The organism is Herpetosiphon llansteffanensis, from assembly GCF_003205875.1.
GTDB lineage: Bacteria > Chloroflexota > Chloroflexia > Chloroflexales > Herpetosiphonaceae > Herpetosiphon > Herpetosiphon llansteffanensis.
The window spans coordinates 57,672-107,039 of record NZ_PUBZ01000082.1; the positions used below are offsets into that span (position 1 = coordinate 57,672).

Sequence of the window (49,368 nt, forward strand, 5' to 3'; positions counted from 1 at the left end):
ATCCTTTTAAAAACTGTGGTATAGTAATAACGCAGTGCGTCATCCTCGATCCGACGCAAAATCATAGAAGGAGATCCATCAATGACGATGCAAGAGCATACCAACGATCCCGCCTTGGACTTCTACCAATTTGATTTGCTGTTAACGCCTGAAGAGCGCGAAGTCCGTGATCGGGTGCGCAGCTTTATGCAGCGTGAAGTTAAGCCAATCATCAACGAATATTGGGAGAAGGGCGAATTTCCGTTCGAATTGATTCCCAAGTTGGCTGAACTCAAGGTGTGTGGCGGCACGATTCAGGGCTATGGCTGCCCCGGTTTATCGAGCGTGGCAACCGGCTTGGTTGCTGCCGAAATGGCTAAGGTCGATGGCTCAGTCTGTACCTTTTTTGGCGTAACCAGTGGCTTGGCAATGTCGAGCATCTACTATTGTGGCTCGGAAGCCCAAAAAGAATATTGGTTGCCCAAATTGGCCTCAATGGAGAAAATTGGCGCATTCGCCCTCACCGAGCCAGATAACGGCTCAGATGCTTCGCATATCCAAACCACGGCGCGGCTTGAAGGCGACCACTATGTGCTCAACGGCCAAAAACGCTGGATTGGCAATGCCTCGTTTGCAGATGTGATTATTGTTTGGGCCCGCGATGAAGCAACCAACCAAGTCAGCGGCTTCTTGGTCGAAAAAGATACACCTGGCTTTGAAGCAACCGTGATGCACGGCAAAATTGCCAAGCGCGCGCTGTGGAATGCAGAAATCAAACTCGACAATTGCCGAATTCCTGCTAGCAATCGGCTTGAAAAAGCTCGCTCCTTCAAAGATACCGCCGTTGTGCTGGCCAACACCCGCTTTGGTGTTGCATGGGAAGGCGTTGGCCATGCCCAAGCTGCCTACGAAATGGCCTTGCGCTATAGCCAAGAACGCAAACAATTTGGTAAGCCAATCGCTGGCTATCAATTAATCCAAGAAAAATTGGTCAAGATGTTGGCTGAAGTCGTGGCCATGGAATTAACCACTTGGCGCTTGAGCGTGCTGCGCGACCAAGGCTTGATGACCGATGGTCAATCGTCGCTGGCCAAGATGAATAATTCGGCCAAAGCCCGCCAAATTGTGGCGCTGGGCCGCGAAATCTTTGGCGGCAACGGCCTGCTGCTCGAAAACCATATTGCGCGCCATTTTGCCGATATGGAAGCGGTGTACACCTACGAGGGCAGCAACGAAATCAATACGCTCGTCGTTGGCCGCGAAATTACTGGTGTGGCCGCCTTCGTCTAAATCGTAATCAATTCGGGTTTTCAATCGCAGGCCGCTTTGGTCTGCGATTGGGCGTTAAATTGCATCAAATGGCCGATGTTGAATTGGCGACTGTTGGCTATGCTCAAGGCTTGATAGTGTATAGGAGTAAGCCAATGTCAATTCAACATGCCTACAATCAATGGGCCACAAGCTATGATACTGACCATAATCGTACCCGCGACCTTGATCAACAATTGATGCGCGAGCTGTTGCAGGGCCAAAACTATCGAGCAATTCTGGAGTTGGGCTGTGGCACGGGCAAAAATACGCAGTTTTTTAGCACACTTGGCGCTGAAGTGGTGGCGCTCGATTTCTCAGCAGGCATGCTTGAGCAAGCACGCAGCAAAATCAATGCAAGCCATGTGCAATTTCAGCAGGCCGATTTAACCCAAGCATGGCCAGTTGCCAGCGGTCATTTCGATTTGGTGGTGACGAACCTGGTGCTTGAGCATCTGGCTGATCTCGATCATTTTTTTGCCCAAGCCAGCCAAGCTATGGCCGCTCATGGGCAATTATTGGTTTCTGAATTACACCCATTTCGCCAGTATCAAGGCTCGCAGGCTCGTTTCCAAGGCCAAACAGGCGTGATTCAAGTTCCTGCTTTTACCCATCATATCAGCGATTTTTTGCTGGCGGCGGCCAAGGCTGGCTTGCAGCTGAGCCAATTGCACGAACATTGGCATAACGATGATCTTAATCTTCCTCCACGCTTGCTCACGCTGCGTTGGCACAAATAAGCGAACGCTGGCAGAGATTGTGCTAGCAATCACCCTTTAATTGCAGCGCTTGTAACACCACTACGGCCAAGTACGTAGAAGCGCCAACATACTCTCAGCAGAATCTCAGCTTGCGCAGCCCTGCAACTATTCACAAAAGCCCTGAGATCGTCTAGACTGAGCCGACACAATGAATTATTGTGAGGTCTTTTTATATGCAAGATCCCCAGTTGATTGGGCGCATGCTCAATCATTTCAAAATTGTTGATAAACTTGGTCAGGGTGGGATGGCGATGGTCTATCGTGCCTACCAAGAAAACCTCAATCGTACGGTGGCGCTCAAATTGTTGCCCCCAGAGATGACGTTTGACCAAAGTTATATTGCACGCTTTCAGCAAGAAGCTCGGGCAGCTGCTGGGCTTGAACATACCCATATTGTGCCAATCTACGAAATTGGCCAAGCTGAAGGCTTTTACTATATCGTGATGAAATACATTGAGGGCAATACGCTCAAGGAAAATATTGAGCAAGAAGCCCCAATGTCGGTCAATCGCGTGTTGGAGTTGCTTGAGCCAATTGGCAAGGCACTCGATTATGCTCATAAGAAGGGTGTCATTCACCGTGACATCAAGCCCTCGAATGTGATGCTCACGCCAGAAGGTTGGGTTTATTTGACCGACTTTGGCTTGGCGCGTGGCGGTAGCAGCGACTCAGGGCTAACCCAAATTGGTACGGTAATGGGCACGCCTGAATATATGTCGCCGGAGCAGGCCCAAGGCTTGGCGGTGGGCGCGGCGAGCGATTTGTATTCGTTGGCAATTATGGCCTACGAAATGCTGACCAAGCAAATGCCATTTGTGGCCAATAATCCCCAAGCAGTGCTGTTGGCGCGGGTCATTCGTGCGCCGCGAGCACCAAGCGATTTGCTGCCAACGATGCGTTCGGCGGTTGAAGATGTGTTGATGAAAGCCTTGGCGCGCACGCCCGAGGCGCGTTATGCAACCGCTGCTGATTTCTTTGAAGCCTTGCGTCAAGCCAATAATGGGGCGCAGCCAAACATTCCTGCAACGCCAGCCTTTGTGCCAAACCAACAACCAAATTATGCGCCAACGCCAAGTTACCCAGCAACTCCGATGAGTAATCAACAGGCGGCTGTGCCACCGTATCAGCCAACGCCATTGAGTAATCAGCAGATTCGGCCTAGTTATCCAAGCAATCCAAGCAATCAACACGTGCCAATGCACAATCAATCGCCGTATGATGGCTATATTGCGGCCAATACCCAAGCGACGAAGCCAGCGATTATGCCGGTAACTGGCCAAACCGTGCACTATCATCAGCAGCCAATTAGCCAACCAAGTCCTGCCGCATACACGCCACCAGCAACCGCTTCGGCCCAGCGCAATAAACAAAAATTGACGATCTGGATTGGCGTAGGGGTTCTGCTGCTGATTGCGGCAGTCGTTGGGATTATTTTGGCCAATAGCAGCGATGCTGAAGATATTATTGCTCAAGGCGATGCAGCATTTGAACGGCGTGGCGGCTTGATCGAGGCGATTAATCTCTACAAAGAAGCAACTGCTGCCGATGATGAGAGTTTCGATGCCCACGAAAAACTGGCGATTGCCTACCTGATGCGTGGCCAAACGCCCGATGCCAACGAGGCAATTCGCAAAGCAATCGCGCTTGATGCCGATCAAGCCAGTGGCCATGCTTGGTTAAGCCAAGTACACTCAGATAATCGTCAACATAACGATGCCTTGGCCGAGGCCGAAGAAGCAGTACGTTTGGATGGCAATAATCCCTTGGCCTATATAGCGCGGGCTACTGCTCGCTCTGATGTTGGCAACGAGCTAGGCGATAGCGATTTGCTCAAGCAAGCGTTGGCCGATGCAGATAAGTCGATTGAGTTGGCGGCCAATCGTTCGCGCTTTGAACAAGCCATGGCCTATAGCGCCAAAGGCTATGTGCAATGGGTTCTCTATCAAGACGAAACCAGCCGCGACGCGGGAGCTGGCAAAGAATATGTCGTCGATGGCATTGATAATTTCAATCGGGCGATTGGTTTGCAAGAGCAATTGCCATTGCTGCGCAATAATATTGGCTATTTTTATGCTGAACAAGGGCGGGTTGCGCTCTACTTAGGTGAATCGGAAACCGCTGAGCAGCGTTTTGCTAAAGCCTATCAATCATTTGACGATGCCTTAGCGCTCGATCCCAATTATGGTTTGGCCTTTGCGGGCAAGGGCTGGACGCAAATTTACGAACGTAAATATGAAGAAGCCCAGCAATTTTTCGATCAGGCACTTGAACGCAACCCCAAAGATGCCAATGCCTTAAATGGCCGCGCGCTAACCAACTGGTGGCTTGGCCGCAACAATTCGAGCGATCCGCAGAGCGATTATGCAGCTGCGATTCGCGATTATGAGGCTGCTTTGGCAGGCGCGCCATCGTGGCTTTCGGTCTATGTCGATTTGGGCTATGTCTATCTCTACGACACCAAAGATACCGATAAAGCGATTGCAACCTTCAAAAAGGCCTTAGAGCGTGATCCCGATTACCCAAATGCGATTGCTGGCCTTGCTGATACCTACTATGAAACGCGCTATTACGATGAGGCGTTGAAGCTCTACGAGCAAACAATTGACCTCAAGCCCGATTTTGCGACCGCCTACCTCGGCAAAGCCAATGTCTTGTACTCTAGAAAAGAGTACGATGCGGCAATTGACCAATACAGTACGGCGCTTGAATATGATTCCTCGCTCAAAAACGCCTATATCGGCAAAGCCTATTGTTACCAAGGCAAAGGCAATATTGAAGAGGCGCGCAAAGTGCTTGAAGATGGAATCGATTCGGTATCGTATAATGATCAATCAGAATTGAAAGCTATATTGGATAAACTGAAATAATGCGACCACTGATTCTCTCACTTCCAGCAGTCATTATGTGCTGCGGCATCATTTGGATGGCCGCAGCAACCACGTTTTTCGCCAATCGTTCTGGTCGGGTAGCCGACCTGCGCAAATTATTTAGTCAGATGAGCCTTGGCATTGGGGCAGCGTTTTTAGTTTGGGCGGGCATTGTGATGCTGCTCGATATTGTTAAAATCGCGTATCCCACCATCTTTGCGATTGTTGGGGCCATCTTTCTGTTTCAAGGTTGGGCATTTAGCCGTTTCAAGCTATTCTAAACCAGCAAGGAGCCTGCTATGGGGGTTGTACCACTGATCGAGCTTGGAAACCCATTGTTACGCCAGCCAGCAACCCCATTTGCAGACCCAACCAGCCCTGAAGTGGCGCGGATTTTGAATGATATGCGCGATACGTTGGCCGATATGCGCCAACGCATTGGCTATGGCCGAGGCATTGCCGCCCCGCAAATTGGCGTGCTCAAACGCCTAATATTGATCGATACTCCCGAAGCGAATTTGGTCTTGGTTAACCCACGTTTCGAGCGCTGGAGCCGCGAGGAAGATGAGCGCTATGAATCGTGTTTTAGTTTTTCTGGCATTTGGGGGCTGGTGCAACGCCCGCTGGGCGTAACCGTTGTCGCTTATACCTTGGCTGGCGAGGAGCAACGCATCGAAGCAACTGGCAGTCTCTCGCGCATCATCCAGCACGAAATGGATCATCTTGATGGCTTTATATGGCTCGATCGTAACCCCGATTTGCATAGCCTCTGCACAACCCAAGAATATGAAAAACGCTACGTCAGCCGCGAATCACATTAATTGCTTGAGCATGGTTTGGGCTGCCTGAGCTGCAAGTTGCGCATGGCGATCATCAATTCCATAGACTGCAATGTAGATTGTAATTTCGGCCTTGGTTGCAGCAACCAATGGCTTCGGTGCATTGCGCCACGAATTATGGCCATTGGCCTCGGTGCGCGAAACATAACACACCTGATCGCCTGTATCCATCATTAATTTACAATGGCCAAGCCACTCTGGCGCGGCGGTGCAAATGCACTCGTCGGCTGCTTGCAAGGCTGCTTCAAAAAGCGCTTGCAGCTGGTTGGTTGCTGAAAGTTCGAGTTGTTCGACAAGCGTTGCTGCGCCAATTTCTAGCATGCAGTTGCTCCTTTAGCGCAATGGCTCACTAAATGCCCGTAGCATCAAGGTGGTAGCTGCTGGATCATCGGCAGTAAACGGAATCACTGGCACATCTGGGCGCAAACTACGAATCTCGGCGGCGACATGCTCCAGCACACTTGGCTCTACTAAATCGCTTTTGGGCAACACAATCACATCGGCGATATTAATTTGGCCGCGCAACAAATCGCCTAAGCCATAGCTATCGTGCCACATTTTGCCAAAGCGCACCGGATCGACCAAAGCAATAAAACGCCAATTGATCTGGCTGATCATTGGGTGTTGCAAGCTGGCTTTGAGCAATTCAGGCTTGGCAATACCGCTGGCTTCAAGCAGCAGCCAATCTGGCTCATAATGTTCGCTCAAACGCTGCACCGTAATTTGCAAGGGCAAGGCCAAATCGCAACAAACGCAGCCAGCCCGCAATTCGCGCACCGTCATGCCCTGCGATTGCAGATAGCGGCCATCGATGCCAACGCTACCACGCTCGTTTTCGATAATCGCCACATACTCGCCACGATCAGCCAAGGCATTGGCGACCGCTAATAGCAAGGTTGTTTTGCCTGTTCCCAAAAAGCCAGTTAATACCGCCGCGCGCATAGCCGTGCCCTCCGCTGAATCACCTTGGTATTATAGACCATGTGCTTGGCGAAACGTCGCCTCTGTCGCCGCCAATAATGCCTCGCGCTGCTCCAAGGGCAAATGATATTCGTGGTGTTTTAGTGTATCAGGGTAGATTTGAATTGATTGGGCTTCGCTTTGGGCAATAATTTCAGTGAAAAAATTAAATGCTTGATTTTGATGAGCATCGAGTAATTTAGTTTTAATTGTTTCCCATGCAGCTGCATAATCCACAATTGGTAAGGTTACGTGCTGACCGACGATTTGCTGATATTGGCTAAAATCATAGCCATAGTGATGCAAGCGCCAGCCAGTCCAAGGATGCGGCAACAATTGCATGTTTGCGTTAATCTCAGCACTCCAGACATAGACAACCTGCTGTTGCAGATCAAGATGCAAACAATCAACTAACTCTTTATGCATCAAACTTAAATCAAATGTTTGATAGATTAAATGCTGCTGTAAACCATCAAAAGCTTGCAGCGGTGCATAGAGCAAATTAAATATATCTTCTTGTAAAGGAAAGAAATACACTTGGTCATCATTAAACCGGATACTGAGCAAGGTCCACACCTTAGCATCAGCAGTAAGCACCTGAAATTGAGGTGTTTCTACTTGATACATACGCTCAGTTCGTTCATTCGTTAGCGGAAAGCTTTGGCAAAAATCATCGAATATGCCAAGATAGAGCGCAAAATCATACATTTTGCGATAGGCCCATTGAATTTTCCAGCTAGGCCAGCGGTAACCCATACACTCAACCAAAATAGCTTGCTTGCTAAGATCGAGTGGCTCATTCTCGCAACCAAAGAGCAGCACGATCTGTTTAAAGGGATCGATTAAGATTCCAGACTCAATGATATAGGGATCTGTCCATTGATCTGGCTGGCGTTGAGCTTGCATGCGAATGAGTTTGAGCGCATGCTCAGGCCCCCAAAAAACCTGAAACGGCAAAGTATTCGCAATCCAATGATCGTAGTAGAGTTCATAGCCGGTTTCGGTCACGATAATTAAATTGGTTCGATGCCCCATCGCTAGCTCCCTTCACTGATTATTTTGGTTGGTTAATGCAATAAGCCTTCGTCGCGGGCAATTGCCACTGCTTCGGTGCGGCTGCGGGCATTCAACTTGCCAAGCAAATTATTGACATGGCGTTTAACTGTACCAATCGCAATGATTAAACGTTCAGCAATTTCGGCGTTGCTATGGCCCAATGCCAATAATTTCAGCACTTCGATTTCGCGTTCGCTCAGCGGCTCGTTGAGGCTTTGGGCGGCGCTGGCAGTGCTGCTTTGTTGCAGCATTGCGGCTACAATCGCTGCTCGTTGGGCGGCATAGCTCGTGCCTTCGCGCAGCAATTGGGCCAGCACTGGGCCTGCATCAAGAAAGCCGCGCAACGCGCCTTCATGCTCGCTGATTGCCAACGCTTGTTCGAGTTGGGTTTGGGCTGGCTTGGGATTATTTTGGGCGGTATAAGCCAAGGCCAAGCTCAGCAGCCATTCCAACCGATTGCCGCCATATTTGATCGTTTGTTGCAGCAATGGTTGTACCAGTTGAATTGCTTGGGCTGGCTCGTTATTGGCAATCAGCCAGCGAGCATAGGTGTTGGCCGCGCCGACCTGCTGCCACTGCCAAACTGTTTGCTGCACACTTTGCGCCCAACGCCGCACCGTAGCAAGATCGCCGAGAATCAAGGCCATACGAGCTTGGGTGGCTTGCACTTCGTTGACAAAGCGCCCAACATTATTGCGTTGGGCAAAATGCAGTGCTTGCTCGATTGAGGCTTGGCTATTGCGCCGCTCGTTATTGGCATGCTCAACCCGCGCGCGCAAACGATAGCCATCGGTGGCAATATCCAAATAGCCATTAATTTGAGCGATTGCAATCGCCTGCTCGGCGTGGGTTTGGGCTTGCTCAAGCTGGTTCCATTCGTAACAAACTTCGCCCAAGCCAACGTGAATTAAGCCCAAGGCTGGCACTTGATGCCAACCACGCTCGCTGGCTAGCTCGATGCCACGGCGATAGGTTGCTGCTGCCTTGCGCAAATCGCCTTGTTGGGCTTGAATTTGGCCGAGATCGGCAATTGCCAAGAGCATGGCAAAGGTGTTGCCGCTGCGTTGATTGATCGTCACTGCATCGCTGGCCGCCGCCACAGCAATAGTTAAATTGCCAGTTAAGCGCGCCGAAACGGTTAAGTTGCCGAGCAAAATTCCGCGCAACACCAAATCGTCGTGTTCGACGAGTTCAAGCGCTGCCTGCGAATGGCGCATCGAATGCTCAATATTATCGCCAAAGCGCAACAAGACCGCCTCGATGGTGGCAATTTCGGCTTTGGCGCGGGCTTGTTCGGCTTCTGGTAAGGCGGTAAGTTGGGCACTGGCTTGGTTAAGATGTTCTTCGATGCCCAAAATATCGACGGTCAGCAATTGCGACCAAGCAGCAATTAAGGCCAAATGGCTTGATTGGCTGAGTTGGCTGGCTGGCAAACGCGCCAACCAATTGCGCACACTCAAGGCTTCGCCACGCATCAAGGCATCGCGGCCAAATTGGGCAATCAAATTGGTAGCTTGTTGATGATCGTTGGCTGCAAGACTGTAGTTAATTGCCGTGTTCAAATCGTTGTTGGCTGCATGCCAAGCACTGGCGCGTTGCAAATACTCGGTTGGGGCTTGCGGATCGAGCTGCTGGAGCCGAAAACGCAAAAATTCGGCAAATAAATGATGATAGCGATACCAGCGCCGTTCATCATCGAGCGCGACCAAAAAGAGTTGCGCCGCCTCCAATTGCACTAGCATTTGCGCGCCTGTGCCTGGCTGCCAATCCAAGAGATGGTCGCATAAGGCTCCGGTCAAGCGTTCAGCTACGCTGGTTGCAAGCAGAAATTCAACCGTGGCTGGGTCAAGCCGATCAAGCACTTCTTCGGCCAAGTAATCGAAAATATAGCGATGGCTGCCGCTAAACCCACTTAATAATTGTTGCACATTGGTGCGATCTTTGGCCGAAAGCGCTGCCAATTGTAGCCCAGCAACCCAGCCTTCGGTGCGCTCGGTCAGCCAATCGATCGTTGCTTGATCGGGTAAATCGCTGAGGGTTTGGCGCAACAATTGGCTTGTTTCAGCAGCATTAAATCGCAGCACGCTAGCATCGATTTCGCTGAGGTAACCGCGCCCACGCCAACGCCCCAAAGGCAAGGGCGGCACGCTGCGGCTGGCGATAATCAGGTGCAATTGGGCTGGGAGTTGATCGACGAACCAAGCCAGCGCAGTATGCACAACTGGCGTATCGATCCAATGATAATCATCGAGCACCAGCACGATTGGCGCGAGCTGAGCCACGCTAATTTCATTGATCAACAAGGTTAACACTGCTTCGATTGCTGGTTGCTGCAAGCCGTTCAACAACGCCAAGGCATTGCGGCCTAAGGCTGGTTCAAGCGTTTGCAGGGCGGCAATCAGATAGCGTGCAAAGCGAATTGCATCATTGTCGTTACTATCTAGGGTGAGCCATGCAACGCGCTGATGCTCAGCGGCCAGCGCACTCAGCAAGGTGGTTTTGCCGCTGCCAGCGCTCGCGGTAATTAGGGTTACTCGCCCGCGCACAGCTATGCGCTCAAGCACATGCTGGCGCTCAACCAGCGTACTTGGGGTGTGCGGAGCTGCCAATTTGGTCAACAAAACTAATTGATGCAAGTCGCTCATAGTGCTCATTTGGCAACATAGACCACCATGGTTTGGTGGTCTATGCTCCTGCTAGAATGGGTTTGATTCGGTCAGAAGGTTATTCCCATTCGATGGTGGCTGGTGGTTTTGAGGAAATATCATAGACCACCCGATTGACCCCATTGACTTCGTTAACGATCCTGCTGGAGACTTTTGCTAACAGTTCGTAGGGCAAGCGTGCCCAATCGGCGGTCATAAAGTCCTCGGTGCTGACCGCGCGAATCGCAATTGTATCTGCATAGGTGCGATAATCACCCATCACGCCAACGCTCTGGACTGGCAACAACACCGCAAAAGCTTGTTGGGTGGCGCGATACAAGCCAGCTGCTCGCAATTCTTCGAGGAAAATCGCATCTGCATGGCGCAAGGTTTCCAAGCGCTCGAAGCTAATTGCGCCCAGCAAACGCACGGCCAAACCAGGGCCAGGGAAGGGATGCCGCCAAACCCAATCTTCGGGCAAGCCCAACGCCAAGCCTGCTGCTCGCACTTCATCCTTGAACAACATGCGCAACGGCTCGATCACCTTCAATTTCATATCAGCGGGCAAGCCGCCAACATTATGATGGGTTTTGATTTTAACCGCCACGTTGCGATCTGGCGCTGTCGATTCGATCACGTCGGGATAGAGCGTGCCTTGTACCAAGTAGGCTGCATCGTCGAGGTTGCGGGCTTCGCGCTCGAAAATCCGAATAAACTTCTCGCCGATGATTTTGCGCTTTTGCTCTGGGTCGGTCACGCCAGCCAGCGCAGCCAAAAATTCGTCGGCAGCATCAACCGTGATCAACTCAATTTGGAAGTGATCGCGGAAGGTGCGCGAAACTTGTTCGGCCTCGCCACGGCGCAACAAGCCGTTATCAACAAAAATACAGGTCAAGCGTTCGCCGATGGCTTGATGCGCCAACAAGGCCGCAACTGCCGAATCAACTCCACCGCTGAGCGCACAAATCACTTGGCCACTTGGCGCTTGCTGCTGAATGCGCTCGACTGCTTCTTGGATAAATTGGCTTGGTTGCCAGCTACCAGCACATTCGCAAATGCGGTAGATAAAATTGTGCAGCACTTGCTTGCCATACGGCGAATGCACGACTTCGGGGTGAAATTGCAGCCCATACCAGCGCCGCGCTTCATCGGCAGCAGCTGCGTAGGGCGAATTGGGGCTAACCGCAATCGGATGCCAGCCAGCAGGCAGGGTTTCCAAGCGATCGCCGTGGCTCATCCAGACCGAATGTTCGCTGGGAATATCGGCCAAAAGCGGCGATTCAGCAGTAATCGTAATCACGGCATGGCCAAATTCGCGGTCGTTGGATGGCGCAACTTTGCCGCCCAAATGATGCGCTTGCAACTGCAACCCATAGCAAATGCCCAAAACTGGCAAATTGCTGGCCAAAACCCAATCTGGCAGTTGCGGCGCGCCTTCAGCATAAACGCTATTCGGCCCGCCCGAAAGAATCACGCCCTTGGGCTGGAGTGCGGCAATCGTCGCCTCATCTGCATCGAAGCGCACTAATTCGCTATAAACGCCCGCCTCACGAACCCGCCGCACAATCAACTGACTATATTGTGAGCCATAATCAAGCACCACAATTGCTTCATTCTGTGTCATTGTTTCCTCAGTTTGGCACAACAACGGCGTTGTTATTCTGGTTGAGCATACGATGCGGCTAGTTTAACATAGGAATGCAGAAGGTAGAACATAGAACAAAGAGCAAAGAACAGAGATGTAATGGTTCATAACATTAACAACCGGGCAGTGGTATGCCTGGCATACGCGAGACGAAACACCACATCGCTGGTTTGGGTCGGATGGATTGCGGAATAGCTGTATTGATTTTGTCTTCCCTGCTCCGTTGGCGCTGAATCGCGGGCCATTCCTGCACATTCCAATTGCCCGCGATAGCGACCAACCGGAATGTGCAACGCTAGCCATTTTTATGGGCGTGGTCTGATCTGGCCTGCGGCATGGAGAATCCGCCAGATAGAAGCTTTATTGGCGGTTGCTCTGCGCCGCTGCGTTAAAGATGAAACCGCGAAGGACACGAAGAGCATTTTAGCCACGAATTCCACGAATTGCACGAATTAGGGTTATTTTGGCCACAGATTGGCACAGATGCTTAGGATTATGCTCTATGCTCTTTGTTCTGATTTTTGCCTTCATCCCTCATCCTGCATCCTTTTCTATGTTCTATGCTCTTTGCTCTATGTTCTGACTTTTGCCTTCTGACTTCATCCCTCATCCTTCCTCTTTCATACTTTCGGTCAGCCGTTCGCCGAAGCGTGCACCGCGTGAGAGATTAATCAAATCGAAAAGCTCGTCTTGTTCAACATCAATAATTTCGCGTTTGGCAAGCTCCAACACAGTCCATAAAGCAACAATCACTTCGCTGCGGGTCGTGGCAAGGCTCAGCAAATCATCAAACGCCACATAGCGTTGACGTTGCAAACGTTCGCTAATCAATTCGGTCATTTCGGCAATCGTAATAACTTTGGCCTTGGGAATTGGAATCGGTGGCGTTTCGCGCTCGATCAAGCTTAAACGCCGCGATAAGGCATTGACCAAAGCGCCCAATGTATGCGCTGCCAGTTGGGGGGCTGGTAAATCTGGTTGCGGCGGTAGTGTCACCCGTTCCCAGACTCGCAAGCCAGCGCTTTCCCACTCGCGCAATTTGGTTGCTGCTTGTTTAAATTGTTGATATTCGCGCAAACGTTGGGCCAATTGTTCGGCCACATCTTCCTCTGGTGGTGCTGGCGGCGGCTCTCGCCGTGGCAACAAAGCCCGCGATTTAATCAACAATAATTGGGCTGCCAAGGCCAAAAAATCGGCTACCGTCAGCGGGTCGGGGTCGGTCATCGCCCGCACATGAGCCAAATATTGGTCGGCAACTGTGGCCAACGAAATCGCCGTGATCGCCAATTCTTCGCGCTCAATCAAGCGCAACAATAAATCCAAGGGGCCAGCAAATTCGGGCAATTGCAAGGTATATGGGTGGTGGCTTGCTAATGGCATCGTTGTAAGGATGAGGGATGAGGGATGAAGGATGAATTCATTACTTATCGCTCATTATAGAGAACATTGATATAGGGATCGGAGGTCGGGGGCTGGGGATCGGGCAATGATTCCAAGTGCTAAAGTAGACTCAATAGCTTACTTTGTGCTCTTCGTGTTCTTCGTGGATAAACATACCCAATCCCCAACAACCAATCCCCAACCTCCAACTACTATGGATAAATCCCGCGCATCGCCATCGCGCGCACGACGCGATCAACGGCGAGCAGGTAGGCAGCGGTGCGCAAGGGCACAAAGCGCTCTTGGGCGACTGTAAAGACCTCGTTAAAAGCTCGCTCCATGGTTGTCGACAATTCGCCATGCACTTCGCGCTCAGTCCAGAAAAACTCTTGCAAGCCTTGGACCCATTCGAAGTAGGAGACGACAATCCCGCCAGCGTTGGCCAAAATATCGGGCACAACCATAATATGTTTGTTGGCCAGAATCGAGTCGCCAGTTGGCGTGATAGGGCCATTGGCCAGCTCGACCACGATTTTGGCTTGCACGCGGCCTGCATTAGCCCCGCTAATATCGTTTTGGCCTGCTGCCAACACCAAAATATCGCATGGCAATTCGAGCAATTCGCTGTGGCTAATTGGCTTTGTGCCAGCAAAATTGGCCACACCATCGGTCGCGCGCCGATGCTCGATCAAAGCAGCTACATCAATTCCAGCCTCAGTTTCGGCAACCACGCCGGTGATATCGTCGCTGGCTGCGATAATCTGGCAGCCCATTTCGGCCAAAAATTGCAAAACCAAGCGCCCAGTCGTGCCCGAGCCTTGCATGACAACCCGCGCTCCCGCCAAATCGAGGCCAATTTTGCTGGCTGCTTGGCGCACGGTATAGCACAAACCACGGGCGGTTCCTTGGCCATGGCCCTGCGAGCCGCCAACTTGAACCGGCTTGCCCGTTGCTACCGAGGGCATGGTATAGCCATGATGCATTGAATAGGTATCCATCACCCAGGCCATGGTTTGCTCGTTGGTATTGAGATCAGGCATCATCACATCGCGTTCAGCGCCGATCAAGGGGGTAATTTCGGTCACATAGCGCCGAATAATCCGCTCTAATTCGCCGCTGCTTAGCTCGCGATGGTCACAAACAATTGCCCCTTTGGCTCCGCCATAGGGAATTTGCACAATCGCACAACTCCAGGTCATCCACATGGCGAGGGCTTGCATTTCTTCGAGCGTCGCTGCCGATTGCAAGCGCAAGCCACCAAGGGTTGGGCCACGCGTAATATTGTGGTGCACACGATAACCAGTTAAATTGCGCACCCGACCGTTATCCAACTTGACCGGAAAATGCACGATCAACTCACGCCGGGGCGCGCGCAACAAATCCCGAACTTCCGGTTCCAAGTCCAGCAATTCAGCGGCAATATCAAATTGGCGCTGAGCGGTTGCCATTGTGGTTTCAATCATCGTAAAACTCCTCGGCAGTGAGTGTAAGCAGCATTGCTTTAGCGAGAATCATTAATATCATCTATCTTAACATACTCCGTCTGCTTCATGGTGGCTTGGGCTAGGCGAAAACGCCGCACTTCGTGCCACATATGACCAAAACGTTCTTCAAACAACACAACCTCGGTTACCTGCCACGTTTGAGGTTGCCACGTCTCGGCCACCCACGCTTGCGCACTTGCCAAACTACTATATTGCAACAATTTGCCAAGCGTCAGCGCTGGCCATGGCCGCCGTTCGATTGGCCGAGTTGTCGGCAACATGGCTTGGAGTTGTTCAAGCGCTGCCTGGCCTTGGCTGGGCGTAACCACCAAACGATGCTGAATTGGGGCAATTTGCACCTGATCAAGCGTCAATGCAAACGCGGGATACTGTTGCAGGGCTGTCACGATCTGCGCTTCAAATTGATCACGATCAAGCGGCAGGCTACTTGGCACCAACACAATATGCGGCGGCAAGCCATGCCGATAACTTGGATCATAGCGCAGTCGATAGTGATTAAGCTCGCTAATAACCGCTGCTGGTGGCACAATCGCCAAGCGAATTAATCGATGCTTGCGATAATAGCGCGCGCGGTAATCCTTCAAACGCTGAATTTGCTGATTGAGGGTACGCAACGAACGAATGCCAAATTGGCCGATCCAAGCAATTACTCGATTGCGCCGCGTTGCCAGCCAACGTAAAAAACGTTTATACAGTACACGCGTCAGCCGAATCAGCCGATGGCGTGGGCCAATCAGCGCCGAGCCAAGCACCAAGAAAATCAGCCCTTGCAAAATTGGCAAAATGACACCCAAAATGCCAATGAAAATAAACAACCAGCCCAAAATTGGCCGTAAACGCGGCCAAATACGCAAAAACCACCCCCAGAGAATTTGGCGTTCTTGGGGGCGGTAGCTACACCACACTAGGTTCAACAGCACAATGCCAATTAATAAGCGCATAGATTTAGCTTAATCCATGTTGGTTGTCATTTGTTCAGTTCGATTGATTAAGCATAATCCACGCCGTTAGCGTTGCCAAGCACTCAAGTTCCAGGTAATTGGTGCTAATGGCTGGGGCCGAACACCACGAATAGCAGGCGCAAGCAGCACCGTAGTTTGGCGCGTAATCACGGGCAAAACCGGCAACTCGCGGGTAAAAATTTCCTGCTGTTGGCTATAGGCTGCTTTGCGCACTGCGGGATCAAGCGAACTGGTGGCGGTGCGAATTGCTTTATCAGCAGTATCCATACACCAACCAGTAAAGTTATCGCCGGAGTAGCCATTGATTTGGTTGGGAATTGCAGCACAACTCCACAGCACCGCGCCATCAGGATCGACGCTGCGCAGCCAGCCAAACAGGGCTAGCTCAAAACGCCGACCAAACAATGGCCCTTGCTGGCTATAGAGGTCGGTCGTTGACAAGGCCTCAATTTTAATATCAATCCCAATCGCTCGCATATCGCTGACAAATTGCTCGCTCAGGCGTTGGCGAATTGGGGTTTGAGCCGAAGTCGTCAAGGTTAATTGGAATGGCGAGCCATCAGGGCGTTCGCGCAGACCATCGCTATTCGTATCAAGATAATTCATCTGATCAAGCAATTCGCGCGAGTAATCGGGATCAAAGGTATAGCTGACAGCAGTGGTGGGATCAAAGGCCCACGATTCGGCAGCCAACCAGCTATGCAACACAGCATTGGGCGAGCCATACAAGGTTGTGCTAATTGCCTCGCGGTTGAAACCATGGGCAATCGCTTGGCGCATACGAATATCTTGCAACGCCACAACCGCCAAGTTCATATCAATATGTTCCCAAATTGGGTTGGGTGCTTGCAAGAGTTGCAAAGTTTTGGATTGCACGTCGGTTTTAAGCTCAGGCGCTAATTGCTCCAACGAGCCTTCAGTCCAAGCCACGTCAACCCGCCCACTCAGCACATCATCGCGCATCATGGCAATATCGGGGTATAAGCGCGCAACAATCGTGCTTGGCAATTGTTCAGCTTGGCCTTCACGACGCACAAACTCCAATTGCGTGCCAGCAGTCCATGCTTTAAGTTTATACGGGCCATAGCCAACTGGCGATTGGCCTAGGCGATCGCTCACTTGTTTGGCGCTTGGCTCGCCTTCAAAAAGATGAGCTGGCAACGGAGTCCAAACCGTAATCAAATAATTGGGATCATCGCGTTCTGGTGGCAAATACGCGCGGGTCGTATATTGATCAAGCGCCACATAATCGGCGGTTAGGTCGCTTTGGGTAGCCAATTGCGCGGTCGAGGCGCTACCACGCAGCAAATTATAGGCAAATACCGAATCAGCAGCGGTTAATGGCTGGCCATCATCCCATTGCAGATTTTTATTCCAGCGATAGGTCACGGTCAACTGGCGCACGCTGGTAATGGTTTCAGTTTGGGTCGTGGTAATCACGCCATTCGAATCAAGATTAACCGTGGTTGTAATATATTGCACATCGCCATTTTCAAACGATGGCACGCGCTCCAAGACCCCAGTTGTGGTATAGGCTTCGTTCACCACCGTCAACGGAGCTGGGTAGAGCAATTCAATCAAGGGTGCAGCGCCCCGAAAGGCATAACTATACGGATACAGATCGACTGGTTCTTCAGTCAGACCCAATGTCCATAGATTGCTTGTGGCGGGATTGGTTGTTGGCAGCGGAGTTTGAACCTGCACCGTTGGCTGTCCAACAGGCGCACCACCCTCAACACTACAGCCAACCAAACTAAAACACAGGAGCAGCGCAAAGCTAAAACGCAATTTCATTAGCATCAATCCAAGGCGAACCATCGTGCAAGCACAAAAAACTTGCCGATCGTTGACGCTCTAATTTATTCAAACCGCAACGTTCGATCACTTTTAAGCAACAGGCAGTGTAGCGCAGCCATGCATTTTTGTCGAATGCAGCCAAGCCATATTTGCTGGATAAATGGGGTTTCTCATCAGATCTTTAGCTAGTTAAACAACGAACCGAGGTAGCAAAGCCGCCTCGGTTCTGATGCTTGATCCCAACAAGTTGTTTAACCCTGAGCAAAGTGACAAGCAACAAAGTGGCCTGGCTCTTTTTCCTCAAAGGCTGGGTCGTCGTGTTTACAAATATCTTGTGCCAGCCAGCAGCGTGGGTGGAAGCGACAGCCGCTTGGTGGATTAACCGGGCTTGGAACGTCGCCTTCCAAGATAATGCGGTCGCGCTTGATGGTTGGGTCGGGCAAGGGAATTGCCGACATCAAGGCTTTGGTATAGGGGTGCATTGGCTTGCTGAAGAGTTGATCGCGGCTTGCCAGCTCGACCATGCGCCCCAAATACATCACACCCACTCGATTGCTGATATGCTCGACAACGCTTAAGTTGTGGGCGATAAACAGATAGGTCAGACCCAAATCTTTTTGCAAGTCGTTCAATAAGTTGAGCACTTGGGCTTGAATCGACACGTCCAAGGCCGAAACTGGCTCATCGCAGACGATCAGTTTGGGCTGCATCACCAAGGCGCGGGCAATCCCGATCCGTTGGCGTTGGCCGCCAGAAAACTCGTGGGGAAAGCGGCGCATGTGGCCTGAATTCAAGCCGACTCGTTCTAGCACCTGGGCAACTTGGTCAAGCCGCTCTCTGGGCGTGCCAATATTATGAATTTTCAAGCCCTCGGCAATACTGTGGCCCACCGGAATCCGCGGGTTGAGCGAGGCATACGGGTCTTGAAACACAATTTGCATATCGCGACGGAGGGCGCGCATCCGGCCAGCGCTTGCCTTAAGCACATCTTGGCCTTCGAACAGCACTTCGCCAGCAGAAGGCGGAATCAAGCGCAAGACCGTCCGACCAGTGGTCGTTTTGCCACAGCCTGATTCACCCACCAAGCCCAGCGTTTCGCCTTTTTTAATGCTGAAACTAACGCCATCAAGGGCCTTGACTTGAGCGACAGTGCGCCGCATCAAGCCACCTTTAATTGGAAAATATTTCTTGAGATTGCGTACCTCAAGCAAATGCTCACTGGTACTGTTGGAAACAGTCATGTAAAACCTCTTCTAGTACAACCAGCAACGTACCAGTCGATCACCTTCGAGCTTGATCAACGGGGGTTCTTCTTGGGTACATTGATCCATGCGATGAGCACAGCGTGAAGCAAAACGACAACCAGCTGGCGGGTTCAACAAGCTGGGAACTTGGCCAGGAATTGTTTCTAATTCGTCACGCACATTGCCCAAAACCGGGGTTGAAGCGATCAAGCCTTGGGTATAGGGGTGTTTGGGTGCTTCAAACAAGGCATGGACAGGGGCGTATTCGACAGCCCTGCCTGCATACATAACCATCACATTTTCGGCCATTTCGGCCACAACCCCTAAATCGTGGGTAATCAAAATAATTGCGGTATTGACTTTTTCGCGCAACTCGCGCATCAGATCCAAGATTTGGGCTTGAATCGTTACGTCAAGTGCGGTGGTTGGTTCGTCAGCAATCAACAACTCTGGGTTACATGCCAAGGCCATGGCGATCATCACCCGTTGGGCCTGACCGCCTGAAATTTCGTGGGGGAACGAGCGCATCCGACGCACGGGGTCGGGCAAACCAACTAAGGTCAGAAGCTCAATCGTGCGTTTATTGCCTTCCTCGCCAGAAAGCCCTTGGTGAATTTGCAAGGCCTCGATAATCTGTTCGCCAATGCGGAAAACAGGATTCAGACAGGTCGTTGGCTGTTGAAAAATCATTGAAATCCGATTACCACGGATTTTGCGCATTTCTTCTTCACTCAAGTCGAGCAAATTTTCGCCATCGAACATGATTTCGCCTTCGATGACTTTACCAGTTTTGCCCAGCAAGCGTAAGATCGACATGGAGGTTACGCTTTTGCCACACCCTGATTCACCGACAATGCCTAAGGTTTCGCCACGACGCACCTGAAAATCGAGGCCATCGACGGCATGGACAGTGCCTTCATCGGTGAAAAAGTAGGTTTTGACACCCTTGAGTTTCAACAAAACATCGGATTGAGCCACAAGCATGCCCCTATCTAGCAAGAATTACAGGTTAGCGTTTGGCGCGTGGGTCAAGAGCGTCGCGCAAGCCATCGCCAATAAAATTGAAGCACAATGAACAAATAAAGATCGCCAGCCCCGGGAAGAAGGCTTGCCACGTATATTTTTCCAGAATCGTGGTGTTGACACCTTTGAGCATATTGCCCCATGAAGCAGCTGGCAACTTGACCCCGAAGCCTAAGAAGCTCAATGCTGCTTCGGTAATCATCACACCGCTCAAGGCCAACGAGGCATTAACGATGTTGGGAGCCAAGGCGTTTGGTACAAGGTGGCGGAACATAATCCGCAAGTTGGAAGCACCTAAGGCCCGCGAAGCAGAAACATATTCTTGCTCGCGTAAGCTCAAGATTTGGCCGCGCATCAAGCGTGCGCCACCAGTCCAACTAAAGAACACCAAGATCAAAATCAGCAGATTGACCGTTGGCTCAAGAATTGTCGAGATAATCAGCAGAATTGGCAGCAATGGCAAGGTATTGAGGAAGTCGACAAAGCGCATTGCAAAGGCATCGACAATCCCACCAAAGTAGCCACTCATCACGCCAATAATAATCCCGATCAATTCGCTGAGCAAGGTAACCGCAACCGCAATGTACAGCGATACGCGGCCTGCATACAGCAAACGGGTCAGCAAATCGCGGCCAATCCCATCTGAGCCAAGCCAGAAGGTAAGGGTCGTGCCGGCGGCAGTTCGAATCTCACCACCAATACTATTATAGTAAAGATTTTTAGGGACGACATATTCGGTACCTGGTGGTTGATCCTTTTTGGTAACGGCGGTATCAGTTTCGCCAAATGGCATAAACAATGGCCCAAAGGTCACTGCCAAAATCATCAAAAACAAAACCACCACGCTTGCAACCGCAAAGCGGTGGCGTGAAAAGCGTTTGAGAATCTCAAGCCACGGGCGCTCATATTCTTCTTTTTTTGCCTCACGGGCCTCGACTTGAGTTGTTGAAACAGCCATGGATTTTCCTTTCACAAGGGTCGCTAAACCAATCGAAAACTACGAGCCTCAACTAGTCAAGTCGAATTCGTGGGTCAACAATGGTATAGAGCACATCAGCCAGCAAGGTAGCAAACACCAGCAAGATCGATGAGATCAGCAAGAAGGCCATTGCCAAGGGATAATCTTTGAGGTTGAGGGCGCTAATAAAGGTAAAACCGAGCGCCTTGTAGTTGAACACCGTTTCGGTAAACAACGCACCGCCAAACACCCCAGGAATCGCAAATACGATGATTGTAATCAAGGGAATCAACGCATTGCGGAAGGCGTGCTTATAGATCACGACCCGTTCCTTGACCCCTTTAGCGCGGGCAGTCCGCACATAATCTTGGCTGAGCACTTCGAGCATACTGGCGCGCATAAAGCGGCTCCAGTTGGCCAAGTTGAGCATCGAAAGCACGGTAACCGGCATCACCAAGTGCATGACCCGATCGAGGAACGAGCCAGCGACAACCGTACCGAGAACAGGCACTTCATAGTTGCGCAAGGCCAAAATATCGCCAGCAGGGAAATAGAACCAGCCATTGCGTTTAAACCACAGCGATACCGCAATAATCAAAAGCCCAAACCAGAAGGAAGGCAATGATAAGCCGATAAAGCTAAATGTGGTCAAAATATAATCAAAGAACGAATATTGGCGCACTGCCGAGAAGACCCCAAGCGGAATCCCCAAGACCAATGAAATGATCGTTGAGGTAATCATCAGCCAGAGTGTATCGGGAAGTTTATCTTTAATAATGTCTAAGACGGGAGCATTGCGCTGGAACTTCCATGACGTACCCCAATCCCAGCGTAAAATCCCTTTGCGCTCGCCGACATATTGTTCAAGGCCAACTTTATCGAGCCACGTATCGCCAGCAAGCCACGTGGGATACCACAAGTACCATGGTTTATCAGCCCCGAGCAATTTTGCTTGGCGCTGAATATCCGCCTCACTCGGACGGCTCTTAGGGTCAGTATTTTGGCGTAACTCATCAAGGGGGCCACCAGGAGCCAAGGCAAACAGCGAGTAGATCACTGCCGATGAGAACAGGAGAACGAGAATCGCTTGAAACAAGCGCCGAATGAGATATACAGTCATGCGGTACCTCTAAAGATGCTTGAAATGGTTAATTGCCGACAAGATAAATGGTTCTTAACTAGTACACTCTGTTACGGCAAATTACGTTCAAAAAAAGTGCATTGAATTTTTTAGGTTTGGAAAACTGGCCTATTGTACCATTTATCTCGCATTACAAAAAAAACCACACAAGCACGACAATCACTGTCTGGTGGTTCATATCCGGGCGTGACAACATTGTCTTGATTTAACTGTTTATGGTGCTCACAAAAAGCTGTGGGAAGGCGAGGGATCGACTACGGAGCCACGTGCAAGCACGCAGCTCCGTAATGGGGAGCAAACCAATTACTTGGTAATATCCCAGGTTTCGATGTTCCAGAAGTCAACTTGGCTGGTTGGGTTCAAGTCCAAGCCGCTAACCTTGACGTTGTATGCACCAACATTGACGCGTTGGTACAATGGGAAGGTTGGCAATTCGGCATTGAAGACTTTTTGAGCTTCGATGACCAAAGGAATGCGCTTGGCGCGGTCGGTTTCAGCTTGTGAAGCCAATGCAGATGCATCGTATTCAGGGCTACACCAGCCGGTGTTGTTTTGACCACCGTAGCTGTTTGCTTCGGTTGGAATTTGATCACAGAGGTACAGAGCGGTCGATGGCTCTGGGCCACTGACCCAAGCGTACAAGCCCAAGTCAAAGCGGCGGCCAGCCAAGATACCTTCTGCGCCGTTCTTGAACAAGACATCGGTTGCTGGTACGAAGTTCAATTGAACATCGATACCGACAGCTTTCAAGTCTTCTTGGATCAATTGAGCAACGGCTTCGCGGGTTTGGTTGTTTTCGGTGGTGAAGAATTGGATCGTGAGCTTAGCACCATCTTTTTCAAGAATGCCATCAGCGCCAGCGGTCCAACCAGCTTCGGTCAAGAGAGCCTTAGCTTTTTCAACATCGTATTCGTATGGTTCCAAGCCTTCGCCGTTTGGTGGGTAAGCCCAGTGATCGGCTGGCAAGAAGGTGTTCATGACAACGGTCTTGCCGAACAAGACGTTATCGATGATTTGCTTGCGGTTGATTGCGAAAGCAACAGCTTGGCGCAATTTAACATCAGCGAAGATTGATGGTTGGCCATCATTGCGTTCTACGCCGAAGTCCATGTGTTCCCACACGGTTGCTGGAACATATTGACCTTTGAGCGTGCCAGCAGCTTCGAGTTCGTCGAGCTTAGGAGCGTTAGCCAAGGTCAAACCAATTGAACCAACGACGTCAATTTCGCCGCTTTCCAATTGTTGCAAGACTTGATCTTCACTGGTCAGATACTTGAAGGTAACATTACCAATGATTGGGTAGCCTTTTTTCCAGTAGGTTTCGTTAGCAACCAACTTGGTGCTTTCTTGTGGGGTGTTTTCTGCAATCTTGTATGGACCGTAAGCCAATGGCTTGCTAGCGTAGTCGCTACCACCAATGGTTGCTGGGTCTTCACCTTCCAAAACGTGCTTTGGTTCAGGCCCAAAGGTGTTCAAGAAGTAGGTTGCATCGGTGTAACCAGGAGCTGCGTACCATACCAAGGTTTTTTCGTCCTTGGCTTCGTATTTTTGGGTACGATCAAGTACAAAGCGGCTAGCGTTCTTGATGCCTGGATCTTGGTACAATTCAGCAGCAAACACGAAGTCAGCAGCGGTGATGGCGGTGCCATCTTCCCAAGTCAAGCCATCGATCAAGGTCCAAGTTACAACAACTTGTTCCAGTTCAAGGGCTTCGGTCAAGCTAGCGGTGTCGGTGATCAACTCGTCGTTGATGACGATGTTGCCTTCGTAGCTGCTGTCAACCGAAACGGTTTGGGTCACTGCATCGCCATTTTCGAAGCTTGGCAAAGCGGTGAAACAAACTGGTTGGTATTCATAGTTCAAGGTGGTGAAACAAGCTGGTTGAATCGCTGACAACACTTGGGTGGTGGCGCTTGATTGTGATTCAATGCCGAACAAGGTGTCTGGCGATTGGGTCATACCAATGATGATGGTTTTTTCTGGGTCGGTGCCAGGGCCTTCACCAGTGGTGCCGGTGCCAGCGGTTGGTTCTGCAGTTGCTTCAGCTTCAGCAGTTGGTTCAACAGTTGCATCCGTTTCGGTTGCAGCAGCGGTTGGTTCAGTGGTAGCTGCTGCTGCGCTATCTGTAGTTGCGGTTGCAGGGACTGTCGTTGCTGGAGCTGTGGTTGGAGTTGCCTCGCCGCCACAAGCAGCCAAGACCGGAACAACAAGGACCAACATGAGCGCAAAGCTCATCAATTGGCGCTTTGATCGAAGCATTCTTGCCTCCTACATCAATGAGTTCAAAAGCCGATTCCTAGAATCGAACGTTCCTGTATCAGAGGGACACAGGGCCAACATGGTTGGTACGCGACCACATCCTTGCTAATGGATTTTGGGGGATCCTCTAGGTAGTACACGATGTGATCTGTATTCAGAGCTTCATTATAACGATTAAAAAGCTGATGTCAAAATTTGTAGTACTTTTTGCCTAAGCTTTGGGCAGTTTGCCCAACGACCTAGGTAGTTATCTGAAAATATTCACGCTCAATTTGGGCAGTTTGCTCGCTCCAGCGGGGTAGTACTACCGCACTAGAGCGAGCAACCATCGTTACTTGCGGCGCTCGCGGTTGCGCAAGAATGGTGGAATATCTAAATCGTCGTTGCTACCAAACGAGGTTGGCGGCGTAGGCCGTTGGGGTTGTTGCGGTTGCGGCGCTGGCCGTACTGGTTGTTGTTGGGTTGGTTGTTGATAGTTTGATTGTGGTTGGCTTGGTTGGCTTTGCGCCGATGGATAGGAACGTGAGCGATTGTTGCCTTGGGGCCGCGCTTGGTCAAAGCCCGTCGCAATAATCGTGATTTTCACTTCATCAGCTGGCAAGTTGGGGTCAATTCGTGCCCCGAAAATAATATTCGCATCGGGGTCAGCAGCCTTCGAAATGATCTCAGCAGCTTCGTTGACTTCTAGCAAGCCCAAATCTTCGCCACCAGTCACGTTGAACAGCACGCCCTTGGCTCCGTCGATCGAAATTTCGAGCAACGGCGATGAGATGGCCATATTGGCTGCATCGATCATGCGATTATCGCCAATGCCATGGCCAATCGCCATCAAGGCTGTGCCTTGTTGCGACATAATCGTTTTTACGTCGGCAAAGTCGAGGTTAATCAAACCGCGGCTGGTAATCAAATCGGAGATCCCTTGAATACCTTGGCGCAGCACATCGTCAGCCATGCGGAAGGCTTCGTTCATTTTGGTGTTTTTCGAAGCAATTTGCAGCAAGCGATCGTTTGGCACCACAATCAAGGCATCAACGGTTGGCTTAAGTTGGTCAATCCCCGATTCGGCAACTTTGCGGCGATGGTTGCCTTCAAATAAGAAAGGTCGGGTTACAACCCCAACTGTCAAAGCGCCAATTTCTTGGGCAATCGCTGCAATTACTGGCGAAGCACCAGTGCCAGTGCCGCCGCCCATGCCAGCAGTGATGAACACCATGTCCGAGCCACGCAACACATCGTGCAGCTCATCGTGGGTTTCTTCAGCAGCTTTTTGGCCAATCACCGGGTTGCCGCCAGAGCCAAGCCCACGGGTCAATTTATCGCCGATCCGCACACGAATCGTCGCAGGCGAGTGAATCAAGGCTTGAGCATCGGTGTTGACCGTAATAAATTCGACCCCTTGCAGGCCCGATTCGACCATGCGATCAACTGCATTCGAGCCGCCGCCACCAACCCCAATCACTTTGATTTGGGCGAAATTTTCAATTAAGTTGTTATTGAAATCCATAGTTAAGTTGCCTCCAGATCAGCACCAAAGCTCAGCAATGGCGTGGATCGACTGTAGCCAGATGCCGGTTTAGGGTAAAAACTCCCGTAACCACATTTTGAAGCGGTCGTAGGTTTGTTTCCAGTTGGTTGTTGCTGGTTGGCTCGCAGTGTGGCCGCCAACGCTGCCCATTCCATGACGCAAGCCCCAACGGACAAGCCCCACAGCCGTGGCATAGGGTGGTGCATCAATTGCTTCAGCTAATCCAGTCAAATTCGTTGGGATGCCAATTCGCACTGGCATGCCTAAAAGTTGGCGAGCCATCTCATCTAAGCCAGGCAATTGAGCCGAGCCACCTGTCAGAACAATTCCCGCAGGCAACAGGCCTTCATAGCCAGAACGACGGATTTCATTGCCAATCATGTCGATCAGTTGTTCGGCGCGAGCTTGCAGAATTTCGTTAAGTTCAAGCCGCGAAACTTGTTGATGTTCACCTGGTGAGAAGCCATCAGTATCAATCAAATCCTCGTCAGGATCATGGCTTTCAATATCGCTCACTTTACCATAGCGTAGTTTAAGATATTCAGCGGTGTTATGCGGGGTGTGCAATACATAGACCAAATCGTTGGTGAAATGCGCGCCACCAATCGGCAATACGACGGTATGCCAAATGCCGCCGCCAATAAAAATTGCAATATCGGTCGTGCCGCCGCCAATATCAACCAGCACAACCCCACGGCTTTTATCTTCTTCGCTGAGCACGGCCTCGCCCGAAGCCAAGGGTTGCAGCACAAGGTCGTCGATGCCAACCCCAGCCCGTTCAACGCTCTTGATTAAGTTTTGAATCGCCATCACTTCGCCAGTGACAATATGCGTTTCAACTTCAAGCCGATAGCCAGCCATGCCAACTGGGTCGCGAATGCCTTCATGGCCATCGACGATATAGGCGCGTGGAATAACGTGGATGACTTCGCGTTGGGTGGGGATGGCAATCGCTTGGGCTGCTTCGACTGCCCGCGCCACATCAGTACGCGAAATTTCGTGGTCTGGGCGTGAGATCGCAACAACCCCACGACTGTTGACTGAGGAAATATGCCGCCCTGCAATCCCCACGAAGGCAGTGCCAATGCGGTAGCCAGAAAGGCGCTCGGCCTTTTCGACCGAGGTTGCAATCGCGCTCACAGCTTCATCGATATTGACGACAACGCCGCGATCAAGCCCTTTGGAAGGCGTGAGGCCCACCCCTAAAATATTGACTTTGCCTGTATCGTGAACTTCAGCAACCAAAGTACAGATTTTGGTTGTACCGACATCAATACCGACAATGGTGCGATTCATGGAAAACCCCTTGTGTTAGGCTAAAATGTTGCCTGTCAAGCAGGGTTGCTGGCGATTATACGAGATAGCAGATCGCTTTGCAACCACGCTGCATTGCGTCAACAACCTACACTAGGTCGCAGAAGAAGCTGGTTCATCAAGGCTAGAACAATGATCAATGTCGGGTTGCTCGAAATAACGAATGATGAGAGCGCGACATTGCAAAAAAGTGCATCCATCAAGCGGAGCTTCGCCTTGGTTCTGGCTCTTTGCGCCTAGCCAACCAGATGTTGGCGAATGCGACTGGCATTTTCAAACAAACGGACACCAAAGGCCACCACTGCCGCCAAATAGAGGTCGATGCCTAAGCGTTCGCCAAGAAACGCCAGCACAACCGCCAACACAGTGTTGCCAATTAATCCCGAGATAAAAATCCGATTCCGATAGCGTTTTTCGATTGTGGCCCTGGTTGCGCCAACAATCGAATCAAGCGCCGATAAAACTGCCACCGCTGTGTAACGGGCAAATTGCGAGGGAATCGTTAGGCCGGAAACAAGCCCAATCGCCACCCCAACTCCCAGCCCCGCCAGCGGAATCCACATAGCTTGTCGCTGCTCCACCCATGTGCTCCTTATTGCGACCCTTCCGTTGGCGTTGGAGTCGCCTGCGGTCGATAGTAGGGTTTTTCCGGTCGTAAATCAATAAATATCCACGCTGTATCGCTGGTTTGCACTTGTTGCAACGTTGCAAGTTTGCGATCAAGGCTAATCGGTTCGCCTGCCAAACGCCCAAACACAGCTTGCTTGGTGTCATTGTAAACCGAAAGCCCGTAGTATGGGTCCCACTCGTAGCGCGTCGGTTGCCAACCAAGCTCTTTGGGTATACGCAGATACAGGGTTTGGGCCAAATTCAAGGCATCGGTGTCAATATAGCTGCCCGCCGAAATTGGAATCGTGCGGGTATCGTAAATAATTAAGGTTGCAGTGGTTATCGAGGTAGCCAAGCCCAACACTTCGCCGCCAGCAGTCACTTCGTAATTGGTGCCGCCAACATTCCATACAACCGCTGCCTGCCGCTCTTGCACTCGCACCAAGACCCGCGCCGGTATTCGCAGTTGCACCGTGGCAGTAGCAACATAGGGATTTTGGCCAATCCGCGCAGCCACCGCCGCCGGATCAATATCCCAAATCGAGCGGCCTTGCAGGTCGGCCAATTGGCTAATTGTGGTCGCATCGACTGAGCGATTGCCTTCGATCTCTAAGTTGCCAACCACAAAGGCTGGCGAACGAAAGACAAAAATCAAGCAGCCAATGCTCGCCAGCAATAAAAACAAAGCCAATAATTTGCCGTTCATGAGCATACTGCGCAGAATCGTGCGCGCGGTTGGCCGCACCATCGGCGTGCTGGTACGCACCCCAAGCGCAGTGCGCCCGCGTGGCTTGCGACTGATCATGCGGCCTGTCCGACGTGGATTACTCATCTGCCTCGCTCGTGGTAGCGCTCAATTGCCAAGTCGATCAAACGATCAAGCAATTCGCTATAGCTGACTCCCGTGGCTTCCCACAATTTGGGATATTGGCTCATCGCCGTAAAGCCCGGGAAGGTATTAATTTCGTTGATATAGATTGCGCCAGTTTCGCGCTCAACAAAGAAATCGACCCGCGCCAAACCAGCACCATCAATTGCTTTGAAGGCGGTCACGGCCATGGCCCGCAATTGCTCGCTAGTCGCAGCATCAAGCTCCGCCGGAATTGCAAATTGGGTTTGGCCTTCAAGGTATTTGTCGGCGTAATCGTAAAAATCGTTGGCTGGCAGCACTTCGCCTGGCACTGAAGGCGCTGGATCATCGTTGCCCAAAATCGCAACTTCGATTTCACGGGCATTGATGCCTTGCTCAACCACAATCCGCCGATCGTAGCCAGCAGCCTCGGCCATACCAGCCGCCAGTTCGGCCCGATTGCTAACTTTGCTAATGCCAACGCTGCTGCCCAGGTTGGCTGGCTTAACGAACATTGGATAGTGCAAAGCAGCTTCTAGCTGCTCGTAGACCGCTTCGGGCTGTTGTTGCCAATCACGGCGCAAGACCAGTTGCCACGGCACTTGGGGCAAACCAGCAGCTGCAAAGGCCGATTTCATCAAGCCTTTATCCATGCCCACTGAGGCCGCCAATACGCCACAGCCAACGTAAGGTAGATTAGCTAATTCAAACACACCTTGAATCGTGCCATCCTCGCCAAACGGGCCATGCAACACCGGAATAATCACATCGAGCGCGGCCATATTGGTTTGTTCGGGCAAGCTGCCAGCACTTTGCACAATTGCAGTTTCGCTGACCAAGCCTGCTTGGGGTGCACGCCCAAGCATCTTTTGGTCGGCCTGTTGCTCCAAAGCCAACAATGGATCGCCGCCGCTGAGCCATTGGCCGTTGCGGCTGATGCCAATTGGCACAACCGTATATTTTGCAGGATCAAGCGCATTCATCACCGCCCGCGCCGATTTCAACGACACTTCGTGCTCACCCGATTTACCGCCAAAGACAATTCCAACCCGCCGTTTTGTCATAACGATTGATCCTCACTGGAGATCACGCGAACTTCTAATTCAAGTTCGATGCCAAATTGTTTTAATACTTCAGTTTGGGCATACTCGGCCACGCGCAAAATATCGCTCGCCGTTGCCCCGCCAAGATTCAAAATATAGTTAGCATGTTTTTCGGCAATTTGGGCCGCGCCCATACGAAAGCCTTTCAAGCCAGCAGCATCGATCAAGCGGCCTGCGGTGGTGTTGGCTGGGTTTTTAAACACCGAGCCACACGATGAGCCAGCAGGCGTGCGTTGCTTGCGACCTTCGGCAATCTCGGCCATTGTGCTGGCAATGCGCGTTGGATCGTCGCGCCAAGCAGTGAGCACAGCATCAAGCACATACGGAATGCGCGTGGTTGGCCGATTGGCTGCCAGTCGCTTGAGTTGGCTAGTGCGATAATCGAACTGAAAATCTGCCGCCGACCACTCGACAATTTGATTATCGGGCATTAAGAGGCGGGCCGATTGCAGGTGTTTGGCAGTTTCGCCGCCATAGCAGCCAGCATTGCCATAAATTGCCCCGCCGATTGTGCCAGGCAAGCCTTCGGCCCATTCAAGGCCAGCAATACCCTGCGCCGCCAAACGGCGTACCGTGCCAGCAGTCGGCGCGCCAGCTTGCACATGAATCGTCAGTTGATCACCATGCTCTTGCAGTTCAAAGCCAGTTGCGCGATTGCGAATGACCAAGCCATTCCAGCCTGCATCGCTCATCAGCATATTCGAGCCGCCACCAAGCATAAAAATTGGCACTTGCTGGCGTTCGGCCCATTGCACAGCCTCAATTTGTTGCTCAGGGCTGGTTACATTAACAAAATAACGCGCTGGGCCACCAATCCGCCAAGCGGTGTAGGGGGCAAGTGGCTCGTTTTCGCGAAGGTCGATCATGCTTAAACCTGCATTCCTAAAGTGCGCAAGCGTTCACGCAAGCGCTTTTGTTCATCGTAATGGCCAAGCCCTTGGCGCAACAAAAAGGCAGTATGCCAATGTTTGCCCGCGTCGTGACGATCATTCCATTCGTAGGCCAAATCGCCCAAACGCTCACTGGCCAAGGCAATTCCAACCGTATCGCCCAATTGCTGGGCATTGGTCAGCGCAACATTGTAGCTGGTGCTCGCCGAGCCATAATCTGCTTGCGCTCGGTAGGCATCGCCCAAACGATTATGCAGCATAATTTGGCCAACCCCTTGCGAGCGACGATCCTCGTATTGCAAGGCTTTGAGAAACGAGTCAACTGCGGTCTGATAATCGCCGCGGGCATGGTGAATAACACCCATCACGGTGTAGGCGCGAGCCGTACCCACAGCATCGTGCAACTTTTCGCGCAGCATCAGACTTTCTGCTTGGCAACGCAGCGCTTGATCCAAATCGTTTAATTCGAGATACGAAAGCGCCAATTTCTCGTGCACAATCGCCACACCCAACGTGCCAGGCAGATGCTCCTCGATTTCCAAGGCGCGGGTGTAATAATCGGCGGCCTGTTGGCCTGAGCCAATCAAACGATAGACATCGCCAATACTTGTGATAATTTTAGCGATTGTTAGCCGATCGTCAATCACCGCTCCGCGTGCTTGGGCGGCGTTATACAGGTGAATTGCCTCGGTATGGCGGCCTTGCAGTTGCTCGGTTTTGCCAAGGTGCAACAACGCTTCTGCTTCAAGCGGCAGATTGTTGGTTGTGCGGGCCAAATCGAGCGCGCGTTTGAGCGTTTGCTCGGCGTTAGCAAAATCACGTAATGCTCGTTGCGAGCGACCCAAAGCCACCAACGAACCGCCTTCAATCTGCACCGATTGAGCGGCGCGGGCCAAGGTCAACAGCTGCTGCGCATAATACAAAGCATCGTCGTGATTGCCCGCCCAATCGAGTACCGTCCAGGCCAAGCTATAGGCGCGCAGGGCAAAATTGGCTCGTTGCTCCTCGGCCAAGCGGCTCAGATAATCCAAAGCCCGCTCGCACCAAACCCGAGCATCGGCGATATTATGTTGAGCAATAACGCTTTCAGCCTGATCAAGTGCCGCGTTGATTGCGTCGGGCCATTCGCAGGCCAATGCTAAATGCCATGCCATAATTCCATCCAAGCCTTCAGGCCGACCAATTTGCTCGGCGTAAAGTTGACGCAACCGATCTGCTGCATCACGATGAAATTGGCGATACGCAGCATCAGCAATCATCGAATCACCTCAGCGCCGCCACCAACCGCTCGCCAACCGAAACTCCATCGCCAGCTCCCAAGGTCAACACTACATCGCCAGCCTGCACATCGTGGAATAATTGTTCAAAGGCTTGGTTCAAATCGCCGACTGCTAGCGCATTTGGATGCTGCATGCCAGCCACAATCTGCGCCGTTGGATCGCCCTTGCCAGTTTCGCGTGCCCCATACACCGCGCCAATGCGCACCAAATCAGCTTGCTCAAAAGCTGTCTGAAATTCAGCCAAAAACGCTTCTAGGCGGCTGAAGGTGTGCGGCTGAAAATAGGCCACAATCCGTTGCTCAGGGAAACGTGCTCGGGCTGCTGCAAGGGTCGCCCGAATTTCTGCAGGATGATGGGCATAATCATCAAATACCCGTACATTGCCAACTTGGCCTTTTGGCTCGAAGCGCCGCGCCGCCCCTTGATAGTGGCCAATTGCCGCGACCGCTGCCGCGAGATCCACCCCATAGGCATGAGCCGCAGCTAAAGCTAACAAGGCATTTTGCACATTATGCAGCCCAGCAACTCCCAGTTGGACAGCGATTGGCTCGGACACAGGGCTAATTAGATCAAAAAGCATGCCATCGGGCGTTGCTTGAACCGCCGTTGCCCGCCAAGCGTTGTGCTCAGCCAACCCACAGCGAATCGCTGCAACATCGGCCAGCACTCGTTGCGTGCCAGCATCATCGCCGCAGAGCACCAAGGTTTGCAGGCTTGGCTTGGTGGCAAACTCAAGAAAGGCCGCATCATACGAAGCTTGGCTGGGATAAATATCAACATGATCCCAATCGAGATTGGTAATAATGCCAATCGTTGGGTCAAGCGCCAAAAAGGTGCGCGCATATTCATCGGCTTCAAGCACCAACGGCCCTTGACCCCAAGCGGCGCTGGCTCCCAAAGCTGGCACTTCGGCTCCAATCAAAAAGCCTGGTGTATAGCCAGCATGCTTAAAAATAACTGCCAACATTGCAGTAGTGGTGGTTTTGCCATGGGTTCCTGTAATCGCCAAGGTTGGGCGCTCAGCACTCCATTCGCGCCAAAGATCGTGACGGGTTAGCACCGGAATTGCTGCTTGGCGGGCGGCCACCAGCTCAACGTGGTCGAGTGGCAAGGCCGAGGTAACCAGCAGGCGATCGATGCCGTCGATATGGCTTGGATCATGGCCAATTTCAATCTGCACGCCGTGGTCGGCAAGGCGCTTAGTTGCAGCATTGGCAGCGCGATCGCAGCCTGAAACCTGATCGCCACGCTCCACGAGGATCGTCGCAATCGAACTCATCCCTGAACCACCAATTCCAACAATGTGCGTATGCACCAGCGACTCCTTAAAAAAGCCAGATAAAAACAGCAGAAACGCTGAGATCGACGATTCCCAGCGTCCCCAAGCATTTTTCAGAACATAGAACATAGAGCATAGAGCATAATCGATGAATAAACGTTGCTATGTTCTATGTTCTTTGCTCTATGCTCTCCTTGTTACTCCCGCATTCGGGGTAGTCGGAAGAACGTTACAATCAACACGACCAAAAAGAGCAAGGCAAAGATGGTTGGCAAATTGTCCTTGAGGGCATTTTGCTGCGAAATTGACGAGACGGTGATGCCAACGCCCTCATCAAAGGGCAAATTAGCGCCCTCTTTGTCGTAGGCAATCCAAAAATCGAGCAAGCGTGAAAGCACAATATACGAATTCAACACGCCTACGCCGACCCCAATAACCCGTCCACCGCGACTTACTTCATCGCGACTGCCAATCGCCGAGCCAATCACATACGAAAGAATGACCCCGATGATAAACGAAATTGCCCGAAAATTCTCAAAATTCTCGCTATCGATAAAGGGTGAGCGTTCGCCGCTTTCGCCGCCAAACAACGCATTAATAAACACCGCAAAGGCATTGATAATCCGATTCAGCAGCCCAGCCATGTTTTCGGCAACCGTTGGGTTGGCAAACAACACCAATGAGAAAATGAGCCCGACCGTGGTAATGGCCTCTTCCTTCCAGCCGCGCCGCCAGCCAAAGAAGCCTGCGATTGGAAAAATCACAAGCATCAACAGCTGCAAAAAGCTAAACTGGATCGATTGTTGCAAGAGGATCACTCGAAACGACATACGCTTTAGCCTCCTCGGGCAAGCGCCAGCCATTCGCTGGCAAGCCGCGCCCCTGCGTCTGGTTGGGCAAGGCTGGCACTGCGTTGCGCCATCGTTTGTAAACGCTCAGGGCTACTCAGCACTGCCGAGAGTTCGCGCCACAAACGGCCTTGGGTTGGCTCTCCAGAGCCTAGCATTGCCTCATCGGGAATGCTAATTGCTGCGCCACGGTCGGCTAGGGCAGCAGCGTTGTATTCTTGCTTCACCATCGTCAAAGGCACCAAAATCGAACCAATGCCTGCGGCGGGTAGTTCGGCCATCGTCGAAGCGCCAGCCCGACTTAACGCAAAATCTGCTGCGCCAAATGCCGCGCTCATTGAGCGTTCAGCATCGGCATGCAGATATGGGTAAAGATGATAACGGCTGGCACGTTCAGGGCTGAGCTTGGCCTGCGCCTCACGCAACCATGTTTCATCACCATTCCGTCCGCAAACATGCACGACCTGCGCTAATTCTAACAGATCGCTTAAGAGCGCGGCAACAGCCTGATTAATCGAGCGTGCGCCCCTGCTGCCACCATAAACCAAGAGCACTGGCAGTTGATCATTCAGGCCAAATAGCGCCCGACAAGCGGCTTTATCTTGATTAAACACCTCACCGCGCACCGGATAGCCAGTTTCGACCACCTTGTGCGCTGGCAAATAGCGCTTGGAATCATCAAAGGTTACAGCAATGCGGGTAGCTAAACGCGCCAACACCCGTCCCGCCCAACCAGGCACAATATCGGGCAAATAGAGCAACGTTGGCACACGTTCAAGCGCCGCCGCCACAAACAGCGGCACACACACATAGCCGCCAGTGCCCAAAATTGCTGCTGGCCGTTCGCGACGCAACAAACTACGGGCAGCCAGCACGCCTTTGATCAAGACTCCAGCATTTTTCAGCATCTGAATTGGGTTGCGTCCACGCATAGCTGCAGCTGGCAAGCCAACAAACGGAATTGTGCTCTCGCGCTTGACCAAATCGCCTTCCATGCCATCAACTGAGCCAATATAGCGCAGTTGCGGCTTAACGTTGGCGTTGATTACGCCGGCGCTGCTCGATCCGTTCGCGGGCAGTACTGCCGTTGATTGGCTGGCTGACCAAGGTTTTGCGTTGTTTGGGCTTGCGCCAAGCGATGAGTCGCTTGGATTCGTCTGCTGGTTTGCGCCATGTGCCGCCGAGGGAATTGCCGATGGCGAAGCTGCTTGCTCGCTGAGCTTCTTCAGGGCGCTGGCTACGGCCAAAGCCGGATACACGTGGCCGCCCGTGCCACCGCCGCACAGCATCAGCAGCGGCGACCACTCGTGGTCGGAGTTGGCCAATTGTGGGGATGGAGAGTTCATTGGTTTGTTCCTCAGCCCGTTTCAACGGCGCATAACGGGTAACACTCAGCAGCAAGCCCGCCGCAATCATGGTCATCATCAACGATGAACCACCATAGGAAATAAATGGCAGTGTAATGCCGGTAAACGGAATTACGGTGGTTACCACGGCAATATTAATCAGCGCTTGAACGACGAGCCATGTCGTCACGCCAACTGCAATCAGTGCGCCAAATGGGTCGAGCGAGCGCGAGGCAATGCGGAAGCCACGCACCGCCAGCACAATAAATGCTGCCAGCACCAAGCCTGCGCCAATAATGCCCAATTCTTCGCCAATCACCGCATAAATTGCATCGGTATGGGCAAAGGGCAACCAGAAAAATTTCTGGCGGCTTTGGCCCAAGCCAACACCAGTCCAGCCACCAGAGCCAAGCGCATACAAGGCGTGAATTGGTTGGTAGCCACCGTCGCGGGGATAGCTGAAGGGATCTTGCCAAACCAACACCCGCAAGGCACGATAACCCGCCGATTGAATTGCCGTCCAGCCAACCAGCGTGGTAATGCTGGCGGCAATTCCTAAGTGGGTCAAGCTGGCCCCAGAGGTAAACAAAATCGCGGCACTGATCACCACAATCACAATCGTGGTACTCATATTTGGTTGCAACAGCACCAAGCCCGCCAATAGCCCAAGCATAATCCCAAATGGCAACAGCCCAGTCACAAATTGGCGAATTTTCGAGCCACGCCGCGAAAGCCAGTCGGCAAAATAAATAATTGCCGCAAACTTGGCAACCTCGCTTGGCTGCATCCCGATTGGCCCAATATTAATCCAGCGGCTGGCACCGTTGACCTTGGTAATATGTTCGGGCAACAGCAACACCAACAACAGCAAAAAGAGCGTCAGCGCCATCAAGGGCAACGAAAAACGCCGTAACTTGCGATAATCGAAGCGCATTGTCACAACCATTGCCACAATGCCAGCAATTGCCCACATGGTTTGGCGCAAAACCCAATAGACCGAAGAATCGTACTCGGCATAGGCCACATAGAACGATGAGCTATAGACCATCACTAGCCCAAACGCAACTAGGCCGACCACAAGGGCTAGCAACATTCCATCAGGTTTTCGCGGAACTCGATCGTTCATGCCGACCTCCAACCGTCTAACGGGCACTCTGTATCCATGCTTGATAGAAATTTTCCAGCAGCGCTCTGCTGCTACTATCAGCCATGCGCTGGGTATGCACAAACCAGGTTGCACCAACCACAAAGATTAAGGCAGCAACCACACTCAGCCAACGAATTGGCGCAGGCGCTCGGGCCTCAATGCGCGGCTTAAACCAATCGGCAATATAGGCCAAGCGTGGAGCCAAAGCATAGCCCAGCGCCAAACCCATCACCATGCCACCGATGTGGGCGTAGTTATCAATCACCGATGAGAGCGATAAGCCTATGATCAGGTTAATTGCCGCCGTGCCAACCATTTGGCGCAAGTTTTGGCGAGCAAAATCGCCCAGCACGCTGCGGGCGGTCAGGAAGAAGCCAATCAAACAGCCAATCAGGCCGAAGATTGCGCCCGATGCGCCAATCGAAGGCCCGCGCAGATCGCCAAATGTATACGAAGCCCAAGCCCCGCCAATTCCAGCGATTAGGTAAATTACGCTAAACAGCAGGCTGCCATAAAAACGCTCAACGGTTGGGCCAAGCGCATACAGGGCATACATATTGAAGCCAATATGCACCAGCCCACCATGCAGCACGGTTGCGGTCAGCAAGCGCCACCACTCGCCGCCAATATCCATCAACGGCGACCATTTAGCGCCTAATTCGATCAGCACCAGCGCATCGTTTTCGCTGCTGCCCATCACGCTCATGCCTTTGAGAATACAGACCACAAACATGATGACGTTGATCGCCATAAACACCCACGTAGCCCGTACTGGCGCACTCGGGAGTTGCACCATTACAGGCTGGCTGGGAGAATATTCAACACGCTCAGGCTCATAACCTGAATAGGGATCTTGCATAGTTTGCCAATTTCTGAGCCAATTGTAGCAATCGAACTCAATAGCGACGAAACAAGAACTTAGGCGTTTGGCAATAACCTCAATTGCAGAACCTTCACTATCGTGGCTGGTTTCGTTAATTTTGGCTATAGCCCAATTTTCCTAAATAATTTTTAACCTTCCGCCAATAGCCCGACAATTCGTCGGAATTCTTCGCCACGATGGAATTCGTTGCGAAACATCCCAAAGCTCGCCGCCCCAGGCGAGAGCAAAATTGTATCGCCTGTTTCAGCCAAGCTAAAAGCTGCCCGAATTGCTTGCTCAAACGCTTGATAGCGCTCTTGCTCGCTGCCAAGCGCCGCAGACAGCGCCGGCGAACCAGTGCCATCCAAAATAATCAGCTGTTTTAAGTGGCTCGATTGCTGAATTGCTTCAACCAACGGATTCCAAGCCAGCTTTTTATCGGCCCCGCCAGCAATCAAAATCACTGGGCTGGTCATCGAATTGAGTGCAGCGGCGGCAGCGGTTGGCGTGGTCGCCGCCGTGTCGTTGATCAAGCGTACGCCATTGATTTCGCGCACCAACTCCATGCGATGCTCAACCCCAGCAAAGTGCTCGATTGCCGTGCGAATCGCTGCATCGGGAATACCATAGGCTTGGGCCAAGGCAGCAGCGGCGGCAATATTCAAGGCGTTGTGTTGGCCTTGCAATTGCCCCATTGGCCAGCCTTCGTTGCCATCAAACCAAACCACCCGCCCTGGTGCTTCGTTCGCCCAAGTATTGACAATCAAATCGTGCTTGGGCAGCACCACCACATCATCAGGGTTTTGATACAGAAAAATTTGCTGTTTGGCTAATCCATAATCGGCCATCGAGCCATAGCGGTCGAGATGGTCAGGTGACAAATTGGTGACACAAGCATACTCTGGGCTTAATCCGGCCTCGCCCAGCCCTTCCAACTGCCACGACGATAGCTCAAGCACCACCGGCGTTTGGGCGCTGATGCGGGGCAATTGCTCCAGGGCCGAAACCCGCAAGTTGCCAGCGACCACCGTATCGGGGTAAACCTCACGCAACATCGCCCCAGTTAGGGTGGTGGTGGTGGTTTTGCCCTTGGTTCCCGTGATGCCAATAATCGGCGCTGGACAAAGCCGAAAGAACAGCGTCATCTCCATTTCAATCGCCACGCCAGCAGCGCGGGCCAATTGCAAATAGCGCGATTCACGCGGCACGCCTGGGTTGCGAATCACCATATCAACCAGCTCAAAATCTTGGTCGCGATGTTCGCCCAACACAAACTCAACAGGCAAGTCCGCCAAGGCTGCTAAGGATGGCTGCAAAACTTCGGCGCTGCGCAGATCGGTCACAATCACATGTGCACCTTGCTCAAGCAAAAAGCGCGTGACTCCTAAGCCGCCACCATGAACACCCAAACCCATCACGGTTATTCGTTTGTTGCGTAAATCGAGCATGCCATGCCTTACTTTGCTAAATGCCCTGCGATTCAATCAAACCGAATCAATCAGCCGTGGCCTAATTTTCCAACGGCGATGGGTACGGCGTGGCGGTCGGATCGTCGGTCGTGGTAAAAGGATTATCGGGAATTATCGGTTGGGTTGAGCTGGTGCTGACTTGCTGCGGCAAGGCTGGGTTTAAGGCCAACGAAATGCCAATCATCGCTGCAATAATCCCAATCATCACAAAACGCTGGACAACTTGCATCTCCGACCAACCAGTTAACTCGAAGTGATGGTGGATTGGGGTCATTTTGAAAACCCGCTTGCCAGTGCCAGTCGTAATCCGCGTATATTTGAAATAGTAGCGCTGAATTACCACCGAAGCAGCTTCGAGCACATAAATCACCCCAACGATTGGTAGCAACAGCCAGGCTTTGGAAATCAGCGCCACAATCGCCAAGGTTGCGCCCAAGGCCAACGAGCCAGTATCGCCCATAAACACTTGCGCCGGATGGGCGTTGAACCACAAGAAGGCCACGCACGCGCCCGAAACCGTAAACGAGTAGGTCACCAAGTAATCAAAGCGATAAACAAAGGCAATTACGCCAAAGGCAGCAAAGGCAATCGCCGATGTCCAGCCCGCCAAGCCATCCATACCATCAGAAAAATTGACCGCATTGGCCATTGCCACAATCAAAAAGGTGGCAATCGGAATGTACCAGTAACCAATATCGATTACGCCGACAAACGGCACAACCACATCGCCGCCATTGGCCAAACCAAACGGCTTGGGCAGATACAAGGCCAGCGAAGCCAAAAAGGCAATCATCACCAGCCAAACCATTTTGAAGCGTTCGGTCAGGCCAAAGGTTTTGGAGCGCACTTTGGTCAACGAAAGATAATCATCGAACGCGCCAAGAATGCCATAGCCAACCAGCGCCGCCAACGGTAAAAGCATCGACCAGCGATTAACCAAATTGAAAATCACTGTGATAATTACAACTGAGGCAATGATCATGACTCCGCCCATGGTTGGCGTGCCAATTTTGATCATATGGCTTTGCGGGCCATCAACCCGAATTGCCTTACCAATATTGTGCGCCTTGAGCCAGCGAATCCACCAGCGACCAAGGACTAAAGTCAAGACAAAAGCGGCCCCAGCCAGTAACAACGCTTCAGCCAGTTTGAGCACCAGCGCTCGCTGAAGTTCGACGACGACCTGTTCGTTATTCACGCCTTAGCCTCCGGCCTAACTTGCAAAGCATTCGCAACATCTTCCATAGCGGCAGCACGCGATCCTTTGACAAGGACGTAATCGTTCGCTTGGAGGGTTGATTGCAACGCCGCAATCACCGTAGCTTTGTCGGGCAGCACATGCACATGCGCTGCTGCCAGCCCTGATTCAATGGCTCCTTTGCCAATCCAATGGGCTTTTTCGCCCACAACATATAATTCATCGACCACATCGGCGGCCCGCACGCCAACCGAACGATGGCCAATTTCATCTTGCGGCCCAAGCTCGGCCATATCACCAAACACGGCAATGCGGCGGCCTTGCAACTCGGCCAAGAGATTCAACGCTGCAATACACGAAACTGGCGAAGCATTGTAGGTGTCGTCAATCAGGGTTGCGCCGCCAACCGCCGGATACGAGAGCAAGCGCAATTGGGCGCTGCTGCGCAAACCTTGAATCAGCGAATCCCACGAAAGCCCAAGCACAATGCCAACCGCTGCTGCCGCCAAGGCCGTATGCACGCTGTGCAAGCCAATCAAGGGCAATTTGATATGCCATTTTTCGCCACGATAATGCGCATCAAAGCCAATGCCATCCAAGCCACGACTTTCGATGTTATCGGCCCACAAATCGGCCTGCGGGTCTAGCCCATAGGTAAAAACTTGGGCTTTGGTACGATTGCGCATCGCCAACACCCGTTGATCATCGTAGTTGAGAATCGCCCAACCATCTTCTGGCAAGGCTTGCACCAATTCGCTTTTGGCCTCGGCCACATTTTCAATCGTGTGCATGCGCTCCAAGTGCGATAAACCAACATTGGTTACGATGCCAATTTGGGGCTGGGCAATCGTTGTGAGCAGTGCCAAATCGCCTTTGTTGTAGATGCCCATTTCGAGCACTGCAATCTGATGTTTTGGCTCAATGCCAAGCACCACCAAGGGCAAAGTATTTTCGCTGTTGTAGGAGCGAGGGCTTTTGTGAGTGCGCATGGTTGGCGCAAGCATGGCCGCCAGCACCTCTTTGGTCGAGGTTTTGCCAACGCTGCCAGTAATGCCAACCACCACCAAATCGCGTTGCTGCCGATGGCGGGTTGCCAAGCGTTGCAATGCCAGCAACGGCTGATCAACGCTAATCAAAAAAATTGCATTGGCTGGCGCAGCGCTGGGAAGTTGGCCCAAATCGGGGTCAAGCTCAACAAAAGGCCGATCCAAACCCAACTGGGTTGGATCAGCCAAACGTCCACGTTGCACCAAAGCTGCACGAACGCCCCGCGCCGCGACAGCAGCAATAAACTCGTGGCCATCCACTCGTTCGCCTTGCAAGGCCACAAACAAACCATCATCGACAGCTTCGCGCGAATCGATGCAAGCACTCGTTATTGGTAAATTGGCCAACGCTGCGGGCAATTGCACGCTTGGTTCGCTGGCAATTCGCACTCCATCAACCACCGTTTGTAAGCTTAGCATAGGCACTATCTCAAAGCCATGAAGCCATGGCGCTAGTAGATTTCGTTATTGTTCGATTTGGCATTCGTGCACCAACTCTGGGTTGGGCGCAACTTGATAATGGGTCAGCAAGCGCTTGAACACAGCGGCATAAACCGGAATCGCCTTGGTTCCCCAAATTTCTTGGGTGCGATCAAGTTTAACTAAGACCGTAAAACGCGAATCTTCAATTGGGCCAAAGCCCATCACCGAGCCAATTGTCGAGTTTTCGTAGCCACCACGACCATCGGGAATTGAGCTGGTGCCAGTTTTGGCCGCAATATTGTAACCAGGCACCAAGGGCACGCCGCCATTCCCCTGGCGATCATAATAGCCGCTACACTGTTTCCACCACATATCTTCTTGAAAAGCGTAATTATTGTTGGCAGCACGCACCATCATCTTGGCCACATCCATGGCCACATTATCATCAATCACAGTGCGCAGTACCTTTGGCTCAACTTTGTGACACTCGCCGCGCTCACACCATTCTTGAATGATATAGGGCTGCATCAAATTGCCGCCATTGGCAATCGCCGACATCGCCCGCAAGTGTTGCAGCGGAGTGACCGCGATGCCTTGGCCGTAGCCATTGGTTGAAAGCACAATTGGCCGCCAATCGGCGGTGGTATCGGGCCATTGCACAATTCCTGCTTCTTCGCCGCCCAATTCGATGCCGGTTGGCTGGCCATAGCCAAAATCGCGCAAGCCTTGATAGAAGCCAGCTTCGCCCGCCATTTCGGCGTATTGCAAAGCGCCAACATTCGATGAATAAAGAATCACATTTTCGGGAGTCATCGGCGAGTGGCCGTTGGAATCGAAGTTGGCGCAACAGCCAGGGGCGCGGGCAATAAAGCCTGGGTCATCGACCACGCTATTCACCGTAAAGGCCTTAGCTTGCAAGCCAATCGCCAAGTTGATTGGCTTGAAGGTTGAGCCTGGCTCATACTGGTCGGTAATTGCGCCATTTTTGTTGTAGATTTCTGGCTGATATTCGGTGTAGCGATTGGGATCAAATTTGTTGGACGTTGCCATGGCCAGAATCGCCCCAGTTTTGGAATCCATCACGGTGATTGAGCCACCGCTTGCGCCATGGTTGATTAACGCATTTTGCAACTCTTCTTCGGCAATATGCTGGGCGGTTGGGTCGATCGTCAAGGTAATATCAGCGCCATCGCGTGGCTCTTGCACAGTTGGCGGCTCGATCCAAATCGAGTTAGCAGCTGAGTCGATTTCGGCTTCGAGTGAGCCAGCAACCCCAGCCAACAGCGAATTGTTATAGCCCTCAACCCCGCTAATGCCCACATTTTCGTAATTGGCTACGCCAACGATATTGGCAGCAAAGGTGCCTTTGGGATAGACCCGCACAGCCTCAGGCGTGAGTGAAAGCGCCGTATTTTTGAGTGCGCGAATTTGATCGCTCACCTCAGGCGTTAAGCGCCGCGCCAGCACCACATACTCGCGATCTTTGGTCAGCAACAATTGTTTGATTTCGCTGGGAGCTTTGCCGATCAAGGGCGAAAGCAACAAGGCCAAGCGATCAGATTCGTTTGGGTCGGCCACATTATCATCAATAAATGGTGGAGCAACGCCCAGCACATCGCGATCAACATTCATCGCCAAAACCCCGCCAGTGCTATCGCGGATAATGCCGCGAGCTGGCTGGATTGTGCGATTTTGGCGAAATTCACTTTGCGCCAAGCCCGAAAGCTGATCATGGCGCTGAACCTGAACTTCAAACAATTTATGGGCATTTGCCAAGGCAAAGACCACACAGATCAACAAAATGGCGTTGATGCGCCAGCGTGAGAGCAAGGGTTGATGCTGGGGAGTTGGAGCGGTACGCGCGGCCATTCAAGTTCCTCCAAAGCGCAAGAGCGGGAACGGGCGCTAACGAGCCTGAACCGTCCAACGATGGTGTGGTAGTTCAATAATCAGATATTCTGCTTGGCTGGATACAATTGGCGCAAAGCCCAAGGCGGTTGCTCGTTGGCGAATCACCTCAAGCGATTGCGATTGTTCAATCTCATACAGCAACTGGTTATTGGCGCGCACCAATTTAGTTTGCTGCACTTCAAGTTGCTCTAGCCGAAAGCCAAGCGCGGCAATGCGGCCAGTTTGGGCCAAATAAAGCATACACATCAAGGCCACCACAACCGCGAGCGCAATTAACACACTAGCGCGGCGTTGGCTGGTTGGTTGGCTGGTGCTGCGATTACGGATGGCACTCAGGCCACCAATTGGTTGAGATTGAACCGCCATCAAGAATCCTCCGACAGGTGTATCTATGTTTCGGGCGCAAGCGCCGTCGTTAAGCGTCGTTCGGCAACCCGCAATTTGGCTGAGCGGGCACGTGGGTTGGCCTTGAGTTCTTCTGGTGTGGCCTCGATTGGCTTACGGCTCAACACGTCGAGCGTTGGCACATAATCGCAATCGCGCCCAACTGGGTAAATGCATGCCCGGGGGCCGGTTTTCGCGGCACAACTATGTGGGCAGGCCAAAATTTCGAGCTTAGCAGGAATCAAACATTCGCTTGCTTGATCGCGCATCCATTCCTTGACGATCCGATCTTCTAAGGAATGAAAGGTGATGACCGCTAAACGCCCGCCTGGAGCCAAGAGCTTGGTGGCGGCGGCTAAGCCTTCACGCAACGCTCCCAATTCATCGTTAACCGCAATCCGCAAGGCTTGAAAGGTGCGCGTTGCAGGATGGGTCTTGCCTGCTTGGCCCCCAACGGCGCTGCGCACCAAACTTGCCAATTGGGCAGTGCTGGTAATTGGGTTTTTGGCTCGTTGTTCAACAATCCGGCGCGCAATGCGGCGCGAAAGTCGTTCCTCACCATATTCATAAATCACATTCGCCAAGTCAGTTTCATTCAGCCGCGCAATCAAATCGGCTGCGCTTTCGCCCTGAGTTGGATTCATACGCATATCAAGGGGCGCGTCGTACTGAAACGAAAAGCCACGTTCAGGCAAATCGAGCTGCGGCGAGGAAACCCCAATATCGAGCAAAATGCCATCGACCTGCTGCCAGCCATGTTGGGCTGCAAGGCTCGCCATCTGGCGATAATTGCCATGCATCAAGGTTACGCGCTCGCCATAACTAGCGAGGCGTTCGCGGGCTGCAGCCAAAGCCATCGGGTCTTGATCGATGGCGAGTAATTGGCCGGCAGGGCCGCTGCCAGCAAGGATGCCGCTGCTATGGCCGCCCCAACCGAGGGTGCCATCGATATAGCGCCCAGCAGGGCGTAAATTGAGCGCTGCCAGCGTGGCATCATACAAAACTGGAATATGCATTACTCACCATACTAGATCCCAAAGGCCGCGACATGCTCGGCCAAAAGCGGCGCTTCATCGGCAAAACTATCGAGCACCGTTTGCCAGCGCTCAGCCGACCAAATTTCAATAAAACTATCCATACCGGTAACTACCGCTTGGCTGGTAATTGTGGCATACTGGCGTAAGTTGGGTGGCAGCACGATTCGGCCCTGTTTATCGAGGCCCAAATCGCTTGCGCCAGCAAACATCAAACGGCGTAAATTACGCGCCGAAGGTTGGGTAATGGGCAGGGCATTGATCCGCGCAGCCAATTCGCGCCACACGGGCATGGGGTAAAGCAGCAAGTTTTGGTCGAAACCACGGGTCAACACCAGACCTTCGGCTAAGCCAGCCCGAAATTTGGCCGGAATCGCCAAGCGCCCTTTATCGTCAACCGTATGTTCATATTCGCCCAAAAACATGGCTTGCTCCCACTGTCAAGGCTTTTACGCTCAAATGTTCGCCCAGCAACTGCCCCACATTTCCCCACTTTGCCCCACTCCCATCGCCATTATAGGCCATGGATTATGTTTTTTCAACCGCAGGTCATGGCCTTACATGACAAAATGCTAACAAAAACCAAGCAAAAAGGCTTGACGAAGTATAGCCAAATCTGCGCTAAAATACGGGTAAAGGAGCAAGCCAAAGCCCGATTTTGCGCTTGACGCTACCATGCTCATCGCTATAGAATGAGGGAGCATCTTCCTGAGACGAGGCTCACCATGACCAGGCCGCTCTTGCTGAGTTTTTGCAGTGCGACCATAACCGCGCTCTTGTTTGGATTGGGTTGGCTGGCCCAGCTTCCGATGCCTTGGATTTTAGCCTTAGGGGTTGTGCAAGCAGGCATTATGTGGTGGCGCATACCATGGGCTGTTGGCAGTGCCATCAGCATGGCGCTCATCGCATGGTTTGCTGGCATTAATCAGGTTGGGTGGCTAGCCCTATTGGTTGGTGGTTGGGTGGCTCAAGGTGGCTTACCAGCCCTCATCTTTCGCCTGTATCGGTATCCCTACGATATGTCGCGCGAATCGGCCCTGAATGGCTTTTTGGCCAGCGGGGTGCTGTTCAACACCGCGATTAGCGCCTTTTGCATGAGCGCCGTTGGTTGGCAAGTTGGTTGGATCGAAGAACATGCCTTATTGGTAACAACTGCCTTGATTTGGTTGACCAATAGTTTGGGTTCGTTGATCATCACGCTGCCAATGTTGCGCTTAGGCACGCCGTGGCTTTCGACGCGCGGTCTTTTTGGCACGCCTGCAGCATTGCAACGCAGCATTCATCGCACAACAATTACTCGCAGCGATGTCTTACAACTAATCTTTATGCTCGCCATTGTCGGCCTGATTGGCTGGGGCATCGATCGGGTTGCCTATATTCCTGTGCAATTTTTAAATGTCTTGTTCCTCTTGCCAATTGTAGCCTTCACTGCCCGCCATGGCTTCGATGGCGCGTTGCTCTCGGCTACAGGCAGTATGTTAATCGCACTCTCATTTTTCCTCGACGAAACCAGCCGCATGCGCAGGGTTGGCACAATGGGCAACGATCGCGTCGCCTTCGCCAGCATCGTCTTTGAGCTAGGCGTGTATTACCTGATCAGCATGATCGGTGGTTTGTTAATTGATATTCAACGCGCCGAAAAACAGCGGCTCGCCATGCTGAGCCATGTCAATCGCATTTTCAACCAAGCTCAACAAGAAGATTTGCTTGATCAATTGGTGCAAACGGTCTGCGAAGCGCTGCAAACCAACGTTGGCATTATGTTTCATTATGATGCGCAAAGCCAAACGCTCAAGCCGCTTGCTTGGCAAATGCCCAAGGATTGCTCGATTGAGGTTATTTCGCATGCGCTGCTAACCTACTTCCCCGATTTGCAGCACATGGCCCAAACCAGCGCCAGCGCCTATCATCATAACGATCGCGATGCAGCTACCACTACCAGCGCTTTTTGGCTCGAAACTGGGCTTGTCGCTGCGCTCTTAGTGCCATTGGTCGGGCGCAACGGCACGTTGGGCTTGATGGCATTGTTTGATCAACGGCCTGAGCGCCATTTTGGCCGTAGCAATATCAACTTTGCCGAAGCAATTTGTTCGCAGGCGGCGATTGCGCTCGAACAACGCGACCTGATTACGACTCTGCAACAGCAGACCGAGCAACTCAGCGCCGTCTCGAATATCACCGCCACGCTCAACGCCACGCTCAACCTCGAAGTCGTCTGCCATCGCATCGCCCAGCAAATCGAGCGCGTCGTGCCCTACGATTGGGCATGTGTCGCCTTGGCAACCGAGCAAACCCGTTTCTTTAGCGTGCTGATGAAAACAGGCCGCGCCGAAGTTGACCTGCTCGATAAAACCTTGGTACTTTCGCCAGAAATTTGGCAGGATTTTGGGCCAATCGACGCGCCGCCCTACCGCATGATTATGAACAGCTCGCCAATTAGCCGTGCCGCTGAACTGCGCCAAATTGGCTTGGCGGTTGCTTTGCTCGTGCCATTGCGCCGCGATGATCGCTGGTTGGGCGTGCTGGTGCTTTCCAGCTTCGATCCCGCTGCGTTTCCGCCAGCCCACCAACATTTGTTGCAAATTCTGGCACGCCACATGGCCTTGGCAATCTCCAATGCCCAATTGTATCAAGAGCTGGAACAAGCCTACCGCGCCAAACAAGAGGCCCAAGATGTGTTGCTGCAAACCGAGCGTTTGCGGGCCTTAGGCGAATTGTCGAGCGGCATCGCCCACGATTTCAACAATTTGATTGCAGGGATTTTGGGCCACACCCAATTATTGCTGATCGAAGCGCCAGAAGAGCAACGCGAAGGCTTGGTGGTGATTGAACAAGCTGCACGTGATGGTCGACATATGGTCGAGCGAATTCAGCAATTTACCCGTGCCCAGCAACCAGAAGATCACGAAATGGTCGATTTAAACACGATTATTAATGATGTGATTAAGCTGATTCGGCCACGTTGGCGCAGCCGTCCTGCCAGCACCATGATTCAAACCAGAATTGAAAAAGGTCAAATTCCATTGATCTATGGTTCGCCATTTGCCTTGCGCGAAGTGCTGACCAACGTTGTGCTGAATGCCACCGATGCCATGCCCACAGGTGGTATTTTGACGATTCGCACCGAGCAAGTTGAAGATGACGTAATTATGGAAATCAGCGATACCGGCATTGGCATGAATGAAGAAACCCAAGTGCGAATGTGGGAGCCGTTTTTCAGCACTAAAGGCGAGCATGGCACGGGGCTGGGGCTTTCGATGACCCATGCAATCGTGGTGCAACATCACGGTGGGCGGGTTGCGGTGCAAAGCGAGGTTGGCGTTGGCAGCACTATTTCGTTGGTCTTTCCAATTCCGCGCCCTGAAACCGCCAACGACCCAATGCAAGTTGGTGGCGCACAAGCCTTGCAACGAGGCACAATTCTGGTGGTCGAAAGCGATACGCGGGTGCAATCGGCATTGGCGGGCTTGCTCGAAAGTTTGGGGCATACGGTGGTTTGCGCCGATAGTGGCACGCTGGCCTTAGATTTAGCTTATGCCCGCGATTTTGATGCCTTAATTGCCGATAGCGGCTTGACCGACATCAACGCCTGGGATTTGACCGAACTGCTTAAAACCCGCGACCCATTATTGGTGGCAATGTTGCTGACAGTTTGGAATGCGCCTGATCTCGATACGCGCCGCCATGTGTTCGATGCAGTGCTGCCAAAACCATTTGAATCGCAAGTTTTGGGCGAAACAATCGGCTTTTTGCTGAATAATCGCACCAAATTGGCCAATAATATGGAGAACTAAGCATGAGTTTGCATTCTCAAGCAGTCCATTTTCCCATTGCACTCTTGCTGGTTAGCTCAATTTTGACCTTGTGGAACGAGCGCCGCCCGCATCACGAGCTAGCAATTACCGCTCGTTGGTGTTTGAACATTGGCTGGTGGAGTAGCCTGCTGGCGGTTATGACTGGCATTTTAGCCGTTGCTCTTGCCTTCGACCAAATTCGCCAGCAATTAACCTGGATTAATAGCCATGCGGTGGTTAGCCTGAGTTTGGTGGCGGTCTATTGGCGCTTGGTGTTGGGCAAGCCATTGCCTGCGGCAGCCCAAAAACGCCGCCATATCGTTGGCATCGGGTTAATTGTGCTTGCTGGCTGGCTTGGTGGCCAATTGAGCGAGCGAATCTGATCCACGAAGGACACGAAGAGCACGAAGGGAGATAGGCTATAGGCTCTAGGCTTTTGGCTTTCGGGAATTCTTGACGTACCACAAAACGTTCCGCTAGCCCATAGCCTTCAGCCTATAGCCCTCCCCTTACAAGAGCGATTGGTCGGCTGTGGAACATGCCCTCACCCCCCAGCCCCCTCTCCCACTGAAGGCGGGCGAGGGGGAGCCGACCATTGTGTACCGATGAATTGCGCAAGAACCACCGACTTAAAGCCCCTCGCCCGCGTTCAGTGGGAGAGGGGGCTGGGGGGTGAGGGCATGTTCCACAGCCGACCAATCGCTCTTGTAAGGGGAGGGCTATAGGC

General features: G+C 52.1%; 39 protein-coding genes and 1 pseudogene. 7 read left to right on the forward strand and 33 right to left on the reverse strand.

What is annotated here, in order from left to right; genetic code table 11:
• The first annotated feature begins 81 nt into the window (after window positions 1–81).
• From C5S61_RS08340 to C5S61_RS08360, 5 genes are all read left to right on the forward strand, one after another.
• Window positions 82–1,269, forward strand: coding sequence for an acyl-CoA dehydrogenase family protein (locus tag C5S61_RS08340; protein WP_110514610.1), 1,188 nt, complete (start codon window positions 82–84; stop codon window positions 1,267–1,269).
• A 134-nt stretch (window positions 1,270–1,403) separates the two neighbouring features.
• Window positions 1,404–2,027 carry a class I SAM-dependent methyltransferase gene (locus C5S61_RS08345; RefSeq protein ID WP_164689288.1) on the forward strand — a complete coding sequence of 208 codons (624 nt, stop codon included), beginning with the start codon at window positions 1,404–1,406 and terminating at the stop codon, window positions 2,025–2,027.
• A 194-nt stretch (window positions 2,028–2,221) separates the two neighbouring features.
• Window positions 2,222–4,915 carry a serine/threonine-protein kinase gene (locus C5S61_RS08350; RefSeq protein WP_110514612.1) on the forward strand — a complete coding sequence of 898 codons (2,694 nt, stop codon included), beginning with the start codon at window positions 2,222–2,224 and terminating at the stop codon, window positions 4,913–4,915.
• Entirely contained in the window at window positions 4,915–5,196 is a 282-nt protein-coding gene (locus tag C5S61_RS08355) for a hypothetical protein (RefSeq protein WP_110514613.1), read from the forward strand. The genes C5S61_RS08350 and C5S61_RS08355 overlap by 1 nt, the downstream gene beginning before the upstream one ends.
• A gap of 18 nt (window positions 5,197–5,214) precedes the next feature.
• Window positions 5,215–5,736, forward strand: a complete 522-nt coding sequence (locus C5S61_RS08360) for a peptide deformylase (RefSeq protein ID WP_110514614.1) — start codon at window positions 5,215–5,217, stop codon at window positions 5,734–5,736.
• On the opposite strand, the gene C5S61_RS08365 is transcribed toward C5S61_RS08360, so the two are convergent.
• The 33 genes and pseudogenes from C5S61_RS08365 to mraZ form a co-directional block, all read right to left on the reverse strand.
• Window positions 5,728–6,075 (reverse strand): hypothetical protein, encoded by a 348-nt coding sequence (locus C5S61_RS08365; RefSeq protein ID WP_110514615.1) that lies wholly within the window; start codon window positions 6,073–6,075, stop codon window positions 5,728–5,730. The genes C5S61_RS08360 and C5S61_RS08365 overlap by 9 nt on opposite strands.
• Window positions 6,076–6,087: 12 nt before the next feature.
• Window positions 6,088–6,696 (reverse strand): CobW family GTP-binding protein, encoded by a 609-nt coding sequence (locus C5S61_RS08370; RefSeq protein ID WP_110514616.1) that lies wholly within the window; start codon window positions 6,694–6,696, stop codon window positions 6,088–6,090.
• A 30-nt stretch (window positions 6,697–6,726) separates the two neighbouring features.
• On the reverse strand, window positions 6,727–7,749 hold the full coding sequence (locus C5S61_RS08375) for a hypothetical protein (RefSeq protein WP_110514617.1): 1,023 nt from the start codon (window positions 7,747–7,749) through the stop codon (window positions 6,727–6,729).
• A 32-nt stretch (window positions 7,750–7,781) separates the two neighbouring features.
• Window positions 7,782–10,415: a winged helix-turn-helix domain-containing protein gene (locus tag C5S61_RS08380; protein ID WP_164689289.1), complete on the reverse strand. Its 2,634-nt coding sequence runs from the start codon at window positions 10,413–10,415 to the stop codon at window positions 7,782–7,784.
• A gap of 79 nt (window positions 10,416–10,494) precedes the next feature.
• Window positions 10,495–12,039, reverse strand: coding sequence for a glutamine-hydrolyzing GMP synthase (guaA, locus tag C5S61_RS08385; protein ID WP_110514619.1), 1,545 nt, complete (start codon window positions 12,037–12,039; stop codon window positions 10,495–10,497).
• A 627-nt stretch (window positions 12,040–12,666) separates the two neighbouring features.
• On the reverse strand, window positions 12,667–13,440 hold the full coding sequence (locus tag C5S61_RS08390; protein ID WP_110514620.1) for a segregation and condensation protein A: 774 nt from the start codon (window positions 13,438–13,440) through the stop codon (window positions 12,667–12,669).
• Between the two features lie 212 nt (window positions 13,441–13,652).
• A complete protein-coding gene (locus C5S61_RS08395; protein WP_110514621.1) occupies window positions 13,653–14,903 on the reverse strand; it encodes a Glu/Leu/Phe/Val family dehydrogenase in 1,251 nt (416 codons plus the stop codon).
• A gap of 38 nt (window positions 14,904–14,941) precedes the next feature.
• Window positions 14,942–15,886 carry a 2'-5' RNA ligase family protein gene (locus C5S61_RS08400; protein ID WP_110514622.1) on the reverse strand — a complete coding sequence of 315 codons (945 nt, stop codon included), beginning with the start codon at window positions 15,884–15,886 and terminating at the stop codon, window positions 14,942–14,944.
• A 66-nt stretch (window positions 15,887–15,952) separates the two neighbouring features.
• Window positions 15,953–17,701, reverse strand: coding sequence for a peptide ABC transporter substrate-binding protein (locus tag C5S61_RS08405; protein WP_164689290.1), 1,749 nt, complete (start codon window positions 17,699–17,701; stop codon window positions 15,953–15,955).
• A 254-nt stretch (window positions 17,702–17,955) separates the two neighbouring features.
• The gene (locus C5S61_RS08410) at window positions 17,956–18,945 is read right to left on the reverse strand and encodes an ABC transporter ATP-binding protein (protein ID WP_110514624.1); all 990 of its coding nucleotides are present in this window, start codon (window positions 18,943–18,945) and stop codon (window positions 17,956–17,958) included.
• 12 nt (window positions 18,946–18,957) lie between these two features.
• Complete coding sequence (locus C5S61_RS08415; protein WP_164689291.1) at window positions 18,958–19,932, reverse strand: ABC transporter ATP-binding protein; 975 nt, start codon at window positions 19,930–19,932, stop codon at window positions 18,958–18,960.
• A gap of 25 nt (window positions 19,933–19,957) precedes the next feature.
• Window positions 19,958–20,929, reverse strand: a complete 972-nt coding sequence (locus tag C5S61_RS08420) for an ABC transporter permease (protein ID WP_110514625.1) — start codon at window positions 20,927–20,929, stop codon at window positions 19,958–19,960.
• A 52-nt stretch (window positions 20,930–20,981) separates the two neighbouring features.
• Window positions 20,982–22,049, reverse strand: a complete 1,068-nt coding sequence (locus tag C5S61_RS08425; RefSeq protein WP_110514626.1) for an ABC transporter permease — start codon at window positions 22,047–22,049, stop codon at window positions 20,982–20,984.
• A 324-nt stretch (window positions 22,050–22,373) separates the two neighbouring features.
• Complete coding sequence (locus C5S61_RS08430) at window positions 22,374–24,329, reverse strand: peptide ABC transporter substrate-binding protein (protein ID WP_110514627.1); 1,956 nt, start codon at window positions 24,327–24,329, stop codon at window positions 22,374–22,376.
• Between the two features lie 331 nt (window positions 24,330–24,660).
• Window positions 24,661–25,833: a cell division protein FtsZ gene (gene ftsZ / locus C5S61_RS08435; RefSeq protein ID WP_110514628.1), complete on the reverse strand. Its 1,173-nt coding sequence runs from the start codon at window positions 25,831–25,833 to the stop codon at window positions 24,661–24,663.
• A 69-nt stretch (window positions 25,834–25,902) separates the two neighbouring features.
• Entirely contained in the window at window positions 25,903–27,150 is a 1,248-nt protein-coding gene (gene ftsA / locus C5S61_RS08440) for a cell division protein FtsA (RefSeq protein WP_110514629.1), read from the reverse strand.
• Window positions 27,151–27,404: 254 nt separating this feature from the next.
• Complete coding sequence (locus C5S61_RS08445; protein ID WP_201783493.1) at window positions 27,405–27,749, reverse strand: small basic family protein; 345 nt, start codon at window positions 27,747–27,749, stop codon at window positions 27,405–27,407.
• A gap of 11 nt (window positions 27,750–27,760) precedes the next feature.
• Window positions 27,761–28,609 (reverse strand): cell division protein FtsQ/DivIB, encoded by an 849-nt coding sequence (locus tag C5S61_RS08450; RefSeq protein ID WP_110514630.1) that lies wholly within the window; start codon window positions 28,607–28,609, stop codon window positions 27,761–27,763.
• On the reverse strand, window positions 28,606–29,691 hold the full coding sequence (locus tag C5S61_RS08455) for a D-alanine--D-alanine ligase (RefSeq protein WP_110514631.1): 1,086 nt from the start codon (window positions 29,689–29,691) through the stop codon (window positions 28,606–28,608). The genes C5S61_RS08450 and C5S61_RS08455 overlap by 4 nt, the downstream gene beginning before the upstream one ends.
• Entirely contained in the window at window positions 29,688–30,596 is a 909-nt protein-coding gene (murB, locus tag C5S61_RS08460) for a UDP-N-acetylmuramate dehydrogenase (RefSeq protein WP_110514632.1), read from the reverse strand. The genes C5S61_RS08455 and murB overlap by 4 nt, the downstream gene beginning before the upstream one ends.
• Window positions 30,597–30,598: 2 nt before the next feature.
• The gene (locus tag C5S61_RS08465; protein ID WP_110514633.1) at window positions 30,599–31,879 is read right to left on the reverse strand and encodes a tetratricopeptide repeat protein; all 1,281 of its coding nucleotides are present in this window, start codon (window positions 31,877–31,879) and stop codon (window positions 30,599–30,601) included.
• Between the two features lie 4 nt (window positions 31,880–31,883).
• Window positions 31,884–33,215 carry a UDP-N-acetylmuramate--L-alanine ligase gene (gene murC, locus C5S61_RS08470; protein ID WP_110514634.1) on the reverse strand — a complete coding sequence of 444 codons (1,332 nt, stop codon included), beginning with the start codon at window positions 33,213–33,215 and terminating at the stop codon, window positions 31,884–31,886.
• 161 nt (window positions 33,216–33,376) lie between these two features.
• Window positions 33,377–34,009 (reverse strand): hypothetical protein, encoded by a 633-nt coding sequence (locus tag C5S61_RS08475; protein ID WP_110514635.1) that lies wholly within the window; start codon window positions 34,007–34,009, stop codon window positions 33,377–33,379.
• A gap of 5 nt (window positions 34,010–34,014) precedes the next feature.
• Entirely contained in the window at window positions 34,015–35,373 is a 1,359-nt protein-coding gene (locus C5S61_RS08480; protein WP_369128087.1) for a UDP-N-acetylglucosamine--N-acetylmuramyl-(pentapeptide) pyrophosphoryl-undecaprenol N-acetylglucosamine transferase, read from the reverse strand.
• A 43-nt stretch (window positions 35,374–35,416) separates the two neighbouring features.
• Window positions 35,417–36,499: pseudogene (gene ftsW / locus C5S61_RS08485) on the reverse strand (putative lipid II flippase FtsW); the annotation flags it as partial.
• Window positions 36,500–36,515: 16 nt separating this feature from the next.
• Window positions 36,516–37,316, reverse strand: coding sequence for a rhomboid family intramembrane serine protease (locus C5S61_RS08490; RefSeq protein WP_164689292.1), 801 nt, complete (start codon window positions 37,314–37,316; stop codon window positions 36,516–36,518).
• A gap of 215 nt (window positions 37,317–37,531) precedes the next feature.
• Complete coding sequence (gene murD, locus C5S61_RS08495; RefSeq protein ID WP_110514639.1) at window positions 37,532–38,830, reverse strand: UDP-N-acetylmuramoyl-L-alanine--D-glutamate ligase; 1,299 nt, start codon at window positions 38,828–38,830, stop codon at window positions 37,532–37,534.
• A 61-nt stretch (window positions 38,831–38,891) separates the two neighbouring features.
• Window positions 38,892–40,049 carry a phospho-N-acetylmuramoyl-pentapeptide-transferase gene (mraY, locus tag C5S61_RS08500; protein ID WP_110514640.1) on the reverse strand — a complete coding sequence of 386 codons (1,158 nt, stop codon included), beginning with the start codon at window positions 40,047–40,049 and terminating at the stop codon, window positions 38,892–38,894.
• Window positions 40,046–41,515: a UDP-N-acetylmuramoyl-tripeptide--D-alanyl-D-alanine ligase gene (locus tag C5S61_RS08505; protein WP_110514641.1), complete on the reverse strand. Its 1,470-nt coding sequence runs from the start codon at window positions 41,513–41,515 to the stop codon at window positions 40,046–40,048. The genes mraY and C5S61_RS08505 overlap by 4 nt, the downstream gene beginning before the upstream one ends.
• 45 nt (window positions 41,516–41,560) lie before the next feature.
• Window positions 41,561–43,387, reverse strand: a complete 1,827-nt coding sequence (locus tag C5S61_RS08510) for a peptidoglycan D,D-transpeptidase FtsI family protein (RefSeq protein WP_110514642.1) — start codon at window positions 43,385–43,387, stop codon at window positions 41,561–41,563.
• Window positions 43,388–43,423: 36 nt separating this feature from the next.
• Entirely contained in the window at window positions 43,424–43,795 is a 372-nt protein-coding gene (locus C5S61_RS08515; protein ID WP_110514643.1) for a hypothetical protein, read from the reverse strand.
• Between the two features lie 23 nt (window positions 43,796–43,818).
• A complete protein-coding gene (gene rsmH / locus C5S61_RS08520; RefSeq protein WP_110514644.1) occupies window positions 43,819–44,829 on the reverse strand; it encodes a 16S rRNA (cytosine(1402)-N(4))-methyltransferase RsmH in 1,011 nt (336 codons plus the stop codon).
• An 11-nt stretch (window positions 44,830–44,840) separates the two neighbouring features.
• The gene (mraZ, locus tag C5S61_RS08525) at window positions 44,841–45,272 is read right to left on the reverse strand and encodes a division/cell wall cluster transcriptional repressor MraZ (protein ID WP_110514645.1); all 432 of its coding nucleotides are present in this window, start codon (window positions 45,270–45,272) and stop codon (window positions 44,841–44,843) included.
• A 300-nt stretch (window positions 45,273–45,572) separates the two neighbouring features.
• Between mraZ and C5S61_RS08530 the strand changes: the two genes are divergently transcribed.
• The gene (locus tag C5S61_RS08530) at window positions 45,573–48,641 is read left to right on the forward strand and encodes a GAF domain-containing protein (RefSeq protein WP_164689293.1); all 3,069 of its coding nucleotides are present in this window, start codon (window positions 45,573–45,575) and stop codon (window positions 48,639–48,641) included.
• A gap of 2 nt (window positions 48,642–48,643) precedes the next feature.
• Window positions 48,644–49,024, forward strand: coding sequence for a DUF2231 domain-containing protein (locus tag C5S61_RS08535; RefSeq protein WP_110514647.1), 381 nt, complete (start codon window positions 48,644–48,646; stop codon window positions 49,022–49,024).
• The last annotated feature ends 344 nt before the right edge of the window (window positions 49,025–49,368 follow it).

Coding starts and splice junctions, on each gene's coding strand:
- C5S61_RS08365 (WP_110514615.1), bottom strand. CDS start 6,075: ATGCTAGAAATTGGCGCAGCAACGCTTGTCGAACAACTCGAACTTTCA.
- C5S61_RS08410 (WP_110514624.1), bottom strand. CDS start 18,945: ATGACTGTTTCCAACAGTACCAGTGAGCATTTGCTTGAGGTACGCAAT.
- C5S61_RS08360 (WP_110514614.1), top strand. CDS start 5,215: ATGGGGGTTGTACCACTGATCGAGCTTGGAAACCCATTGTTACGCCAG.
- C5S61_RS08450 (WP_110514630.1), bottom strand. CDS start 28,609: ATGAGTAATCCACGTCGGACAGGCCGCATGATCAGTCGCAAGCCACGC.
- C5S61_RS08370 (WP_110514616.1), bottom strand. CDS start 6,696: ATGCGCGCGGCGGTATTAACTGGCTTTTTGGGAACAGGCAAAACAACC.
- C5S61_RS08400 (WP_110514622.1), bottom strand. CDS start 15,886: ATGCGCTTATTAATTGGCATTGTGCTGTTGAACCTAGTGTGGTGTAGC.
- C5S61_RS08515 (WP_110514643.1), bottom strand. CDS start 43,795: ATGGCGGTTCAATCTCAACCAATTGGTGGCCTGAGTGCCATCCGTAAT.
- C5S61_RS08490 (WP_164689292.1), bottom strand. CDS start 37,316: ATGGTGCAACTCCCGAGTGCGCCAGTACGGGCTACGTGGGTGTTTATG.
- guaA (WP_110514619.1), bottom strand. CDS start 12,039: ATGACACAGAATGAAGCAATTGTGGTGCTTGATTATGGCTCACAATAT.
- C5S61_RS08425 (WP_110514626.1), bottom strand. CDS start 22,049: ATGACTGTATATCTCATTCGGCGCTTGTTTCAAGCGATTCTCGTTCTC.
- C5S61_RS08415 (WP_164689291.1), bottom strand. CDS start 19,932: ATGCTTGTGGCTCAATCCGATGTTTTGTTGAAACTCAAGGGTGTCAAA.
- murD (WP_110514639.1), bottom strand. CDS start 38,830: ATGCTCGATTTACGCAACAAACGAATAACCGTGATGGGTTTGGGTGTT.
- C5S61_RS08465 (WP_110514633.1), bottom strand. CDS start 31,879: ATGATTGCTGATGCTGCGTATCGCCAATTTCATCGTGATGCAGCAGAT.
- C5S61_RS08405 (WP_164689290.1), bottom strand. CDS start 17,701: ATGAAATTGCGTTTTAGCTTTGCGCTGCTCCTGTGTTTTAGTTTGGTT.
- C5S61_RS08395 (WP_110514621.1), bottom strand. CDS start 14,903: ATGATTGAAACCACAATGGCAACCGCTCAGCGCCAATTTGATATTGCC.
- ftsA (WP_110514629.1), bottom strand. CDS start 27,150: ATGAATCGCACCATTGTCGGTATTGATGTCGGTACAACCAAAATCTGT.
- rsmH (WP_110514644.1), bottom strand. CDS start 44,829: ATGCATATTCCAGTTTTGTATGATGCCACGCTGGCAGCGCTCAATTTA.
- C5S61_RS08355 (WP_110514613.1), top strand. CDS start 4,915: ATGCGACCACTGATTCTCTCACTTCCAGCAGTCATTATGTGCTGCGGC.
- C5S61_RS08375 (WP_110514617.1), bottom strand. CDS start 7,749: ATGGGGCATCGAACCAATTTAATTATCGTGACCGAAACCGGCTATGAA.
- ftsZ (WP_110514628.1), bottom strand. CDS start 25,833: ATGGATTTCAATAACAACTTAATTGAAAATTTCGCCCAAATCAAAGTG.
- C5S61_RS08340 (WP_110514610.1), top strand. CDS start 82: ATGACGATGCAAGAGCATACCAACGATCCCGCCTTGGACTTCTACCAA.
- mraZ (WP_110514645.1), bottom strand. CDS start 45,272: ATGTTTTTGGGCGAATATGAACATACGGTTGACGATAAAGGGCGCTTG.
- C5S61_RS08455 (WP_110514631.1), bottom strand. CDS start 29,691: ATGACAAAACGGCGGGTTGGAATTGTCTTTGGCGGTAAATCGGGTGAG.
- C5S61_RS08420 (WP_110514625.1), bottom strand. CDS start 20,929: ATGGCTGTTTCAACAACTCAAGTCGAGGCCCGTGAGGCAAAAAAAGAA.
- C5S61_RS08430 (WP_110514627.1), bottom strand. CDS start 24,329: ATGCTTCGATCAAAGCGCCAATTGATGAGCTTTGCGCTCATGTTGGTC.
- C5S61_RS08530 (WP_164689293.1), top strand. CDS start 45,573: ATGACCAGGCCGCTCTTGCTGAGTTTTTGCAGTGCGACCATAACCGCG.
- C5S61_RS08475 (WP_110514635.1), bottom strand. CDS start 34,009: ATGTCGTTTCGAGTGATCCTCTTGCAACAATCGATCCAGTTTAGCTTT.
- C5S61_RS08345 (WP_164689288.1), top strand. CDS start 1,404: ATGTCAATTCAACATGCCTACAATCAATGGGCCACAAGCTATGATACT.
- C5S61_RS08510 (WP_110514642.1), bottom strand. CDS start 43,387: ATGGCCGCGCGTACCGCTCCAACTCCCCAGCATCAACCCTTGCTCTCA.
- C5S61_RS08390 (WP_110514620.1), bottom strand. CDS start 13,440: ATGCCATTAGCAAGCCACCACCCATATACCTTGCAATTGCCCGAATTT.
- C5S61_RS08350 (WP_110514612.1), top strand. CDS start 2,222: ATGCAAGATCCCCAGTTGATTGGGCGCATGCTCAATCATTTCAAAATT.
- C5S61_RS08505 (WP_110514641.1), bottom strand. CDS start 41,515: ATGCTAAGCTTACAAACGGTGGTTGATGGAGTGCGAATTGCCAGCGAA.
- C5S61_RS08535 (WP_110514647.1), top strand. CDS start 48,644: ATGAGTTTGCATTCTCAAGCAGTCCATTTTCCCATTGCACTCTTGCTG.
- murB (WP_110514632.1), bottom strand. CDS start 30,596: ATGATCGACCTTCGCGAAAACGAGCCACTTGCCCCCTACACCGCTTGG.
- C5S61_RS08380 (WP_164689289.1), bottom strand. CDS start 10,415: ATGAGCGACTTGCATCAATTAGTTTTGTTGACCAAATTGGCAGCTCCG.
- C5S61_RS08480 (WP_369128087.1), bottom strand. CDS start 35,373: ATGAACTCTCCATCCCCACAATTGGCCAACTCCGACCACGAGTGGTCG.